Source organism: Aeromonas sp. 3P (genome assembly GCF_051919745.1).
Lineage (GTDB): Bacteria > Pseudomonadota > Gammaproteobacteria > Enterobacterales > Aeromonadaceae > Aeromonas > Aeromonas veronii.
On sequence record NZ_JBQBED010000001.1, the window covers coordinates 4,553,109 to 4,610,217 of the forward strand.

A 57,109-nucleotide genomic window follows, 5' to 3' on the forward strand; every position below is an offset into this window, starting at 1 on the left:
GCTGGTGCTGATGAGTTCGGGTTGTGCCACAACCGATCATGGTGATCACCATGTTTCTCCTGAACGTACCGGGTTCTATTCACCTTTCGAACCAGCTTCCGAGAGTTTTGCGCGTTGCTATCAGAAACAGTTTGCCTGTACCCCTTCCAATATCCGCCGTGACAGGGCGATGGAGGCGCGCAGGAAGGCGCAAGAGCGGGCCAATCATCGTGGTGATGATTGGTAGGCCGCAGATAACGAGAGGGGTTGGCAAATGCCAACCCCTTTTTCATTCCGCCCATTCAGCCCGGTTGGCGCAGATGGCCGAGCCGGGTGAAAAAGTGCTGGCTCTTGCGCTGGTGAAAGTGGCTCTTCTTGATGGGATGGAAGATGAGGTTGCTTTCGGGGTGGCTCGCCTTTAACTGGTGGAGCATGGCTACGGCGGGCAGGCTGGTGCTGACCAGGGTGGTGAGTGGCATGCTGAGGGTCTCGGGCCCGAGCAGTTGATTGAGCCCTTGCTGAGCCTGCTCAAGGCGGGTCAGGGCCGCCGGGTCGGCATAGCCGCTACCCAGCATGGCGAGCAGGTTGTCGATGGCCAGATGAAATTCGGCCAGCTGTTGGCGAAAGCCGCTGCGCCCGCGCAGGGCAATCAGCTCTGCAAACGGAATGTCGGCCAGGTGAGTGGGCACTTGCAACGGGATCTCGAGGTGGAAGCAATCCTGACCACCGCGATTGTGGTAGCGGGATTCGAGCAGATGGAGCAGGCGGTCGAGATAGTCGTGATCGGTAATAAGCGCCCCGTCATTGGCGAGTGCCCACTCACGGGCGAGACGCATGGAGAGCAGGTTGGCAAAGCGCCGCGCCATTCTGATCCCCCCTTCATCCCGGGTCGCAAAGCCGTGAGTAAGGCAAAAGCCGTGCAGCCGCTCCAGCCCCGCCTGATCCGGGCAGAAGCAGTCGTGGTTGGCCTCCTGACGCCAGCGACCAATCAGCTCCTTGTTGCCAAACACCTTGTGGCGGACGAAATCGGGGGCCACCAGGCCGCTTATCTGGTTCTCCAGTTGCGGGGTAATGGCGGCAAAGAAGGCGGCATCGGGCCGCTCGGCCAGCAGATCGGTCTGCTGTTGAAGGGTATCGAGCAGGGCGGTGAGACCGCTCTTTTCGCTGACGGTGAAGACGAAGGCGAGCCGCTCCAGATAGAGCAGGGCAAATTTGAGCCAGAGCTCGTCACGTACCTCCATGCCGGGGTAGTAGATATAGGTCTTCATCGGATCAGTCTGTTGTCAAAAATCTGGCGAGGCGCAGGGTCGGGAATATACGCAAGATTGGCGCTGCACGGCAAACACTGCGTGGGGGAATGTGAGCAAACGCTCATCCAGTAGGCGCTGGCCACAAAGTTCTGATATAATTCGCGCCCTTAAATCAAGGTCACCCGAGTCATTACCATGAAGTTCATTATCAAGCTGTTCCCGGAAATCACCATCAAGAGCAAGTCGGTTCGCCAGCGCTTTATCAAGATCCTGCAGGGCAATATCCGCAACGTCCTGCGCCGCTTCGACGACGATGCCCGCGTACGGATGGATTGGGACAAGCTTATTGTGAGCTCTCGCAATGACCAGTTCCGCGAGCAGGCTATCGAAGCTTTGGCCTGTATTCCGGGCATTCAGGCCTTCCTCGAGGTACAAGCCAGCAAGTTTACCGATCTGCACGACATCTTCGAGCAGGTGAAAGCCGTATGGGGCGACCAGCTCAAGGGCAAAACTTTCTGCGTGCGCGCCAAGCGCCACGGCAAGCATGAGTTCTCCTCCCTCGAGGTTGAGCGCTATGTGGGCGGTGGACTGAACCAGCACTGCGAAAGCAATGGTGTGCGCCTCAAGAACCCGGATGTGAAGATCAACCTCGAGATCGACGGCGAAGAGCTCTTTATTGTCAGCGCCATCCATCAGGGCCTGAGCGGCATGCCCATCGCGACCCAGGAAGATGTGCTGAGCCTGCTCTCCGGCGGTTTTGACTCCGGCGTGGCGTCGTTCCAGTTCATCAAGCGCGGCTGCCGCGTGCACTACTGCTTCTTCAATCTGGGCGGTGCGGCCCACGAGATCGGCGTCAAGCAGGTGGCCTATCACCTGTGGAACCGTTTCGGCTCCTCCCACCGGGTACGTTTCACCGCTGTGGACTTCGAGCCGGTGGTTGCCGAGATCCTCGAGAAGATCGACAACGGTCAGATGGGCGTGGTGCTCAAGCGGATGATGATGCGTGCTGCCGCCAAGGTGGCCGATGAATTCCAGATCCCGGCGCTGGTGACCGGTGAGTGTGTGGGTCAGGTCTCCAGCCAGACGCTCACCAACCTGAACGTGATCGACCGGGTCACCGACAAGGTGATCCTGCGCCCGCTTATCACTTGGGACAAGCCGGATATCATCAACGAAGCCCGCCGTATCGGCACCCTGGAGTTCGCCGAGACCATGCCGGAGTATTGCGGTGTCATCTCCAAGAAGCCGACCGTGAAGGCCGATCTGACGCGCATTGAAGAGGAGGAGGGCAACTTCGACTTCGCCATTCTGGACAAGGTGGTCTCCGAGGCCCGTTACCTCGATATCCGCCGTATCGGTGAAGATACTGCCGCTGAAGTGCAAGAGGTGGAAACCACCCAGGTGCTGGGCGCTGACGAGGTGATCCTGGATATCCGCTCTGCCGATGAACACGACGAGAAGCCGCTGGTGGTGGAAAATCGTGAAGTGCTGCATATCCCCTTCTTCAAGCTGGCCACCGCCTTTGGCGATCTGCCCAAAGAGAAGACCTACCTGCTCTACTGCGATCGCGGTGTGATGAGCAAGCTGCAGGCGCTGTATCTGAAAGAGAAGGGCTTTGACAACGTCAAGGTGTACCGCCCGTAAGCGTGTTTTTTACCTTCAATAAAAAAATCCGGCCAATGTGCCGGAGTTTTTTATTTCACAGAGTGAGCCCTGACTATCAGGGACAGGGAACCGGAGTGAAGGAGTCTTGCCCCTGGCAACGCCAGCCCATTTCCGCCTCCCGCATCTGCCACAGGTTGTTGCTGCGATAGAGGGTCAGGATGTAGATCATGTCGCTCTTGCTGCCGTCGAGGGCGACCGAGAGTACCAGATCATTGTCCAGTTGCTGGGCATGGATGCGACTGGGTGTGTCACCATGACCGACGAATCGCAGAGCGACCTCACGGTAGTCATTGACCCAGTTTTGCTGTTGATGGCTTGCCTGGCGTATCTGCTGGTTGAACTGCTGCACCGGCGCCGAGGCCAGTCGTCCAAATACCACTTGTGCTTCGGCGTGGGCTGCCGTCACGTTCGCCAGGAGAAGGGTGGTAAGCATACCGATTTTGCGCATGAGAAGTTCCGGCTAACAACGACTGCTTCTATGACAACAGAAAAGCCTATTTGGTTCAACGCGCGGCCCACAGCGACATGATGACGCTGTGGGCCTGCTCTCAATTGCGTTGCAGCGAGAAGGTGGGCAGCGACAGATGCCAGTAGATAGCAGCTACTCGCAGGCCAAACACGGCCGTCATGCAGATGAGCATGGCCGTTACCCTGTCCATGTTCGCCTCCAGCGCCAGGGTATAGAGAATGCCGCCGAGGATACAGGCGGTGGCATAGATCTCTTTTTGCAGCACCATGGGCACCTCCCGCGCCAGTACATCGCGGATCATGCCACCGGCTACCCCGGTCATGGTGCCCATAATCACGGCAATCAGCCCCGGGGTGCCGAAGTTGAGGGCCTTCTGGGCACCGATCACGGTAAAGAGGGCCAGCCCGAAGGCATCCGCCACCGGCAATACATACCAGGGCATCCTGCGGGGCAGCTTGACCATCCACATACCGATCAGCGCCGTCGCAATGACGACCCAGATATAGAGGGGATCGCGCACCCAGAACACGGGGGTGGCTCCCAGGATCATGTCACGGATGGTGCCGCCGCCGATGGCAGTGACCGCCGCCAAAACCATGACGCCAAACCCGTCCATTCTGAGTCGGCCAGCCACCAATACCCCTGAAAACGCGAATACCGCAGTACCAAACATGTCGCTGATGTAAACAATCTGCTCAACCAGTGTCTGCATGGAGAACAACTCACGCCAAATTGTTGATGGGGCCGCGATTTTAGGGGCTGGTGAGCCTAATCGCCAACAGTGCTCGACAAAATTGAGAGTCGGGACGGATTTTTTCTCGCAGCACGAACCGTTAGTGTCTCGTTTGCCCCCTGCCGTTGGCGAGCTTCAGAATGTTGAGTCTGTCACTGGTTTTGGCCCGATTTTTTCCTTAAGTATCCCCCCGACCCGCCGATATATAAGGTAAGCGGCGTTAATGCGATGAAGCGTTGAAAAAAAATGCTAAAGACATCCAAAAACGAGCCGTTAAATAAGACGCATCGGGCACAGAAAATAATAAAGCCAGAGCAAATAGAAGAGTAAATTTAATAGCTTAGGAGAATAGTCATGGGCCTTTATATCAACACTAACGTTTCATCACTCAACGCTCAGCGTAACCTGATGAATACGACCAAATCACTGGATACTTCCTACACTCGACTGGCATCTGGCTTGCGTATCAACAGTGCCAAAGATGATGCCGCGGGTCTACAAATCGCTAACCGTTTGACCTCTCAAATCAACGGGTTGGATCAGGGTAACCGCAACGCCAACGACGGTATCTCTGTAGCTCAGACTGCTGAAGGTGCGATGGATGAGATTACCGCAATGCTACAGCGGATGCGCACCTTGGCCCAGCAATCAGCCAATGATTCAAACAGTAAGGATGATAGAACTGCCTTGCAACAAGAATATAAACAGCTCTCTACAGAAATTAATCGCATTGCCGGTGATACCACTTTTGGTGGTCAAAAAATATTAGCAGGTGGTTATAAAGGAACTTTCCAAGTCGGAGCTGAGGCTGGGCAGACCATTTCATTCAAAATGACCAATTCGTTCAAGCTGACAGGGATTGCAGAGATGACCAAGGGGAAAGCCGTAATTAAAGCAGCCTCTACAGCTACTGTGGCTGATGCTTGGGCTGTAACTGCTTCTACCGGTAAGGTCACGTGGGGTGATATTGACGATATATCGGGGTCGACAGGATCTAGCGCCCAGTTGGCGTTAGCAAACTTGGATTTTATGATTGGGGCGGTAGATAGCAAACGAGCTGAGTTGGGTGCGGTACAGAACCGCTTCGATTCAACCATTCGCAACCAGGCGAATATCTCTGAAAATGTCAGTGCAGCCCGTTCACGTATTCGTGATGCTGATTTTGCGACTGAAACCGCCAACCTGACCAAGCAAAATATTCTGCAGCAAGCTGCCTCGACCATTCTGTCGCAGGCAAACCAGCGCCCACAGTCTGCTCTGTCTCTGCTGCAAGGCTAACAAAAGAAAACAGGGCGGTTGTTCAGGCCGCCCTGGTCAAGAGATGGAACAAAGGGGTGTTCGGGTCGCACTCTGTTCTATCGGGAGAGATATAATTCTCTACTAGTAATGCCAAGTGTTGTCCAGCTGTGTAGTTCTGTCACGCTTGGTCATATTCTCCTGAGCATATGCTCATCTTTAGGCCGGTTTACCGGCCTCTTTTTATTGTGTCGCCAAGTTGACGTCACTCTATTAGTTCTTAGCATTAACCGTGCCAACACATCTTATCTCTTAACGCGGGCCCTCATCCGCTGCGAGCTGCATGGTGATGTTGCTCAATTCATGAACTTTTGCCGCCTGCCGGAGAAAATTTGCCGCTTTAGGCAACAATTTTCCTAAAGCTTGTATCTGCGCTGCCGTTAACCAAAGTGAAGCAATCGAGGGGTGTTCGGAATCCAACGTTTGCACTACTGCGGGTGCCCTGTTCGTTCAAACAGACACCCGCCTGAAGAGCCAGGACTGTTCAACCTGCTCTTCAAACGGTGGGACGTCGTGTTGTTTAGACGACGCAACCCGCAGTCGCATGTTCTTCGGGAGAATTTATTATGGCCATGTACATCAACACCAATACGTCATCACTGAACGCTCAGCGTAACCTGATGAATACCAACAAATCGTTGGATACTTCCTATACCCGTTTGGCATCTGGTTTGCGCATCAATAGCGCCAAAGATGATGCTGCCGGTCTTCAGATCTCAAACCGTTTGACCTCACAGGTCAATGGCTTGGATCAAGGGAATCGAAATGCAAACGATGGTATCTCTGTAGCTCAGACTGCTGAGGGCGCGATGGATGAGGTGACCAGTATGCTGCAGCGGATGCGCACGCTGGCTCAACAATCAGCAAACAGCTCCAACAACAAAGATGACCGTACTGCCTTGCAGCAGGAGTATAAGCAACTGACAACCGAGATTAACCGTATCGCCGGGGATACAACCTTTGGTGGTCAAAAAATACTCAATGGTAGCTATAAAGGAAGTTTCCAAGTCGGTGCTGATGCGGGTCAAACCATTTCATTCAAGATGACCAACTCCTTCAAATTGACCGGGATCGCAGAGATGACCAAGGGGAAAGCCGTAATTAAAGCGGCTTCTACTGCAACTGTCGCTGATGCTTGGACTGTAACTAATTCTACTGGCAAGGTTACTTGGGGTGATATTGACGATATCTCGGGTTCTACGGGCTCTAACGCGCAGATTGCGTTGGCGAATTTGGACTTTATGATTCAGGCCGTCGATAGCAAACGCGCCGAGTTGGGGGCGGTGCAGAACCGCTTCGATTCTACCATCCGTAACCAGGCTAACGTATCTGAAAATGTCAGCGCTGCTCGTTCTCGCATCCGTGATGCTGATTTTGCAACAGAAACTGCCAACTTGACCAAGCAGAATATTTTGCAGCAAGCAGCATCCAGTATTTTGGCGCAAGCCAATCAGCGTCCACAGTCTGCACTCTCTTTACTGGGTTAAGAGTCGGCACTGGAGTGATAGATAGAGGAGAGATAAGATGACGAATGAACTTGGAAGCCTGTCATCTGCTAGTGGCTCTTCTGTACTGTCGAAAGATAAGAGCGGCCATTCGGCCGCTCTACCACTTTCTGGCAGGCCGGCAGAATCGTTTAAAGGGCAGTCAGAAGAGCAGCTTGATGTTCAGAAAGAGATCAAACCGACTTCTCAATCTATGACATTGAGTGATGAAGAAGCTGAAGTTCAGGTACAAAAATTGCAGGAGTTTGGGCGATCACAAGGATGGACTGTGAATTTTAGTTTGGAGCGAGAGTTGAACGAAGTGGTCATCAAGGTAGTTGACTCTGACTCCAAGTCAGTCATACGCCAGATACCGAGTGAGGAACTGATCGCGCTAAGCAAGCGAATTAGAGAGTTGAGTGAGGAACACTCTAGCTCATCCCCCAGGGTTGGACTGTTGCTTGATCGTGAAGTATAAAACCATAAGTACAGTGGCTAGGAGAGGATAAAATGGCAACAATCACATCTGCAGGTGCCGGATCAAATCTTGATCTGGAGAGTGTTATCGCTGCTAGCCTCAATGCACGTAAGGCTCAGATTCAGCAACCCATCATTACCAAAAGAACCAATGCACAGGTTGAATTGTCAGGTCTTGGTCAATTCAAGTCTGCAATTAGCTCTTATGTTACTAGCCTCAAAGAGATGTCAAAATCAGATGCTTTTAACAAAAGAGCTATCAATATAACTCAGGATAAAGATAACCCAGTCCTAAAAGTAGAGAGTAAAACCGGTGCAGCTAATGGGCAGTACAATGTAACCGTCAATAAATTGGCTACAACGAGCAAATTTGAAGGGACATTCAATAACTCTACGGATCCATTGGTGACTCAAGATGGCACGCTTACATTCACCGCCGGTGCAAAAACGTTTAATGTAGATGTGAAGGCTGGCGATTCTCTTCAAGCGATCCGTAAACGGGTCAATGAAAATGGCAATAACTTTGGTCTGAATGCCAATATTATTAACACCTCTGATGGTAAAGCAAAGCTGGTTATTGACTCTGGTATTAGTGGTGCAGGTAAAGATTTGCAAATTACGGGTAGTACCGCAGGGTTGACAACCTTTGCCTCATCTTTAACCAAAACTCAGTCCGCAGAAAGTGCCGAAATTTCTGTTGATGGTAATACGTTAACGAGTGATAGTAACATGTTTGATGGCACTATCATGGGATTAAAAATGACAGTTCTGAGGGTGTCTGATAAAGACACTTCGGGTGTAGCAAAGTCTAATAAAGTTGATGTCACAACGGATAAAGATGGCATCAAGGAGATGGTAAAAAATTTCATTAAAGGCTATAACGAACTGGTTGTTAAAGCAGACTCGCTAGGTAAACGTAATTCTGTCGTCGCAGGTGTAACACAGAATGATGGCGGTGCATTAGCAGGGGACTCAATGACCCGTAGTGTCGTCAACCTTATGAGTAATACGCTTATCACTCCATCAGAGTCATCCAAAGAGTTTTCAACAATATTCCAACTTGGCATCAAGATGGATAATAAAGGGGTTCTTTCTCTTGATGATAAAAAATTTAGTGAGGCATTAGATAAAAATTTTGAACAAGTAGTGGCAGTATTTGGGGGCGAGAAGGGCGTTGCTGGTAAGTTGGCTACATCTCTGGAAAGTTATTCCAAAAGTGGCGGTTTGGTTGCACAACGAGAAGACTCACTAAATATAGAACTACGTTCTCTGGCAAAAAAAGAGAGTGACGCTGCTGCCGAACTTGTCAAATATGAGACCAGCTTACGCGCAAGATATGGTGGGTTGGATAGCTTGCTAGCAAAAATGAATCAATCCGCAAGTTATCTTAAAAATATTCAGACATCTAACAAAACTAGCTAATACGTGATTTATCTGTGACTCTTGTAATATAAATGAGGTTGTTATGTATCATAAGAGCATAAAAGCATACACCAGTCAAAATCTGCAGGCAGAGATGGCTGTTGCCGATCCTTATCGAGTTATCCAGCTGATGTTGCAAGGTGGTATAGAGCGGTTATCACAGGCCAAAGGTGCGATAGAACGCAAGGACTATGAGGGGAAATCCATCGCTATTTCCAAGAGCTTAGCAATTATCAATGGATTACAAGATGCCTTGGACCTTTCATATGGAGATATACCAGAAAATCTTTTTGCTTTATATGAATATATGAAATCTAGATTGTTTGATGCTAGCCGAGATATGGATTCAGCCCCTGTTGATGAGGTTGCTATTTTGCTTGGGACCATAAAAAGTGCATGGGATTCAATCCCCGTGGATGATCGGGTTAAAGCATTAGCTCAGCAGGCATCATTATGAGTGATGTTCAACATCTTTTTCATCTAAGCAAGCTTTTAGAATCGGCAATTAAATCACAAGATTTGCAATTGGCGCATGAGTTGGCGGATCAGCGCCTTGTATTATTGGATGGAATATACCATTCCAAAAAATACTCGCAGGAGTTGATTAATGCAGTCAGTGTTATTTTGAATAATGAACCGCTCCTCACGAAAATGATTTTAGATGAAAAAAATGAGATAAAGAAAAAGCTATTATCCGTTATCGCTTCAGATAAAGCGAGTCAATTATACAAGTCTCATTCTAAAAAGTAGGGTGAAAATGGATTTCCAAAAAAGCATTAGTGAAGTTGAAAAAGAAGTTGCGCGTCTAAAAATTCAGAGTGAGCAAGAAAAAGCAATGATTGAAGTGCTACCGATTCGTTTTGATAAAAACATGGAAGCATTTAAAAAGTACATGCCGGGGCTATATAAACGGTTTAATGATTATAAATCTGAGAGAGCATTTAGATTTTATTGCAATGAGAATGGGGTGCCAAACTTATTGTGGCTGGATGATAATGTATCGCTATATGGACATGATCCATTTTTGGAATGTAAAGCGCAGGTGGATAGTGTTTTACATTGCAATAATGCAATTCAGACAATAGAATTTTCTAGAGAAGATAATCCACTTGATTTCATTCATGTGAATTTCATGAATGAAATGTTGGAGCAACAAAGCCTTTTAGCTGACAGGCTTAAACCTATCTCAACGGCTGGTGATGTCATCCCGCTCGTTATTATGTTTGGTGTCGGATTGGGATATCAGATTTCATATCTTTTTGAACAGTGCCAGCCAAAGGTTTTCTTTATCGTTGAGCCAGATCTAGATTTGTTTTACGCCTCTATTTTTACTTTTGATTGGTTTTCTTTATTTGAATATATTGACAATGAAAATATTAATATTCATGTTTTTCTTGGCCAGACAAATGACGAAATAATAAACGACATAGCGCCTGCTATGGCGAAATTTGGTTCATATTTGGCGGCCGCTAGTATCGGATTTTGGCATTATAAAAGTGAAAAAATAATTGATTTAATAAAGAGAGTAAAGCAAGAGTTTTTTATATTGGCTAGCGGTTGGGGTTTTTTTGATGACAATATAATCGCAATGTCTCATTGCATCGAAAACGTCAAAAATAATATCCCATTTTTGGTGAAAGACCGGTATGTTGATGAAAAGTGGAAAAATACACCCGTTTTTATTGTTGGTAATGGCCCATCTCTCGATAATTCAATTGATACGCTGAAGTATCTACAAAATAGTGTAGTTATTATCAGTTGTGGCAGCGCACTTTCAGCATTGCATAGAGCTGGAATAAAGCCAGATATTCATGTTCAGGTTGAGAGAACCAAACTTGTCCCGGATACACATGCTTTATTGAATGATGATGATTATTTACGAGATATATTATTTCTTAGTGTGGATGTTATTCACCCTAATTGCATGACGCAGTTTGATAAGGTTGGATTAGCATTTAAGTTATTTGAACCAGGTCCATTTATATTAAAGCGTGACTTTGAAATTGCTAGATTACGCGACACGCTCAGAGCTGCTAACCCTCTTGTTGGAAATACGGGGTTAGCAACAGCATGTCGACTCGGATTTGAAAATATTTATCTTTTTGGCATAGACAATGGTTATGTCAGCGATCAGCACCATCACTCTAAACTAAGTTTTTATTTTGATGATGATGGAAAATCAAAAGAGAAACTATCTCTCTTGATTACGCAAAAAAGCAAGCATCTTGTACCTGGTAATTTTGGTGGGGATGTTGAAACAACGAATATGATGATCAACTCCAAGTTGGTAATGGAAAGTTTGATAAAGGTATATAAGCAGGTTGATATATTCAATTGTTCAAATGGTGCGGAAATTAAAGGTACTAAACCGACAAGAGTCAGTGATATCATTGTAGATAACGTGGTTGTTGATAAAAACGAATTAAAATCACATATCATAAATCATATTTACCAGCCAATGAATATTTCAACCGCGGATTTTGTTGGCAGGATCAATAGTGAATTTTTCGATGAGTTGATCGATAAAATGGTATCCGAATGGGAAGTCGATTTTTCCTCTCGGGAGAACATACTGCAGTGTATGATGAGACAATATGAGTATATGTCAGCCATTCGAAATAGTGGATATAACCATATATATCGATGTGTTATTGGTTCGTTATACTATTCATATAGCGTTATTTTGTCTACTTTGTATCGGTATGAGGAGTCTGATGACTTATATAAGGTAATCAATCTTATGATTTTTATTATGAGACAGTACTTTATTACCATGAAAGAAAAATACAAAAATGCATTAACAAGCATAGATAATAAACAGCACGGTTTACTAGATTGAGAATGAGATGCAGCCCTATCTTGGGCTGCGTTTTTATTCTTTGATATGGTCATTGATCTTGCTAAGCAAGACAGCTGACGTCCAACCGGTCGATATTTTAAAATGACCTAGCGTTTCGCTTTCAATAATGAATCCATTTTTAATAAAGGCATTGATGGATGCATGATTGTCGCCATATGCACCTGCTGTAATTTTGTGTATATTAAGCTGCGAAAAACAATAATCGGTTGCTATCTTGATGACCTCTGTTGCAATACCTCTTCCCCAATAATTTTTATCTCCTATCATTATTCCTAGCACGATGCTGCTATTTTTTTTGTCAATGATTGATAATTTCACATTTCCAATGTGTTTATTTTCTGTAAGGTCAATAATAGCCCAAAAAAGACCTTCTCTATGGTTTTCCATATAATAGTTGGTTAGTTTTTCGATATCCCACTTAATAAATCTAGACTCAAGATAACGATTTACTTCTGGATCATTCAGCCATGAGCAGTAAGTGTTATTAATATCTGATAGTTCAAGTCTTCTAATGCCAATTACAATTTTTTTTTGATGTGAACTAATTTCACTTGAAAGTATGATATTAGAATTCATCATATCAACCCTCTATTTTGAAATTTTCAAGTCAGAAAAACAGACTGCTTTACCTCGATGAATATCATGGAGAGTTGTTTTTCCCAATACTTGTGGCAATGATTCAGGTGGCAACCCATAGCCTGGCCGGATCCGTCGGATGTGTTCCGGCTTTATGATGGTGCCCGCAGGGATGTCGGTAACAAAATACAAAGAACGACGAAATCTCAGGTTTGCCTGCTCAGCCTGGTTGTCACCACTTTCTCCTGATCCTAACGCTTGCCAGCAGAGTTTTGCCTGGCTGCAGAGCTCTTTAAGTTCACGTGGTTCAAGTGAGAACTCGGCATCCGGGCCGCCATCAGCGCGAGCCAAGGTCAGGTGTTTCTCGATGGCCACAGCGCCCAATGCTATTGCCAGCTGAGCGGCGGTATTTCCCAGCGTGTGATCAGAGAGACCAACGGGTACTGAAAATGTCTCTGCCAAGCGGGTAATCCGCTTGAGATTGATATCAGCAAGAGGGGTTGGGTAGCCACTGACACAATGAAGCAGCAGGATCTGTGAGCAACCATTTTCACGCAAAATGGTCATTGCCTTGGCAATTTCATCTTCAGTTGACATGCCAGAAGAGATAATGACCGGCTTTCCTTGCTGAGCTATGTAACTGAGCAGGGGAAGATCGGTAATTTCGAATGAGGCAATTTTGTATGCGGGAGTACCCAGCTCCTCCAAAAAATCAACAGCACTCTCGTCGAAGGGCGTGGAGAAAATAGTCAATCCGCGTGACTTTGCTCGTTCAAAGAGAGGCTGGTGCCATTCCCATGGGGTATGGGCTAGGGTGTAGAGATCGTAAAGGGTATGGCCATCCCATAAACCGCCCTGAATATGAAAATCCGGTAGATCACAGTCGATTGTCATGGTGTCAGCTGTATAGGTTTGCAGCTTGATGGCATCAGCTCCCGCATCGGCAGCCGCATCTACCAGCGCCAGTGCCCTCTCCAGCTGGCCATTATGGTTGCCGGATAGTTCAGCAATGATGTATGGCGGGCTATTTGGGCCTATCTCGCGGCCATTAATAGTGAACTGAGGCATGAAACGTCTCCTTGGGAGAAAAATGAAACCAGTTCTGTGAGCTACTGCACTGATATCCAATTGACCGGAAGAGTGCCAGAGAGCCCTGGTTTTCAGGGCTGATATAGGCGTGAAAGGTGAACCAAGGGAAAAGTTGGTGCAACAGATTAAGAGCCCGTTTGCCATGCCCTCGTTGGTGTTGCTCGGGGTCAACGTAGATAGAAACTTCGTTATACCTGTCTGGCTCACAGGCTTCATCCAGCCTCACGACGGCGCAAGGACCTGTGGCTGACATAACCTTGAACAGCCAGCGCTGAGGGTTCTGCAAAGCTCCGTGTAACCAGATTTGATGTTCACTGAGGGGAGGACAATCGGTATTTCGGCTATAGCGGCGAGTTACCGCATCCTGTTGCCATTGCCATATCCACTCTGCGTCTTCTTCTGTGATTGGCTGCAGCCAGTATGAGTGCTGCTGCGATGTGAGCTTCTGCAACAAACGCTGTGCTCCCGTGCCATCACAGAGTGCGGCGCTATGTTTGCCGAGTTGCTGCAAGGTCTCTTGATTGGGCCAGTGAAGTAACAGCTGTTGTAGCAGTTGCTTATTATCAAGCATCCTCAGATCGCCAAGCCATATCACGGCATTTGCCTGTGCTAGCCGTCTGGCATTTTCCAGTTGGTTGTCGGCAAGAGTGAATAGCAGGGTAGGCAGAGCCAAGGTAGCGCGCTCCCAGCAACTGGTTCCTCCAGCACCGATGGCGAGATCGGCCTGCAACATCAATTCGGCCATGTTGTTTGCATCGAGGTGCAATTTGACGTGATGGCGACTTTTTGCCATGACCTCTTTAAGTGTATCGATATGAGGGGCTTTGCTTGCCAATACCAGATCAATTTCCAATATAGGGATGGGCAGTTGATCTATCTGGGGCAGAATGCGGGATAGATGATTGTCACTGTCCATTGCTCCGAGGGAGAGCAGCAGTCGTCTGATCCTTTTATTTGACGCTCTTCTGGCAAGCGCGACAGGCCGTAGCCTGGCAAACTCTGGTCGCAGTGGCGCATAACCTGGGCCTAGCAGAGGCACTTCTTCAAACAGGCTTTCGCTATAGTCGGCAGGTTGCCGGTATGGGGTCATATCAAGCAACCGGGTTGCTTCATGAGGTCTGTCAGCCAGATCGTCGATAACCAGTTGTTGGGGGAAGAGGGCCGCCAGCGGCTGCTCCCAACGGCGATCCAGCTGATAGTGATCCACAATCAGCCAATCACTGCCTCCCCACCCCATGGTGGCGCGATAGAGCGAGCGCCAGTCAGGTTGTGCGGGAAGCAGCGTCAGACCATGTTGGCGAGCAATGACTTGAGTGCCATCAAAGCCAGGCAAATCGGCACAAAAGAAGTGGCACTCGTCACCTCGGCTGGCTGCAAGATCAGCGATGCTAAGGCACCGCATGAGATGGCCTGCGCCTATTGTCGTACTGGCATCACATCGGAACAGCAACCGCATCAGCGTACTCGGAATACGGGTTGAATGGACTCGCCATCAAGCGCACTGGCCAGTGTCAGATCTCTATCGTGGCGAATGAGCACTGGCAGTATGTCGCGATAGGCGGCCAGCAAAGCGGCCACATCCTGTTCGCTGTGGGCCAGATTCATATTGTGACTGCCAAGGGTGAGGAGCCCTCGCTTGCACAACTCCTGGATCAGATAGCTCTTGAGAAGCCAGGTAGAATGGTTTACTGAATCCGCAACCAGCAGAAAGCTCCAGCTCGGGTGTCCGGCGGTTTGCAGCCAAGCTGGGGCATCGATCTCTTTTAGCAAGCTATCGAGCCCATCCAGTACCTGTTGTCCCCGCTCTGCGAGCCTCTTTGGTACATCCAGTTGCCGCATCTTTTTGATGACGGCGTTGGCCGCAGCGAGGGCAATTACATCCCCGCCGAAGGTGCCGGAGAAGAAGATATCTTCCATCCGTTTCATATATTGGCGGCGGCCAACAACGGCGGAAATCGGGAAACCATTGGCCATGCCTTTGCCGAACGCAGCAAGATCCGGCGTCACACCAAAGAGGCTCTGTGCCCCGCCCAAGTGGTAGCGAAAACCGGTAATGGTCTCATCAAAGATGAGTAGTGCGCCATGGGCATCGCAGAGTTGGCGCAGACCAGGCAGAAAATCCGGGGTTGGCCAGGTTACATTCATCGGTTCCAGAATGACGGCTGCAAACTCGCCCGGGTGAGCTTCCAGCAGGCACTGCAGCGAGGCAAGATCGTTGTAGTCAAATCTGTGGGTCAGCTCTCTCACGCACTCGGGGACCCCCAAATGGCGGGTGGTTGAGCCGATGTACCAGTCTTGCCAGCCATGATAGCCACAGACTGCTACCCGCTCGCGGCCTGTGACTGCTCTGGAGAGCCTGATACAGGCTGAGGTGGCATCAGTCCCGTTTTTGCCAAAGCGAACCATTTCGGCGCAGGGGATGAGCTCAATGAGCTGTTCAGCGACTTCAGTTTCCAGCCGGTGGGGAAGGGAGAAGATCGAGCCAAGACTGAGTTGCTCTATTACCGCTTCATTCACATCCGGATCGCAATATCCAAGACTGATGGCCAGTAGGCCGCTGGCAAAATCAAGATACTCGTTGCCATCTACATCCCAAACATGCGCCCCATTGCCGCGCTCGATAAAGAGTGGGGCGGCGCCATAGGGGAAACAGAGGCGACTTTTGGAGAAGGTTTGGGAGCCGAGTGGAATGCTCTGTTCCGCACGTGCCGAGAGAGCGAGTGAATGTTGATAACGTGAGGTCATATATGATTCTCCTTGGCCAGCGAATTAGCCAATCCTTCGTTGCGCTTGTGCCGGGTATTAAGTGTTGTCAGCTCCGGCTGCTGCGCCAGCAGGGCGAGGATATCGTCGGTCGTAAAGGTTGGGTTGGCAGGATAGAGAGCCTGATAAATTCGCTCTACCAGTTCAAAGTCGGCAGGCTCATCGACAGTCCAGCGCAGGTGGGCCAGCGAAGGCGAGCGCTGCAGTTCGCCGATAGAAAACTGTTCGGAATGACAGCGAACGTAATAGGTGACATGTTCCCGCTCGGTCTGCGTGGCGGCCTTTTCCTGCAAGGTTGCCAGAGTCGCTCCACTCATGATCTCGGCATCCAGCCCATCCGGATAACTGGGATTGCCGCAGTTGCTGCTGTAGTCGAACTTGCCCGAGAGATGAAGGGCTATCAGCTCGTCTATTACCATAGGGTCAGCCAGTGGGCAGTCACCGGTGAGACGTACAACATGGGTCGGACTGTAGGGTTGGGCCGCCAGATAGAAACGCAGCAACACATCGTCAAGAGGACCGCAGAAACAGGGGATATTCAACCTCTCGCACAGCTCGGCAATGGCGCGATCTTCCGACTGATCGCTGGTGGCAACCAACAGTTTATCCAGCAGCTTGCTCTGTTGCAGCCGTTCAATCTGCCTTGCCAGCATGGGTTCGCCCAGCAGTTCCTTTAGTACCTTGTTGGGCAGGCGGGAAGAACTGGTTCTGGCCTGCAGAATACCCAAGATCATCGTGTTCTCCAGAGTCCGGGGTTGATAAGTTCCTGTTCCATAGACGCCAGGTGTGCGATATCGGCCTCGTAGCACTCGTGCTGTACTTGACTGGCCGCAACGATGGCGGCCAGCTCTTGGGCATGACAAACACCGACAACAAAGCGGCTCACCTGTGGTAGGGCTGTCATGATGGAGAGGGCTCTGCCAAGCGGGGCCATCGAGGGATGCCAGTGGTCAAACCGTTCAAGTGCGGTAGCGAAACGCTGAAAATAGTCAGGTCGCTGCGCTGGTTGCATCAATAACAGGCCCTGTAAAAAGAGCGAGCGAACATGGATTTCACACCCCATATCTACCAGTTTGTCGAGCCATCCAGTGCGTAAAAAGCGTTGATCGAGCAAATTGGCAGGTAATTGCACCAGTTCCAGAGGATAGCCAGCTGCGCTCCAGGTATCGAGCTCCTCCGGGGAGTAGACGGAGATCCCGAGTTTTCCGATCGCGCCCTGTTGCTGCAAATCGGTGAGTAACTCGAACAAGGCAGGTGAGGCATCTTGGCTACGGTGCAGCAGCAAACCATCGAGTCGTTTTCGCCCCAGCCAATGCAAGCTGTTGTTTAGCGCTGCCTTAACATCGGACAGCGGTAGCCCTGGTGCCAGCTTGTCGATGAGATTGAAGTCGGTGATATCTCTTTGCCCCAGCCTCTGCTCGGCATTGCCATAGGCTTGCGCCGTATCCAGGGTATCGATACCTGCTTGACGAGCTAACGCAATGATCGCGTCGAGTTCCTCATCGCTGACTTGTCCGTCGTGATTGCTGATCCCGTAATCCAGACCGAATTGCACTGTGCCCAGAGCTAGCCGCATAGTGCCTGCTCCAGCGCATCTACGACCTGTTGCTGCTCTGAGAGAGTCAGAGCCGGGAACAGTGGAAGAGATATTGCTCCCTGATAGTAGGCTTGTGCGCCCGGATAGGCTGCTGGGTCATGTCCCAGCCCACGGTAGTAGGGCTGGGCTGGGATAGGAATATAGTGAACGTTGACGCCAATGCCGGCAGCACGCAGGCGGGCAAACACCTGATCGCGTTCAGCCACCTGAATGACATAGAGGTGATAACCGCTCTGGCGATTATTACTCTGCTGCAACGGCTGGACTGGCAAGGGGGATAACAGCGCGTCATATCGCCTGGTAAGTTCACGACGCTGGGTAATGAACTGATCAAGACGGCTCAACTGACTAAGCCCTAGTGCCGCCTGAATGTCGGTCAAGCGATAGTTGAAGCCCAGAAGTTGTTGCTCGTAATACCACTCTCCGGGAGAGGGCATGAGCAGCGCTTGCGGATCTCGAGTGATTCCATGGCTGCGATAGAGTCGCAATTTGTCGGCCAACACCTGATCCCTGGTGGTGACAGCACCTCCTTCTGCGGTCGTAATCGGTTTGACCGGATGAAAGCTGAAGACCGTCATATCGCTGTGACGGCAACTACCGATAGGTGACCCCTGATAGTGGGCACCCAGTGCATGGCAGGCATCCTCGATCAGAATGATTCCGTACTGGCGACAGAGCGCACCGATCTCTTCGAGATCGCAGGGCTGTCCGGCCAGATGTACAGCAATCAGCGCTTTTGGAAGGGAGTGGGTGCGCACAGCTTGCTGCAGTTTCTTATCTAGTGCCACTACATCGAGGTTACCGGTAGCAGGGTCAACGTCGACAAAATCAACGTTGGCATTGCAGTATCGAACGCAGTTCGCCGAGGCAACAAAACTGACCGCAGAAACCCAAACTGTATCTTGGGCGCCAATATCCAGTACTGCGCAGGCCAGATGAAGCGCAGTGGTGCCGTTACTGCAAGCAACCACATGCGGCACTTGGCAGTAATCGGCCAGTCCTTGTTCGAAAGCGGGAACGGCTTGGCCTTGGGTCAGATAATCAGATTTCAGTACGGCAACGACGGCTTCTATATCGGCATCGCTGATCGATTGGCGTCCATAAGGGATCATTCGGACAACACCTGCTGGTTCATGCTCTGTAGTTCAGCTATCGACAGAAAATGCTGATTATTTAGAGAATTGTATTCAAAACCTGGAGTAACCAGCGTGGCTGTTTCGCCCAGAGCATTAATGCTGAAATCATTGTTGCGGCTATTGAAGCTGATGCTGGGTGCAATCACGTAGTAATCGTTGAACTCATAAGTGTGGAAAGAGTCGTCAGCCGGACACATCACCTCGTGCAGCTTCTCCCCCGCACGGATGCCGATGATCTCCTGCTTAAGGGTCGGAGCCATGGCTGCCGCCAGATCGGTGATCTTGACCGACGGGATTTTCGGCACGAACAGTTCGCCACCGCGCATACGCTGGAAGTTGCTTAGAACAAAATCTACGCCTTGCTGCAAGGTCAGCCAGAAGCGGGTCATCTCGGGGTGGGTGATAGGCAGCGTACTGGCGCCGCTCTTGATCAGATTGTCGAAGAAGGGAACTACTGAGCCCCTTGAGCCGACCACGTTGCCATAACGTACCACCGAGAAGATGGTCGGGTTCTTGCCCGCCATATTGTTGGCAGCGACAAAGAGCTTGTCAGAACAGAGCTTGGTTGCCCCGTAAAGGTTGATCGGGTTGGCAGCCTTGTCGGTCGAGAGTGCAATGACCTTCTGCACGCCATTGTTGAGCGCGGCCTTGATGACGTTTTCGGCTCCTCCAACGTTGGTCTTGATGCACTCCATCGGGTTGTATTCGGCAGCTGGCACTTGCTTGAGCGCAGCGGCATGCACCACAAAGTCGACATCGCGCATCGCCATATCGAGGCGCTCGGCATCGCGAACATCGCCGATAAAATAGCGCATGCAGGGATGGTTGAAACACTGCTGCATTTCAAACTGCTTGAGCTCATCACGGGAGTAGACGATCAGTCGTGCGGGTTGGTAGCGGGATAGCACGGTTGCGATGAATTTCTTGCCAAATGACCCCGTGCCACCGGTAACCAGGATTGTTTTTCCATTAAACATGACGGTGTCCCATGATGAAAATTGGTATCTATAGAATTCTAAAGCACTTTTTATGCCATTTGCAGACGTATATTGGCAGGCGTGATCTGAATGGCTGTTTTTTGGCTACTTGCTGTTGGGTTGGGTAATAGCTTGGCAAACCTGTTCCACTGCATTGAGGGCTCTCGGGGTGAAACGGTGCAGCTCATCCGAGTTGATTAAATCGAGTCGCTGATGCTGCACCGCGTCGAGATTAGGCCACTTCTGCCAGTGACGCAGAGCGTCAGGATCTTGACTCCCCGCGAGGATCAGCGATGGGTTGGCTCTGATCACCTGTTCCATGTCCACTTGAGGGTAAGGGGTCTTGGCATTCGCCATGATGTTGATCCCGCCGCAAAGTTCGATGGCCTGAGCTGGCCAGGCATTGCCACTGACGCTGGTGAGCGGCGGGTACCAGAGTTGGTAGAACACCTTGACGCCGGTTGGTTGGCCATAGCGCTGTTGCAGGGAATGCAGACGCGCCAGATAGCGATCGGCGGCTTCGTTGGCACTTTTCTCAACACCCAGCAATTTGCCCAGCGCCCGCATCTCGGTGGCCAGCGAGGCAAAATCGGTAGGCTCAGAGTAGAAAACCGGGATACCCAGCTGCTCCAGCGGGGCCAGCATGCGAGACTGGGCCGAGCGCCAGCCGAGGATCAAGTCCGGCTTTTGTGCCAGCAGGGCCTCGACATTGATGCTGCGATAATTGGCCACCTTGGGCTTGTTTTTCACCTCGGCGGGATAGTCGGAGGCATCGTCGATGGCCACCAGCTTGTCACCGGCACCGATGTCATAAAGCAGCTCGGTAAGATGGGGTACTATGCTCACCACCCGGCTCGGAGTCGCGGCAAACAGAACACCGGGCAACCAGGCCAGCAGCGCGCAGGGCAGCCAAGTCGGCAATCGCAACCATCTAACCATGAAATAACCCCGCCACAGTGACAAGCAGCGCCAGCATCAACCAGCCCCAGCCAATTGCTTGCAGAATATTGAGGACCTTGCGTGGTGACTCTCCACCGGGGTCACCACTGTTGCCAAGTACTGGCCAGCGTTGCAAGGTTCCCTGATAGTAGCGAGGGCCGCCAAGGCGGATCCGGCACTTGTCAGCAAGTAGCATCAGCAGCATCCCGATGGCGGGATTGGGCCAGATCGCACCACTTCGCAGCAGTTGAGTGGCCTGCTTGAGCCGTGGCAACAGGAGTGGCAGCCCCAGCAGCAGGATGGTGGGGGCATTGAGCCCCTGATAGAGCGCGCTGGCGGCGCGACCAAAGTGGTCGAAGGCGGGATCTTTGCGACTCCAGCTCTGATTCATCAGCTGCACCAGCCGCCAGAGCAGGGCGCCCTGTACGCCAGCCAAAGCAAATCCCAGCAGCGGGCCAGCCCATTGGCCGACCAGACGCAGGGCGCAGCTCTCCGTCACCGCTTTGGCGAGTCCCATGGCCGAGAGTTTGCCTGTCTCCCGTTTGAGCCAGGGGGCAGACTGCAATCTCGCCAGCGGCAGAGTTTCCTGGGTGGCGAGCGAGCGGGTGGCATGGGCGAGTTCGCGCAGCGGACGGGATTCGAGCATCAGCAGCAGGAACAGCAGGTCGAAGATCGGCTCGCTCAGGGCCAGATTGCGCAGCGACCAGAGCCCGGCAGCGCAGGGGAGCCAGACTACCAGCATTGCCAACAGGCCGGCCTGCATTTGCTGGCCGGGTGAACCATCGGGTCTGTGTACCTTGTGCCCCAGCCTGGTCAGCAGGGGCGTGACGGCCGAAAGACGCAGATGGGATGGCCACGGGATCACCGCCTCCAGCAGGGCAGCCCCCACCAGAATGGCCGCCATCGTCGAGAGGATGGCGTCGGCCATCAAATCAAGCGAGCCGGTCTCGATCACAGCTTGCCGAGCATCTTGATGATCACTTCGGCGGAGTGCTTGCCGGCCACTTCGATGAAGGCATCGAAGGATTCAACCTGTTCCTTGCCAGCGATATCGGACATGGCGCGTACCACCAGATAGGGCACTTTGAACATGTGGCACACCTGACCGATGGCGGCACCCTCCATCTCGACCGCCAGCATCTGCGGGAAATCGGCGCGAGCCTTGGCGATGGCGTCCGGTTTGCACATGAACTGATCGCCGGTGCAGATAAGGCCGACCTTGGTCTGGTGCTTGCCCTGCTCGGCGATGCAATCCTGAGCGACCGCGATGAGTTTCTCGTCGCAGGGGAAGGCGGCGGGTTGCTGCGCCATCTGGCCCATCTCGTAACCAAAGGCGGTCACGTCCACATCGTGGAAACGCATCTCGCTGGCAATCACCACATCACCGATGTGCAGATCCTGGGCAAAGCCGCCCGCAGAGCCGGTATTGATGACGCAGTCGGGGGCGAATTTTTCCAGCAGCAGGCTGGTGGCCACGCTGGCGGCGACCTTACCGATACCGGAGCGGGTCAGGATCACCTCTTTGCCTGCCAGCATCCCTTGATAGAACTCGCAGCCGCCCAGTTGCAGGGTGGTGGGGTTGCTCATCTGGCTGCGCAGCAGGGCCACTTCTTGCTCCATGGCGCCGATAATACCTACTTTCATTGCTGACCTCGTCTTGATAGCCGTGTGGCTGAATTTAAGTTGCTGTAGATCATAACAAAAGATGGCGTCGGCGCCGAGAGGCACAAGCGAAAGGAGAGATGAAACGCGGCGCTCCATATGGGAGCGCCGCAGGTGACAAAAAGCATTGATGAGATAGGAGGGGGGCCTTTAGCCGAGCGCGGTGTCGAGGGTCATCATCAGGGCAAAGCCTGCCATCAGGCCGAGGGTGGCATAGGTCTGGTGACCGTTGCGGTGGGTCTCCGGGATCACCTCGTGCGAGACCACAAACAGCATGGCGCCGGCGGCGAGCCCAAGTCCGATGGGGTAGGCGATGGCAAGGCCGCTGGAGAGCCCGACCCCGAGCAGGGCGCCAACCGGTTCGAGCAGGCCGCTGGCGATGGCAACCAGCACCGCCACCGAGGGGCGAAAACCGGCAGCGCACATGGCCAGCGCCACCGCCAATCCCTCCGGAATATCCTGCAGTGCGATGGCAGTGGTAAGCGGCAGCCCCACCGACATATCCCCCTGCGAGAAGCTCACCCCGATGGCCATCCCCTCCGGCAGGTTGTGCAGGGCGATGGCAAAGACGAACAGCCAGACCCGGGAGCAGCTCTCATGGCCGGGGCCGCAGGGGCCGGTTTTGTCATGCTCGTGCGGGGTGAACTGATCCAGTCCCAGCATCAACAGTACCCCGAGGGTCATGCCGACCACCACCACGGCGGCGGCGCTAAAGCCGTTGCCGGTGATCCCCTCGGCGGCCTCCAGCCCAGGCAGCAGCAGGGAGAAGGCACTGGCCGCCAGCATCATGCCGGCGGCAAAGCCCAGCATGGTGTCCTCTACCTTTTGCGGCACCGAGCGCAGAAACAGGGCGGGCAGGGCGCCGATGGCGGTGGCGGCAAACCCGGCGGCACCACCGACAAGGCCGTAGCGCACGCCGCTGGTCACCTCGCCGGTAGCGAGCATGATGAGACTCTGCAACAGCAGCAACAAGACGGCAGCCAGCGCGATAAATAGGCCGAGAGCAGTGAGCGGGCGACTTTGCATCTGGCTGCGCAGTTGCTGTGACCAGGATAACGGAGGAAGAGCTGAGAGATGGTCCATGGCATGGCCTCGAGTGTGCAAAGTGGATGGTGGCATTACATCCACTTGGCCGCCCCTTGTCTATGTCTGCAAGGCGATTGCCGCTATCGAAAAATGGCGTCAGGTGAATATGAAGTTTTTTGTGATCCGGCTCCGATTGTTGGTTTTGTTAAGTTGCTTTTAATTTTTAAAGAAAAGTGAGGGCGTGGTCGCTTTGTGCTAGAGTGCGCGCCTTTGCGGAACTCTACCTTCCCGGTGTTCTGCATTTTTTCCCGTCAGGAAGGTCCGGGGATTTGCTCATAGGGACGTGATCGCCACACTCCATTCGCCTGTCAGCAGTAGAGGATCACCCGCCACTATGTTTTACAAGAATCTCTCCATCGGCAAAAAGATTGCCGTGGTTTTTGCGGTCATTGCCGCAGTCAACGTTCTCTTCGGTGTTTTTCTCTCCAGCGAATTGCGCGGTGTGCGTGATCGGGTGCTGAACTTTACCGACTCTACGCTGCCGAGTGTCCTGTCGGTTGAAACCCTGCTCTATGACGTCTCCTATGTCCGTCGTGCCCAGTTCGCCTTGCTGATGGTGAACGATGCCGCTGATCTGCAGGCTCGCCGCAGCCGGATCCAGCAGAATATCCAGAAAGTAGACAACGCATTTCACGCCTATGAGGCGACCGTCGGTGCTGATCATGAGCGTCAGGTGTTTAATCAGGCCAAACAACAGTGGCTCAGTTACCAAGGTGCAGTGAACGAGTTTGATCAACTGCTGGTACAAGGACAACAAGAGCAAGCCAAGGCACAGTTATTTGCCTCGAATGCGGCTTTTGGATCTTTGGAGCGGGCTGTTAATGCTCTGATCGATGTGAACCTCGGTTTTGTGAAGGAAAACCGCAGCAGCTTGCTTGGCAGCGTCAGCATGGTGACCACTTTCGCCATGGTGAGCATTGGTGCTCTGCTGGTGTTCATGGTGGTGATGACCTGGTTCCTGACCCGCCAGATCTGCCTGCCGCTGCAAGCGGTAGTGGCTCAGGCCAACGCCATTGCCGCCGGCGATCTGACTCATCAGCTGGAGCGTCAGCATATCGGCCGCGACGAGCTTGGCATGCTGGCCAAAGCTTCCCTCAAGATGCAGGACAACCTGCGTGGTCTGATTGAAGAGGTGGTGGCTGCGGTTACCCAGTTGGGGGCGGCGATTGACGAAGTGAGTGCGGTTTCCGAACAGTCTGCCAAGGGTATTCAGAGCCAGCAGCAAGAGATTTCGCTGGTGGCGACAGCCATGACCCAGATGAAGGCGACCGTTGCTGATGTGGCGGGCAATACAGAGCACACCTCTGAGTCTGCCAGTGCAGCTAATACCTTGGCCCGCAAAGGCAACCAGGATGTGCAGCGTTCGCTGGTGGCGATCACCCGTGTGGCTGAAGAGATTGAGCAGGCTGGCACGCTGGTGGCCGAACTGGAGCGTGAATCCGCCCAGATTAACGTAGTGGTCGATGTTATTCGCAGCATTGCCGATCAGACCAATCTGTTGGCTCTCAATGCCGCCATTGAGGCAGCCCGTGCCGGTGAACAGGGCCGTGGCTTTGCGGTGGTTGCCGATGAGGTGCGCACCCTGGCGGGCCGCACCCAGGCCTCGACCGGCGAGATTGTGGCCATCATCGAAACCCTGCAGGCGCGCGCCAATCAGGCCAAAGAGGTCACTGGCCAGAGCTGCGAAATGATCCGCCAGTGTGTGGATCAGAGCGAGCAGACCGGTATCGGCATCCAGCAGATTGAAGAGGCGGTCGCCCAAATTGCCGACATGGCGATCCAGATTGCCAGCGCCTGCGGCGAGCAGGATGCGGTCTCCGACGAGCTGGGCCGCAACGTCGAGCGGATCAACGAGTCCGCCAACGAGGTGGCTCTGGGCGCCGATCATACTGCCCGTGCCTGTCTGGAGCTGAGCCAGCTGGCGGTGGGTCTGAAGCAGACCATCGGTCGTTTCCGCCTCGCCTGATAAAGGGGCTGGCGTACGCCGGCCTCTTCATTCATAAAAGTCGGGGCGCTTTGCCTGCCCTCACGACACCCGGCCATGTGCCGGGTGTTTTTTTATCTGGCGATGGGTACGAGGCCAGATGGTTGGGGCTCTTCATAAGAGGATGAAGGTCTGGGCGAACAGGGCGGTCAGATAATTATCCCGGCCTGTGCGCGGTGATATTCAAGAAGGTTGGTTAAGGCGTATTTGCTAATGAGAGAAGGGCGACGAACTGTTTTGGGGATGGGGAACGGGGCGAGCAGTTGGGGCGTATGCTACGGGGAAGAAGAGCATAAGCAGTTGGTTGGAATGCTCTGACAGGGTATATCGCAGCAATAAAAAAACCGGCTTGCGCCGGTTTTTTTATCTGTCTGCTCGAAGGCTGGCTTATTTGGCCAGAGACTCCGGCAGCTCTTCGCGGATCTTGCCCAGCATCTCTTTCAGGACGCGCGGGTTGGCAACCACGATGTTGCCGGAGTTTTCGTAGTTGTGGCCACCAACGAAGTCGGTGACGATGGCGCCGGCTTCTTTTGCCAGCAGCTCACCGGCAGCGGTGTCCCAGGGCTTGAGGCCGATTTCCCAGAAACCGTCGACACGACCGGCAGCCACATAGGCCAGATCCAGTGCGGCAGAGCCGGAGCGACGGATGTCGGCACATTCGATGAACATGCTCTGGAACATCTTCAGGTAAGGCTCGATGTGATGCTTCTGCTTGAACGGGAAGCCGGTCGCCAGCACGGTGCCAGCCAGCTCTTTGGCCTTGCCGACACGAATGCGGTAGCCGTTCAGCTGGGCGCCGCTACCACGGGTAGCAGTAAACAGCTCGTCACGGATCGGATCGTAAACAACGGCTTGTTCAGTCTTGCCCTTGACGCGCAGGGCGATGGAGACGGCAAAGTGCGGAATGCCTTTGACCAGGTTGGTCGTGCCATCCAGTGGGTCAATGATCCATTGGTAGTCCGGATTGGTACCGGCAATCTCACCAGACTCTTCAGCCACAATGCTGTGCTCCGGGTAAGATTTTTTGATGGTGTGAATGATGGCCGCTTCGGCTTCACGGTCAACGTTGGTCACGAAGTCATTGCTGCCTTTTTGGATAGCCTCAATGTTCTCGGGCTGGGAGAAGGCTTTTACTACAACTTGACCGGCGTTGCGCGCAGCGCGCACGGCGATATTCAGCATCGGATGCATAGGTTCACCACTGGATGTTAAAGAACGGGGGATAAAAGGACGCGGTATGATACCAGTATTTTGTGCGATGGCAACTGTTATCCCCCTACGACCAATTGATTACCACTGCCAGATTTGACGGCTCCAATATAGACCAGATCTGCGCTAGTCTTATCCCAGCAGCCGGATACAGGCTGTCATGAGCATAGGGATGTGAACCATGAATTTGTCATTAGTGAGTCAAAATGTGTCTACTGCCAGCGAGGGACTGCTGGCCATTTTACGATCGTCACCCGAGTACGGTGATCACTTTGCCCACATCACCGTGACCCCCCTGGCCCAGTGGCAACCGGCCAAGACGGAGATCCTGCTGATCGACGGTGATGCGCCCTGGCAGGATGCCGGATTTGCCCGGGGAGAGGATGAGACGATCGGTTTGCCGGTCTTGCCGCTGCTGATCCGCAAGGGGGACAAGGAGCTGACGGTCTGCGGGCCGGATGTGCGTGACCCCCGTTTCTATTTTGTCTCAAACGGCATCGTGCTGGATGAGTCGGAGCTGGCCGAGCCTGCCTGCAGCCGGGTGCTGTTGCGCAAGCTGGAGTCCTACTTCCCGCTGCTTTCCCGCCTGATCATGCTGCGCCAGCGCAAGCCGGTCGCCGTGATCAACTAATATCTACCATTGCCAGAGCGCACCAGCGGCGCACCGTGGCCTTATTTGGCCTATGGTGCGCCGCTTTTTAATGGTCTGGAGCCGGTCACTTGTTGCAAGATGAGGTGGCTATGGTGTTGCACCCTGTTAAAACTGTGCAATTTGGCTATGACCAACAAGGAGTGAATCATGATCGATTTTTACACCGCCGCGACCCCCAATGGTTTCAAAGTGGCGATCGCCCTCGAAGAGCTGGGTTTGCCCTATCGGGTCATTCCTCTCGATCTCTCGGCGCTGGATCAGAAGAAGCCCGAGTTTCTTGCCATCAATCCCAATGGCCGCATTCCGGCCATCGTCGATCGGGATAACGACGATTTCGCCGTATTCGAGTCGGGGGCCATCCTCATATATCTGGCGGAGAAAGCAGGCAAGTTGCTGCCCGCTGATCCCAAACGCCGCTCTCAGGCCATCCAGTGGCTGATGTTCCAGATGGGCGGGGTAGGACCCATGATGGGGCAGGCCAATGTCTTCTACCGCTATTTCCCCGAAAAGATCCCCGCCGCCATCGAACGTTACCAGAAGGAGGGGCGCCGTCTGTTCGAGGTGCTCGACAGCCATCTGGCCCACCACGAATATCTGGCGGACGAGTACAGCATCGCCGACATTGCCACCTGGCCCTGGGTGCGTATTTATGACTGGAGCGGTATCTCCATCGAGGGATTGCCCCATCTGCAAGCCTGGATGGATCGCATGGCAGAGAAGCCTGCCTGCCAGAAGGGGATCACCATACCGCCGCGTAAGGAGCAGCCCGATGAGCTGATCAAGCAGGCGCAACAGATGGTAACTCGTTGATTTTTAACTGCTGACGGGGCGAAGTGCCCCATAATATTAGAAAAACTAAGGCAAGCCGATTATAAAGATTCGTTCGTTTTTTGTGAGCTGAATCACTATGATGCCCCCATACCACCAAACGTCCTGTGCGGTGGCTTGGCGGGCTCCCCGCCTACTGTTTCCAACACTGTTTTTGATTGCATCACAACCTCTGTGATCAGATTCCTCTGGGCCATTTTGTGCCAGAGGGGCGGCAGCATTTTTTCGATTTTTTGGGACTGATATGGATCGGCACAGTTTTTATCCGTTGTTTTTATTGACCATTCTGATGGTCGCTGTGGGCCAGATGACCCAGACCCTTTATGTTCCCTCCATTCCCATGATGGCGGGGGACTTCAATGTGGCCTCGGGCCAGTTGCAGGCGGTGATGGCCTGTTACCTGATCCCCTATGGCCTTTCCCAGTTTGTCTACGGGCCGTTGTCGGATCGCATCGGCCGTCGCCCGGTGCTGATCGTCGGCATGATGGTGTTTCTGGTGGGCACCCTGATCATTCAGGTCATCCCCCATTTTGCCGCCCTGCTGGTGGGTAGCTTTATTCAGGGGCTGGGTACCGGTGCCGGTGGCGCCATGAGCCGTACCGTGATGCGCGATCGCTACAACGGCGCCGAGCTCAACCGCGCCAACAGTCTGGTGAGTATGGGGGTGATCTTCTCCCCGCTGCTGGCACCGGTGCTGGGGGGATGGCTGACCGAGCTGTTCAACTGGCGCGCCGGTTACTGGTTCCTGTTCGGTTTTGGTGCCGTAGCCACCCTGGCGATCATGGCCTGGTTTGGCGAGACCCTGCCTGCTGCTGCCCGTCAGCCACTGCGCGTCGGTGCTGCCTATCGTCATGTGCTGGGCAACCCCAAGTTTCAGGGCAACCTGCTCTGCCTAATGGCGACCTTTGCCGGTTTGGCAGTGTTCGAGGCTGCGGCCGGTGTGCTGCTGGGCGATGTGCTGAAACTGAGCGCCCGTACCGTGAGCGTGCTGTTCGTGCTGCCGCTGCCCGGCTATCTGTTCGGGGCCTGGCTCTCTGCCAAGCTGAGCTTCCGTTTGACTCAGGGCAAACTGATGCGTCTGGGAATCGCCTTTCTTGCGCTCGGCTCACTCATCATTCTGGTGCCGGGGCTGTTCGGGGTGGTGAGTGCCGCCTCGCTGGTTGGTGGTGCGGCTGTCTACTTCATCGGTAGCGGTATTCTCTACCCGACCGCAACTTCCTGTGCCATCGAGCCCTTCCCGGGTCAGGCCGGCACCGCGGGGGCCATTCTCGGCGGGATGCAGAATCTGGGGGCGGGTGTGGTGACCCTGCTGGCCGCCGGTTTCCCGATGACTGGACAGGTGACCCTGGGGGCCATCATGACCCTGATGGTGCTGATCGTGGCGCTGAGCTTTGTCTGGTTACGCCACCACGGTTCTCCTCACGAGCAGATGGCCATCTAAATTTGCTTGCCAGTTGCAAAACAAAGCCCGCCTTTTGGCGGGCTTTGTCGTTATGGCTGTGTCCGTTTCACACCTTGTCCCATTGGGTTCTCCATTTATTGGGGGGGAAAGGTGTAAACCATATTCAGGACGGGACAGTTCGTTGATCATCAGGCAAAGAAAAAGCCCGTCACGCTGGTGACGGGCTTTTGCTGTTGGTACCCCGAGATGCCGTTGCCGGTTTGGGCCCTTGAACCGTCGGTTCAAGGCGGGGATCGGATCTGACCGCAGGCTTCTCGGTCGTGCCGAGCATGCGCAATAGCCAGAAGGCAGATCCCCTGTTTGGTATGAATATCGGCTCGGGGACTTGAACCGGCTGACAAACATCCCAGGGAATTTTAAAACGGTTTGCGATTAGGGCTGTTGCCCCTCTTCGCTGGAATCACCATATTGTCCGTGCTCGATCAGGGCCGCTTCGATGGTGCGCTGCAGCATCTTGATCCGCTTGTCCATGGTCTCAGAGTATTGGTGGTTCTTCTCTTTTTCAAGGCAGAGCTCATGACAGAAATTGAGCGCAGCCATGATAGCCAATTGTTCGTTGCTGGAGACTTTGGAGCGTTGACGCAGGTCGATCAACTTGTCGGTCAGCTGCTCGGCGGCCTGGCGCAGGGCATCCTGCTGTCCCAAGGGACAGGATACCTTGTAGGGACGTCCCAAAATGACGATTTCTACGGCCTCTGTGCTCATGCCTTCCTCAATACGGCGGAGCTGATTTCCGCCTTTATCCACGTGGACAACTGGGCGGGACTATATAGCGCAGATGCATAAGTTTCAAGGCCTTGCTGGCTCTGCAAGAGGGAGAATGCTAGGATCCTGACCATTAATTCTGCAAATTTGACTGAACTTTGAGCGGATCCTCGATGAGCAAAACGAACCCCCTTAAATATGCGGCAGTGGCCGACATCATGGAACAACATGAACTGATGGCCAGCGCAGTAGAGGCCCATGGTGTGATCTGCGGTCTGGTGTGCGGCGGTGTGGCACTGGACGACAAGAGTTGGCTGCCCCATTTCAACGATCTGGTGAACGACGGTTTCGGCCTGCCGGCCCCGGTGCGCCAGGTGATGACCGATCTTTATCACAATGTGGTCGAGAGCCTGATGGCCCAGAAGGGCGTCGAGCTGTTGCTGCCAAGCGATGATGCTCCCCTCGACGAGCGCATCGATTCGCTGGTGGACTGGTCACAGGCGTTTCTGGCCGGTTTCGGTGTGGTGCAGCAGGAGCTCTCCCGCGCGTCGGAAGAGCTGCAGGAGATGATCCAGGATATCGCCAGCATCACTCAGGTCTCTGCCGAGTTCGATCAGGAAGATGACGAGAACGAAGCCTCCTTCCTGGTGCTCTACGAACACGTCAAACTGGGTGTCATGATGGCCTTCGAAGAGTTTGGCAAGCGCCCCGATACCCCGAGCGCGCCGCCGACCCTTCATTGAGGTGCGGGTCAACGAGACCCTTACTGAATCTGCAAGAGCGCCTGATGGCGCTCTTTTTTATTTCCTTGTGGTAGCTAACCCTGTGAGGCGCAACCGGTTTTTTGCCGGTGACCTCGCATTCGGCCAGCGGCTTTGTGATAGCATGAGGCCACCTTTTTCACTTCTTCCTCTCTGCTTATGTCTCAATCTGATGTGCGACAGGTCGATGTCACCCTGGTCGGCGGTGGAATGAGCGGTGCCGTGCTGGCCCTCTCGCTGGCAGCCCTGCTTCGATCCGATGGCTCCCCCCTCGAGATCCTGCTGCTGGAGGCAAGCGTCCCCGAACAGCACACCCATTCAGGGTTCGACGCCCGCGCCATTGCGCTTTCGGCCGGTACCTGTGATGCGCTGTTGCGACGCGGACTCTGGCCGCTGTTTGCCCCCCATTGCGCCCCCATTACCCAGATTCATGTCTCGGATCGGGGCCACTTCGGTCAGGCTCGCCTGTCGGCTGCCGAATACGGTCTGCCAGCGCTGGGCCAGGTGATCGAGCTTGCCGCTGCCGGTCATGAGCTGCAATGGGCGATGGCGGCCTCTCCCAATATCCGGGTCTGTTGTCCGGCCCGGGTGAGCGAGATTGCGCCCGATGAGGAGAAGGTGACCCTCACCCTCGAGAGCGGTGAACAGATTGAGACCCGCCTGCTGGTGGCGGCAGACGGCGGCAACTCCTTTGTGCGTCAGCACTTCAAGTTGCCGGTGACCCGCCACGACTTTGAGCAGCACGCCATCATCGCCACGGTCAAAACGGCGCAAGACCCTGAGGGACGCGCCTTCGAGCGTTTTACCGAAGGGGGGCCGCTGGCCCTGCTGCCGATGCAGGAGGGGCTCTCCTCGCTGGTATGGAGCGTCGGGCAGCATGAGGTGGATGAGCTGATGGCCCTCAATGAGGCGGCGTTTCTTGCCCGTCTGCAGCAGGCCTTTGGCTGGCGACTCGGCCGCTTCGAGCGATGCGGCGTGCGTCACGTCTATCCGCTCATCCTGACCGCCTGCGACTACCCGCTGGCCCAGCGCACCGTGCTGGTGGGTAATGCCGCCCACGCCCTGCACCCGATTGCCGGACAGGGCTTCAACCTCGGGATGCGGGATCTCGACCTGCTTACCGGCGCCGTAGCCAAGGCGTTGGCAGAGGGGGAGGATATCGGCAGCTTCCAGGTACTGAGTGGCTACTGGCAGCAGCGTCAGCGCGATCAGGAGCAGACCGTCTGGCTCACCTCTTCGCTGGCCCAGCTCTTCTCCAATGGTCACGATCCGCTGGTGGCGGGGCGCAATCTGGCGCTCACCCTGATGGGGCGATTCCCGTGCCTCAAGGCGCCGCTTGCCTCGCGCACCCTGGGCTTTGTCGCTGATGTGTGCGGCAACTAGCCAGCACTTGTTGAGTGGAACCTGTTGACCGGAAGATGGTGACCGCCATTCGTTGATCAAAACCTATTGAATAAAGAGGTGATGCCTGCGGGCGTCACCTCGCTGGCCAGCCGGTCAGCCCTGAAAGGATGAGATGATGCAGATGCAAAATGTGGATGTGGTGATTGTCGGTGGCGGCATGGTGGGGCTGGGGCTCGCTGCGGCCCTGAAACATAGCGCCCTCAAGGTGCTGGTGGTGGAGGGGCAACTGCCCGATCCGCAGCTGGGGGAGGTGGCCGATAACCGGGTCAGCGCCCTGAGTCTGGCCAGCCAGCAGATCCTGCGCCATGTCGGCGCCTGGGACGGCATTGAAGCGCGCCGCCTGCAGGCCTACGACAAGATGGCGGTGTGGGAACAGGACAGTTTCGGCCATATCGACTTCGATGCCGCCAGCCTGCGTCAGGCCAACCTCGGCCACATCGTCGAGAATCGGGTGATCCAGCTGGCGCTGCTTGAGGCGATTGAAGGTGCCAGCAATATCCAGTTGCTGACCCCCGCCAGAGCCAAGAGCCTGCAGAGCGGCCCGGCGGGCGCCCTGCTGCTCCTTGAAGATGGTCAGGCCATCTCGGCCAAACTGGTGGTGGCTGCCGATGGCGCTCACTCCTGGGTGCGCCGTCAGGCTGATATCCCGCTCACCAGCTGGGATTATGGCCACCACGCCCTGGTGGCGACGGTGCGCTGCGCCGAACCCCATGAAGCTGTTGCTCGCCAGATCTTCACCCCGGATGGCCCGCTCGCCTTTTTGCCGCTGTGGCAAGAGAACCTCTGCTCCATCGTCTGGTCGCTGCCTGCGGCCCGCGCCGAGGCGCTCTGCGCCTGCGATGATGAGCAGTTCAATCGCCAGCTTACCGCCGCCTTCGATGCCCGGCTCGGTCTGTGCAAGGTGGAGGGGCCGCGCAGCGCGATTCCTCTTACCGCCCGCTATGCCCGCGACTTTGCCCGCGAGCGGCTGGTGCTGGTGGGAGATGCCGCTCATACCATCCACCCGCTGGCGGGGCAGGGGGTCAACCTTGGCCTGCTGGATGCTGCCGCGCTGGCGGAGCAGATCTTGCAAAATCATGCCGCGGGCGAGGATATCGGCCTGCTCGCCAACCTGCGCAGCTACGAGCGCTGGCGTAAGAGCGAAGCGGCTCGCATGCTGGCGGCGATGGAAGGGCTCAAGCGGCTGTTCAGCGGGGCCAACCCGCTCAAGAAGCTGGTGCGGGGCGTGGGATTGCGCGCGGCCAATCTGCTGACGCCCTTCAAGGAGGGGGTGATCCGCGCCGCCATGGGGCTGGAGGGAGAGTTGCCCGCATTGGCCCGTCCTGACTGGGCTGTTGCTGCGACCAAGGGCAGTGCCATGCAGGCCAAGGGTGAAAAAAACTAATATTACTCGCCGTTTTTGACAACAAAAGTAATCCGACAAGGCTGATGACCCGTTTTGGGTGTCAGCCTTTAATTTTGCTCTGGAGCGAAACGTTTTTCCGCAAATTGTGACGAAACGGTAAAAATCAAAATTTAATCTCGCCTGAGTCGGCTTATGGCTGTTTTTATCACTGCATTTATCTTAGTGTCTGGAGTCAGTTTTACGGGAGGGGATTAGTTTTTTTTGAGCGGCACGCTCGCCTGCTTGTCATATAATCCGCTCCGTTCAAGGAATCCCTCTTGCCTGGCAAGGGCAGGAGCGAGCACACACTTTTGGATCCGGTCGCTTTTTGCTGTACGTAGTGCAGTCAGATCGGTGGCGCGGGTCGCAAGGGTGGTCGCCAAAGCGAAAAGGCTTTTTGCTAAGGAAAGAATGCGATGATCCAGACTACTGTACTGCATCCCAAACACCTGGAAGCCGGCGCCAAGATGGTGGACTTCCACGGTTGGGAAATGCCCATCAACTACGGCTCCCAGCTGGAAGAGCACCACGCGGTGCGCAGCGATGCCGGTATGTTCGATGTCTCCCACATGACCATCGTCGATTTGACCGGCGAACGGGTCAAAGCCTTTCTGCAACACCTGCTGGCCAACGACGTGGCCAAACTCACTGCCCCCGGCAAGGCCCTCTACAGCGGCATGCTCAATCCGGAAGGCGGCGTGATCGATGACCTCATCACCTATTACCTAACCGATACCTTCTACCGGCTGGTGGTCAACTCCGCTACCCGCGAGAAGGATCTGGCCTGGATCCGCCATCACGCCATCGATTTCGATGTCACCGTGACCGAGCGTCCCGAGCTTGCGATGATTGCGGTGCAGGGCCCCAACGCCAAGGTCAAGGCTGCTGCTGTGCTGAGCGCCGCTCAGCGTACCGCCGTGGTGGGGATGAAACCCTTCTTCGGCGTGCAGGCTGGCGAGCTCTTTATCGCCACTACCGGTTACACCGGCGAAGATGGTTATGAAATCGTGGTGCCGCAAGAGAAAGCCTGCGAGCTGTGGCAAGCGCTGCTGGATAACGGCGTTGCCCCGTGCGGCCTCGGTGCCCGCGATACCCTGCGCCTCGAAGCGGGAATGAACCTCTATGGTCAGGATATGGATGAGTCAGTCTCTCCACTCGCTGCCAACATGGCCTGGACCATCGCCTGGGAGCCGAGCGATCGCAACTTTATCGGCCGCGACGTGCTGGAAGCGCAGAAAGCGGCGGGCAACCAGCCCAAGCTGGTGGGTCTGGTGATGGAAGAGAAAGGGGTGCTGCGTGCCGGTATGCCCGTTACCTTCACCGCGGCAAACGGTGAGAAGCGGGAAGGTGTGATCACCTCCGGCTCTTTCTCCCCCACCCTGGGCTACAGTATTGCCCTTGCGCGGGTGCCCCGCGATATCGGTGAGCTGGCCGAGGTGGAGATCCGCAAGAAGCTGGTCACCGTGAAGGTCACCAAGCCCGCTTTCGTCCGTAACGGCCAGAAGCTGGTTTAATACCGTTTTGGGGGAGGGCAGTGCCTCCCCCATCCCTTTTCATATTCGTTTTTAAACGCGACTCAAAGATCAAAGGAAGCACAAATGAGCCATATCCCGAGCGAACTGAAATATGCCACTTCCCACGAGTGGATCCGTGTTGAAGCCAACGGCGAGGCCGTGGTTGGTATCACCGAGCACGCCCAGGAGCTGCTGGGTGACATGGTGTTTGTCGAGCTGCCGGAAGTGGGCAAGCAGGTCAGTGCCGGTGACGACTGCGCCGTGGCCGAGTCGGTCAAGGCGGCCTCCGATATCTACAGCCCGGTGAGCGGCGAGATCATTGCCGTCAACGAAGAGTTGGAAGGGAGCCCCGAGCTGGTCAACTCCGACCCCTACAGCGCTGGCTGGCTGTTCCGCATCAAGCTCGATGACGAGAGCGAACTGGCCAACCTGCTGGATGCCGAAGGCTACCAGAACGTGGTGGACGAAGAGTAATGCCCCCGGGCCCTGCCAACACAGCAGGGCCCCTTTGTATGACCGCCAGCCGGGCAAGCACCGGCCGGTGGAAGGGTGAAGTCGTCCGCGCCTGCCGTTTGCCACCCTAGGAGCCCAGGGGGCAAACGGGCCGGTTCGCAACAAGGCGATCCCCTCTTGATGCTGCCGCAGCATCCGGTGCCGCATCCTGTCTGCGGGACCCAGAACATGAGTGGAGTCGGTATCTGCCGACGATCAGGAACATCAGGTCTTGGTTATCAGGATGTCATGCCAGGACTTATTTATCAGGAAATAGGGAAATGACCCAGTCACTGTTTGAACTCGAGCAAAAAACCGATTTTGTCCGCCGCCATATCGGCCCGGGCGAGGAAGAGCTGCGCCAGCTGCTGGCGACCGTCGGGGCCGAAAGCCTGGACGATTTGATTGAACAGACCGTGCCCGCCGCCATTCGCCTGCCGGGTCCGCTGGGGATCGGTGCCGGCATGACCGAAGTAGAGGCGCTGGCCAAGCTCAAGGGCTATGCCGCTCAGAACAAGATTGCCAAGAGCTACATCGGCATGGGTTATCACGATACCCATGTGCCCCACGTCATTTTGCGCAATGTGCTGGAAAATCCGGGTTGGTATACCGCCTACACCCCCTATCAGCCCGAGCTGGCACAGGGCCGTCTCGAAGCCCTGCTCAACTTCCAGCAGCTGACGCTGGATCTCACCGGCATGGATCTGGCGAGTGCCTCCCTGCTGGATGAAGCGACCGCCGCCGCCGAGGCGATGGCGCTGGCCAAGCGGATGGCCAAGTCCAAATCCAACCTCTTCTTCGTGGCCGATGACGTGCACCCGCAGGTGATCGACGTGGTCAAGGAGCGCGCGGTTCACTTTGGTTTCGACGTGGCGGTTGGCGCCGCGAACGATGCAGTGAGCGAAGAGGTGTTCGGTGCCCTGTTCCAGTACCCCACCACCACAGGTGAGGTGAAAGATCTGCGCGCTCTGATTGCCGCGGTACAGGCCCAGAAAGGGCTGGCCTGCGTCAGCGCCGATCTGCTCTCTCTGCTGCTGCTCAAGTCCCCGGGCGAGCTGGGTGCCGACGTGGTGTTGGGCTCCGCCCAGCGCTTTGGCGTGCCCATGGGCTACGGTGGCCCCCACGCCGCCTTCTTCGCTACCCGCGATGCCTACAAACGTTCCATGCCGGGCCGTATCATCGGTGTCTCCAAGGATGCCCGCGGCAAGGCCGCGCTGCGCATGGCGATGCAGACCCGCGAGCAGCATATCCGCCGCGAGAAGGCCAACTCCAACATCTGTACCGCTCAGGTGCTGCTGGCCAACATGGCGAGCTTCTACGCCGTCTACCACGGTCCGGTGGGGCTGAAGACCATCGCCTCCCGCGTGCACCGTCTCACCACCATTCTGGCGCTTGGCCTCAAGGCCAAGGGGGTGGCCCTCAAGCATGCAAGCTGGTTCGATACCCTGACCGTGCAGACTGCTGACAAGGCCGCGCTGATCGCCAAGGCCGAGGGGCTCGGCATCAACCTTCGTGCAGACCTAGATGGCGCGGTAGGGGTGTCACTCTCTGAAACCACCACTCGCAGCGATGTGGCCGAGCTGTTCGATCTCTTCCTCGGTCAAGGCCATGGCCTCGACATCGAGGCCCTCGACAAGGCGGCCCAGGCCCATCACGCCATCCCGCAGGATCTGCTGCGCACCGATGCCGTGCTGACCCACGAGGTGTTCAACAAGTACCACTCCGAAACCGAGATGCTGCGTTATATCCACCGTCTCGAAGCCAAAGATCTGGCGCTCAACTACGCCATGATTTCGCTCGGCTCCTGCACCATGAAGCTCAACGCCACCGCCGAGATGATCCCGGTGACCTGGCCCGAGTTCGGCAAGTTGCACCCGTTCGCCCCGCTGGCACAGGCCAAGGGCTACCAACTGCTGCTGGCCGACCTCGAAAACTGGCTGGTGAAGGTGACCGGTTACGATGCGGTCTGCATGCAGCCCAACTCCGGGGCGCAGGGCGAGTACGCCGGTCTCTTGGCCATCAAGAAGTACCACGAATCCCGCGGCGAGGGGCATCGCGACATCTGCCTGATCCCAGCTTCTGCCCACGGCACCAACCCGGCCTCTGCCCAGATGGCGGGGCTCAAGGTGATCGTCACCGCCTGTGACAAGTCCGGCAACGTGGATCTCGACGATCTGCGTGCCAAGGCGGCCGAGGCGGGGGATCAACTCTCCTGTCTGATGGTGACCTATCCCTCCACCCACGGGGTGTATGAGGAGACCATCAAGGAGGTGTGCGACATCGTTCACCAGCACGGTGGTCAGGTCTATCTGGACGGCGCCAACATGAATGCGCAAGTCGGGTTGACGGCGCCGGGCTTTATCGGGGCGGACGTCTCTCACCTCAACCTGCACAAAACCTTCGCCATTCCTCACGGTGGTGGCGGCCCGGGCATGGGCCCCATCGGCGTGAAGAAACATCTGGCACCGTTCGTGGCCGGTCACGCTGTGGTCAAGACCAACAAGGAGAGCCGTGATAACGGCGCCGTGTCGGCGGCACCGTTTGGCTCAGCCAGTATCCTGCCCATCAGCTGGATGTATATCGCCATGCTGGGTGACGAGGGGCTGAAGAAATCCACTCAGGTAGCGATCCTAAACGCCAACTATCTGGCCAAGAAGCTGGGTGACTCCTTCCCGGTGCTCTATTCCGGGCGCAACGGTCGGGTAGCTCACGAGTGCATTCTGGATATCCGTCCGCTCAAAGAGGCTTCCGGCATCAGCGAGATGGACGTTGCCAAGCGGCTGATGGACTACGGCTTCCACGCACCGACCATGAGCTTCCCGGTAGCGGGCACCCTGATGGTCGAACCGACCGAGTCGGAATCCAAGCGCGAGCTGGATCGTTTCGTCGAGGCGATGACTTCCATCCGCGCCGAGATTGCCAAGGTGCAGGAGGGGCAGTGGAGCCTCGCCGACAACCCGCTGGTCCATGCGCCGCACACGCAGGATGATGTGATGGATGCAGAGTGGTCCCGTGGCTACAGCCGCGCCGAGGCGGTCTTCCCGTCCGACGCCGTGCGCGCCGCCAAGTTGTGGCCCTCTGTGAACCGCATCGACGATGTCTACGGCGATCGCAACCTGTTCTGTGCCTGTATCCCGACTGAGGATTACGCCAAGTAAGTGGCGTCCAGGAGCAACAGTTAAGCCGCATAAACAACAGGGCCACCCAGACGGGTGGCCCTTCGTTTACATGGACTTTATCTGCATGCTGCTATCCGAATGTCCGGCTTAAGTCCTTGAGCTGGCTCGCTTTGCTCTGCAAATTGGCACTGGTTTCACTCACCTGATCGATTTTGAGACTGTTATCGTGAGAGAGCGAGGATATCTGGTTGATATTGCGACTGATCTCCTCGATGACCGCTTGTTGCTCGGTGGCTGCGGCGGTGATCTGGTTGGAAAAATCAGAGACCTTGTCTATCTCGACCACAACCTGATTCAGGTTGCCGGTGCTTGCCCGGGTGGTGGCGAGGCAGGCGTTGGTTCTGGTCACATTGAGATGCATCATCTCTTTCCATCCCCCCAGGGTTTGCTGGATATGGCCAATGCTGTTCTGGATCTGCTCTGTTGCCTTGTGGGTTCTGGTCGACAGGCTGCGAACCTCGTCCGCCACAACTGCAAAGCCGCGTCCCTGATCGCCGGCCCGTGCGGCTTCGATGGAGGCATTGAGCGCCAGCAGGTTGGTTTGATCCGCAATACCGCGAATTTCGCTCATGATGGTGCCGATCCGCTCGGACTCGCTCGCCAGCTCGACAGCTGACTGGAAGGCTTGCTCCGCCTGGGTGGCCAGCGCCGACATCTCTTCTCCTGCTTCCGAAAGCTGGGTGCTGGTGGTGATGCAGTGGCTACGGGCCTCTTCAATCTGGCTGTTGCTGTCTTGAATATTGCGGTTGATCTCCTCGGCGGCCGAAGCCATCTGGGTGACGGCGGTGGCAATCTGCTGGATCTGCGTGTCTTGCGAAGAGATATCCTGGCTGGCCAGCGAGGCGGAGCCGCGCAGGTCATTGGCCATGGCATTGAGCGACGCGGTGGTGTCATCCACCCTGCCGAGTACGGTACGGATCTTCGCTTGCCCGAGTTTGATATGGAAATCGGCGATGCTGTGGGGGGCATCCCCCGAGAAGATAAGGCGGCTGATGCTGTCGTAATCCTGCTCGAGCTGCTGCAAGAATCGCGGCGTGAGGAAGAGAGGGTGGCGATTGAACCAGATTGTTGCCAAGAGGGGTATGATTACCCAGAGCGCCTGCAGCGGTGAGATCAGCCAGAGCGCGCTGATCACGCTGACGAGCAGCAGGGGGATGGTCATCATGGCCGGCGTGAGTTGACGCAGGCCCATGTGAATGGCAGAGCCGGTTTCACGGGCTTTAAGGGTTTTGTACATCTGGCTGGCACGCGCTTTGTGCTCTGCGGCGGGGCGGCAGCGGACGGATTGGTAACCCACCATCTTGCCATCTTCATAAATCGGGGTGACATAGGCATCAACCCAATAATAGCGACCATCTTTGCAGCGGTTTTTTACCATCCCTCGCCATGGTTTACCCGCCTGCAGGTGGGCCCAGAGATCGGCAAACGCTGCCTTGGGCATGTCGGGGTGGCGCACCAGATTGTGATGCTGCCCCAACATCTCTTCCAGGCGATAGCCTGCCACCTGACAAAACGCCGGATTGGCGTAGGTGATGTCCCCTTTGAGATCGGTCGTCGATACCAACTGGATATCGTCGGCAAATTCAACCTCGGTATCTGTGGTGTGAAGCGAGCTGGTTACCATGATCAGACTCCGGTTTCGGCGTAACGGAATACTTCGTCTGAGTATGGCAGAGGATGTTCATTTATTGTGTTGTTGCACATTAACTCTTGTGCTACTGCGTGGGGACGGGATGGGTCTCACATTTTTACAGCGCGGTTTGGCGAGGGGAGGCAAGCCAAGTAACATGGCGTGACTTATGGCTGTGAAGCGAGACAGGTAACGCAATGAAGTTGGATGCGATTTTATGGGATTATGACGGTACTCTGGTCAATTCGGTGCCGAAGAATATCGATATCACCAAGCAGATCCTGGCTGAGGTCGCCCCCCATCTGACCGGAGAACATCTGCCGCGCTATCTGCGCAGCGAAGCGGAATATCACCATGCCAATCACGCCGCCAAGAACTGGCAGGCGCTCTATATGGATTACTACGGTTTGTCGCGGGACGAGATGGTGCTGGCTGGCAGTCTGTGGGCCAAGCATCAGGAGATGAACCGGACCGAGGTGCGTTTTTTTGCGGGGCTGGAGGCGGTGATTGACCATTTCTCTGCCATTCCCCACGGAATTTGTTCGCAGAACTCCCAAAAGAATATTCGCCGGGTTCTGGAGCAGCATGGCGTGAACAGCCTGTTCAAGGCTGTGGTCGGCTATGATGACGTGCCCGGACAGCAGCAAAAACCTCATCCTTTCGGTGGCCTCAAATGTCTGGAGTCTATCTTCGGCCCAGCTAGGTGCCAGTCGCTGATCTATATCGGTGACCATGAAGCGGATGTGCAGTTTGCCCGTCATTTGCAAGCGGCGCTTGGCGAGCAGAGCCGTGTGATATCGGTGGCTGTCGCCTATAGCCGCGCGACCCCGGAGCGCTGGGAACACCAACCCGACCATATCGCCCGTGACGTCGAGGATCTGCTCCCCATCGTCGGGCAATATCTGTAACGCCGGTTGCAGATTGCCGTACGGAATAGACAAACGCCGATCAGTTGATCGGCGTTTGTCTATGGGAAGCCTGATGGTTTCACACTCAGCTGGCTTAACACCCTGTCTGTTTAATGATGGGCGACTTAAAACAGCAGTTGCGTCAGGTAGCCCATCAGGATCGCCATGCCGAGGATCACGGTAAGGAAGGCCGCAATCATCGGGGTTCTGAACATCGACTTGAGCAGGATAACCTCGGTCAGACTGGCACCGGCACTGCCGATGATCAGCGCCATGACGGCGCCCATTCCCATCCCTTTGCCCAGCAGTACCGACGCCAGCGGAATCACGGCCTCGGCACGGATGTAGAGCGGGATCCCGACGATGGCGCTGAAGGGGATGGCCAGCGGGTTGTCGGCGCCGGCATGGGCGGCGATCCACTCGGCCGGAATAAAGCCGTAAATAAACGAGCCGATGAGCACCCCCAGCAGCAGGAAGGGCAATACCGCTTTGAACTGCTGCCAGGCATCGATGCGAGCTTTGACCCAGGCGGTGGGGAGCTGTGGCGCTCTGGTCAGGGTTGCCGTGCCATCGCCGCAGCAGGAGAGGGTGGCCTGCTCTGCCATCTCTGGTTGCTGAGCCGGGCAGCACGCTGCCCCGTTGAGGGGTTTGATTGCGCGAATGGCACAGCGTTGGTTGTCACTGCAATGTGCTTGAGTTGTGGCGCGGGTCGCCGGGCTACAGTCGCTACCGCAAGAGGGGGTGGCCTCTTTGGGGTCGATGACATGGCGCTCGAACCCCAATCTGTCGAGTAGCATGCTCGCCATGACGGAGACGCTGGCGGCGATCACGGCGTAGAGCAGGGTCACTTTCCAGCCGAAGGTGGCCCACATCAAGCCGACGATGATGGGGTTCAGCAGTGGCGAAATAAACAGGAAGGTGAGGGTGGGGCCAAAGCCAGCCTTGGCCGAAAGTAGTCCTCTCAGCATCGGGATGGTGGAGCAGCTGCAAAAGGGGGTGACGGCGCCGAGCAGGGCTGAGAGCAGATAGCCCTTGCCATGGCGCGCCCCCAGCATCCGTTGGATCTTCTCGTCGGGGATCTTCTGGCGGATCAGGCTGACCCCGGCGCTAATGACCAGAAACAGCACCGACAGCTCGACAGCCAGAAACAGGAACATCTGGGCTGCATCGGTCAGCATGGTTAACCACTCATTCATTGTCGTATCCTCACTTGTTTTCTATATTTCCAAAATAACCGAAATAAATGATCGGTCAAGATATTTCTGGTATTATCGAAATATCAAATTCGTGGAGGGCACAGAGATGCAACTGGAAGAGGTCGCCAAGGCATTGAAAGAGCTGGGTCATCCGACCCGGCTGTTTATCTTCAAGCATCTGGTCAAGGCGGGAGAGCAGGGGCTGCCGGTGGGTGAGCTGCAAAAGCAGCTGGCGATCCCCGCTTCCACCCTCAGCCACCATATCGCGGCGCTGGTCTCGGTGGGGCTGGTGAAGCAAAACCGGGAGAGTCGGACCCTGCTTTGCGTCTCTCAATACGCGGTGCTGGAGGAGATCATCGCCTTTTTCCGCGATGAGTGTTGCGTCAACAGCCCGGAGCATCGGCAAGATCAAAGGCAAGAGCTGCCTTCCTGAGGGCTATGGCTGCTAGTAGTGCTGCGCGTAATAAAAAAACGCCGATCATGCGATCGGCGTTTTGCATTGTTTTTCTCAGCTGCGGGTATTAACCCAGATTGGCTGCAACCTTGCTTTGGGCCTGTCCCTTGCGCTTGATGACAAAGCCAATGCCCAGTACCACCAGCCAGGCGGGGATCAGTTCGACTGAGATGCGGAAATCGGGGGTCATGTACATGATCACCAGGATACCAGCCATGAACGCGAGGCAGAGGTAGTTGCCGAAGGGATACCAGAACGCCTTGAACTTGGGCTGGACGCCTTCTGCGACTTTGGCCTTGCGGAACTTGAGGTGCGCGAGGCTGATCATCGCCCAGTTGATCACCAGTGCGGAGACCACCAGCGCCATCAGCAGGCCGAACGCCTTGCCCGGCATCAGGTAGTTGATCAGCACGCAGAGCAGGGTGGCGATGGCCGAGACCGAGAGGGCAACCAGTGGCACGCCGCTCTTGTTGGTCTTGAGCAGGGCTTTCGGGCCGTTGCCCTGTTTGGCCAGACCGAACAGCATCCGGCTGTTGCAGTAGACGCAGCTGTTGTAGACCGACAGTGCCGCCGTCAGCACCACGATGTTGAGTACGGTGGCGACCAGATTGCTGTCCAGAGCGTGGAAAATCATCACGAACGGGCTGCCGCCTTCCACCACTTTACCCCAAGGGTAGAGGGACATCAGGATAGCCAGAGCACCGATGTAGAAGATTAGGATGCGGTAGATCACCTGATTGGTGGCCTTGGGAATGCTCTTCTCGGGGTTGTCCGCTTCGGCGGCGGTAATGCCCACCAGCTCCAGACCGCCGAAGGAGAACATGATCACCGCCATCGCCATCACCAGACCGCTGATGCCGTTGGGGAAGAAACCGCCCTGAGCCCACAGGTTAGTGACGCTCGCCTCGGGTCCGCCGGCACCGGAGAGGAGCAGATAGCCGCCAAAGCCAATCATGCCGATGATGGCGACCACCTTGATGATGGCGAACCAGAACTCCATTTCGCCAAACGCTTTGACGTTGGAGAGGTTGATGGCGTTGATCAGCACGAAGAAGAAGGCTGCCGACATCCAGGTCGGGATCTCGGGCCACCAGTACTGGACATAGATGCCCACCGCGGTCAGCTCGGCCATGCTCACCAGCACGTAGAGCACCCAGTAGTTCCAGCCGGACGCAAAACCGGCAAACTCACCCCAGTATTTGTAGGCAAAGTGGCTGAATGAACCGGCTACCGGCTCTTCCACCACCATTTCGCCGAGCTGGCGCATGATCAGGAAGGCGATAAAGCCGCCGATGGCATACCCCAGCAGGACCGAAGGGCCTGCCATCTTGATGGTTTGGGCAATGCCCAGAAAGAGGCCGGTGCCGATGGCGCCGCCCAAAGCAATCAACTGAATGTGGCGGTTTTTAAGGCCGCGCTTCAGCTCCTCACCGTCTTGTTTCAAATCCATGGGTCTGTCCTTACGTCTCTGTTGTCTCTGGTCGGTGTTGGGCTCATCCTGAGCAGGCCGCATTGCGTAGCCAAAACCTGACGAAATCTGTATTTATTTCGTTACGACATGCCATTTTCAATTTTTTAGTGTTGGCTGGCAACTGAAGCAGAATAGTGATAATCCGCCATGAATGCACCTATTTTCCATCTCTAATGGCCGTATTTTGTACCAAAGGCAGCTTTTTCATGATTTGAAGAGGCTTCTTGGTAGTTTTTGGTTGATGTTTGTGCAATCGAATTCTGTTTTGTTGACATTTTGTCTTGTTGGTGTGCTTTTGTGGTGCCAAGCCACAAATAGATGCAAATGATGCCAAACAAGCAAGAGTACAGGGAAGAGTGCAGGGAGTTGGAGTACAGAGAGCGCGAAAGCGTGCTGCAACAAGGGGTTGCCCGGGGTGTGCTGGTGGCGCTCTGGTTAGGGATTGCTGCCAGTCCGCTGTTGTTGCTGGTGGCCGCGATTATGTTGCTGGGTTGGCTGTTACTCGGTGATCAGGGATTGCTGCACTACTGGCAGTCGCTGTTGCTGGTGGGTGGGGTAACGGGGGCGCTCGTTGGCGGCTGGCTGGCGGAGCGGGTTCGCCTGCGCCACGGTTTGCTGGCCTTCTATGCCAGGTTGATGAACAACCCTGAGCTCAATCGTTAGTTAACGCTGGCTGTTTGCCGAGCGCAGCAGAACGGAATCGAATAGCGGCAACTGGCAGCAGGTGACAAGGGCACAACGGCAAGGTCGACAAGAAGAGGGATAAGCATTTGTGGTGCTTATCCCTTTTTTATCCACGCTTTTCACTGTCATCTATGTGAATTGCAGTTCGCCACAGCTGACTTTCGCCGCGACACTGTAATTTTTATCTTTTGTTGATGCCGATAGCTGTCAAGCTGGCTTAACAGAGCTGGCGGCGCAGACCGGTCGCCTCGAGGACCTTGGCGCTGATCTCCTCCACCGAGTGGGAGCTGGTATCCAGGAAGCGAATCGCCTCCTGGCGAAACAGTCGCTCCACGCAGGCCAGCTCCTGCTCGCACTGTTCGATGGAGGAGTAGCGGCTGTTGGCACGGCGCTGGTTACGGATCTCATGCAGCCGCTGCGGCGCTATGGTGAGGCCAAACAGCTTGTGACGGTTGGCCTTGAGGGGGGCGGGCAGCTCCAGCATCCCCATGTCCTGCTCGATAAAGGGGTAGTTGGCGGCGCGAATGCCAAACTGCAGTGCCAGATAGAGGCTGGTGGGGGTCTTGCCGCAGCGGGAGACCCCGATCAGGATGATGTCCGCCTCATCGTACTCCTTGGTGGTGATGCCATCGTCGTTGGCCAGTGCGAAGTTGACCGCCTCGATGCGATCGTCATAGAGCTTGCGGTTCTCCATGCCGTGGGTGCGGTGGAGGCGGGGCTCGGCTTTTACCCCCAGTTCCTGCTCCAGCGGGCTGACGAAGGTATTGAGAAAGTCGTGGCCGCACGCCTCCGATTTCAGTACCTCTTCCCGTACCAGCGGGTCGACGATGGTGTGAAACAGGATGGGGCGTACCCCGGTCTGGCGGAACTGCTCGTCGATCCGCATCCGTACCTGACGGGCTTTCTCCAGTGTCTCCACAAAGGGGATAGTGATCTGCTCGAAGGCCAGCGGAAACTGGCTCAGTACCGCGTGGCCGAACACTTCGGCGGTGATGGCGGTGCCGTCTGAAACATAAAATACGGTGTGCACGTAGGGCTCCTGTGATACCGCGGGTGGGGTCGCATGGGGTAAGGGGTGAGAAGTATCTCCCGAAACCATACCAGTTTTGTCAACCGGTCTGCTGTGCCCAAGTTGTGAAGTGGCTTGCAAACCTGAATCGTTATCTTTTTGTGTCGCCATTGTAGAATGTTCCGGTCATTCGACCATCCCCAACGCTTGCTCGGGGATTTTTTTGAAAATCAGTAGAAAACGTTTTCATGGTCGTTGGCAACAAAAGAAACAGACAATAACGCACCTGACTTACCCATAACCTCATCGATTAAATCGGGCGCACGAGGTGCTATGGCATCGGTGCCCACCAACCTGGAGACATCCAAGTGCAACAGTACGTGCTCTGGTACGAACAACTCGGAATGCAGGACGTAGAACGAGTTGGCGGCAAGAACGCATCCCTTGGCGAGATGATCAGCAACCTCTCTGGCGCCGGCGTATCCGTGCCGGGGGGCTTTGCTACCACCGCCTTTGCGTTTAACGAGTTTCTGGAGTCAAGCGGCCTCAACGGCAAGATCCACCATCTGCTCGACAATCTCGACGTGGACGATATCGCCGCCCTCAACCGGGCCGGTCAGCAGATCCGCGACTGGGTGATCGAAGCCCCGTTCCAGCCCGAGCTGGAGCAGGCTATCCGGGTTGCCTATGAAAAGTTGAGTGCCGGTGTCGAGGCCTCGTTTGCGGTGCGCTCCTCCGCCACCGCCGAGGATATGCCGGACGCCTCCTTTGCCGGTCAGCAGGAGACCTTCCTCAACGTACGTGGCATCGATGCCGTCATGACGGCGGTCAAGCATGTGTTTGCTTCCCTGTTCAACGATCGCGCCATCTCCTATCGGGTGCATCAGGGCTACGACCACAAGGGTGTTGCCCTCTCGGCAGGGGTGCAGCGGATGGTGCGCTCGGATCTCGCCGCCTCCGGCGTCATGTTTACCCTCGATACCGAGTCCGGTTTCAACGACGTGGTCTTTATCACCGGCGCCCATGGTCTTGGCGAGATGGTGGTGCAGGGGGCGGTCAACCCGGATGAATTCTATGTGCACAAGCCGACTCTCAAGGGGGGCCGCCCGGCGGTGGTACGCAAGACCCTCGGCTCCAAGCTTATCAAGATGACTTACTCTGACGATGCTGGTCACGGCCGTCAGGTGAAGATTGTCGACACCAACGAGGCTGAGCGTAGCCGCTTCTGCATCAGCGATGAGGAGGTGATGGCGCTGGCGAAACAGGCCCTCATCATTGAGCAGCACTATGGCCGCCCGATGGATATCGAGTGGGCCAAGGATGGTCAGGATGGCCAACTCTACATAGTGCAGGCCCGTCCGGAAACCGTGCGCAGCCGTCAGGAGGCCAACACCCTCGAACGTTTTGCCCTCAAGCAAGCGGGCAAGGTGCTGATCGAGGGGCGTGCTATCGGTCACAAGATTGGCGCGGGCCCGGCGCGGGTCATCTCTTCCATCAGTCAGATGGACGAAGTACAGCCCGGCGATGTGCTGGTCACCGACATGACCGACCCGGACTGGGAGCCCATCATGAAGCGGGCCTCCGCCATCGTCACCAACCGGGGCGGCCGTACCTGTCACGCCGCCATTATCGCCCGCGAGCTGGGCATTCCGGCGGTGGTGGGCTGTGGCAACGCTACCGATCATATTCAGCCGGGCCAGCGGATCACCGTCTCCTGCGCGGAAGGGGATACCGGTTTTATCTATGACGGCGAGCTGGACTTCGATGTGGCGGTGACCGAGGTGGGCAATATGCCGCGCCTGCCCATCAAGATCATGATGAACGTCGGCAACCCGGATCGCGCTTTCGACTTTGCCCAGTTGCCTAATGCAGGCGTAGGGCTGGCGCGTCTTGAGTTCATCATCAACCGGATGATCGGGGTGCACCCCAAGGCGCTGCTGGAGTTTGACCAGCAAGCCCCAGAGCTGCAGGCCACCATCGGCAAGATGATCGCCGGTTACGACAGCCCGCGTGAGTTCTACGTGGCCAAGCTGACCGAGGGGATCGCCACTCTGGGTGCCGCCTTCTGGCCGGAGCGGGTGATCGTGCGGATGTCAGACTTCAAGTCCAACGAGTACGCCAATCTGGTGGGCGGTCGTGGCTACGAGCCCCACGAGGAGAACCCGATGATCGGTTTTCGTGGCGCATCCCGCTACATCGCCGACAGCTTCCGCCCCTGCTTTGCCCTCGAGTGCGAGGCGATCAAGCGGGTGCGCGATGTGATGGGGTTGACCAACGTCGAGGTGATGATCCCCTTCGTGCGCACCGTGGGCGAGGCGGAGCAGGTGATCGAGATCCTGGCCGAGAACGGTCTGCGCCGCGGCGAGCGGGGGCTCAAGGTGATCATGATGTGCGAGATCCCGAGCAATGCCCTCTTGGCAGACAAGTTCCTCGAGCACGTGGACGGCTTCTCCATCGGCTCCAATGACATGACCCAGCTCACCCTTGGGCTGGATCGGGACTCGGGGCTGATTGCCCACCTGTTCGACGAGCGCAACGATGCGGTCAAGGCGCTGCTGTCGATGGCGATTCAGGCCGCGCGCAAGGCGGGCAAGTATGTGGGGATCTGCGGTCAGGGCCCATCTGATCATCCGGACTTTGCTGCCTGGCTGGTGGAGCAGGGGATCGATTCGGTGTCACTCAACCCCGATACCGTGGTCGATACCTGGCTCTATCTGGCGGAGCAGCATGGCGCCAAGTAAGCCACTATCAAAATGAGCAGCAGAAAGGGGGCCATAATGGCCCCCTTTGTTATCTGTGTGTCGCGACCTATTTCGGCTGCTGTTCGGCCCCCGACAGCTCGATCTGCACATTCACCCCTTCGCTCTTGAGCTTGGTGGCGATGGCGTTGAGATCGGTGCCCGATTTGGCCTCCAGCAGGGCGATACCACCACTGCTCTGTTTGAAGTTCAGGCCGTGGCGAGTCGCCAGCGCCTTGGCGCTGGCATCGTCAGCTTCCACCAGCAGGGTGCCGCTTACAGTCAGCTCCGGGCTGGCGGCCCCTTGCATCAACACGTCACCGCGGCGCAGGGTCTGTTGCGGGACCTTGCTGTCAAGGCTGCGGGCGACCCGCTTCTTGCTGCCGTTGTCGGGAATGAGGTAGGTCTGGCCGTTCACCTCTATGGTGCTGTACTGCTTGCCATCCATGGTGACGGACTCCTGGGCGCAGAGCTGTCCCGAGAAGGGGGCCAGCAGGGTTGCCAGAAGCAAGGTAACAGGTTTGTTCATGGTAATACTCCTAGCGTGTTAGCTGCGGTTGGCATCGTGACCCAGGACCCGCAGGGACCATGAGATCAGCTTGCCCGGTTGGCGATTGTTGCGCTCGGTCAGGGTGGTACGCTCACGGGTCTCGCGATTGAGCAGAGAGACCTGACGGGTACCGTTGGCAACGTCGGTCACTTCCAGTCGCCATGTGCCTTGCGCCGATTCGCCGTAGAACTTGTTGGATAGCATCCGCATGTCACGCAATCCCTTGGTTCGTACAAAGCCCAGCTGCTGCTGGTCGAGAGATTGGCCGACCAGGCTGTTGAAGGGGCTCAGCAGGATGCTGCGGGTGCCGGCGGGGGAGACCAGTTCGATCAGCAGATCGGGCAGACGCTGGTGATCCAGGCTCACCATCACCTGAACCGCTTCCACCGTCAATGGTGTCGCGATGCGGGTTGTGGAACGGGTCGGGCTGTTGCCCACATCCGGGATGGCGGCGGCACTGCCAGTGACATTGATCTTCTGCCATGGCAGTTGCACCAGCGGGGGCAGGGGCTGGTGATTGGCTGCCAGCTCAAGGGCCTTGTTGACGTCGATCAGACCAAAACCGTAAGTGGGGCTGAACCACATGCCAGCGGCATTGCGCTCCCACCCTTCCAGCCCTTTCACATCACGCACCTTGCCGGTGCTGCTGGTGTAGCTGACCATCACAGGTTTCTGTGTGGCATCGACCCGGGTTGCGCTGCGCGCCAGCAGATCCCGCAGGTCCCGCACCGACAGATCCGGGTAGGCGGACATCAGCAGCGCCATGGCGCCGGAGGTGCTGGGGGTGGCGGAGGAGGTGCCGTTCATCACGCCGTTGTAGTCGCAGCTGGCATCCAGTTGCGGGTTGCCGTGCAGCCGGTTGGTGCTGGGATCGTCGGTGCGGTTGTAACCCATGTCGCAGCCGGGCAGATCCGTGGTCACCATCGCCGGAGAGTCGGTACCGTACTCGCCACCGGTCGCGCTCAGGAAGATGTTGCTGCCGACGCTGGAGTAGGAGGATCTGACGCCATCGGCGTTGAGAGCACTTACCACCAGGTTCCAGAAGTTGCTGTTGGAGGGATCGAGATTGCTGTTTTCAAACGGCAATTTGGGGCCATTGCCGGTGCGGTTAAGCACATAGCCGCCCGCCGCTATCTTGTTGAAGCCGTTGCCGGCGGCCTTGATATAGGCCGCGCCCTGCGCCTTGAGGGTCTGCTGTTCAAACAGGCGATCAAGCTGGGATTGATCCAGAGAGTTGGCAGAGCGGGGATCCACCACACTCATGCCGTAGCTCTGGTTGAACACCCGGTTGTCGCGACTGGCATCGCTGTCGCCAAGGGCGTAGAGCCAATCTTTCTGCAACTGCTGGCTGTTGTCATCCAGCAGGTTGAACCCCTGCAGCTGGGCTCGCGGGGCTATCCCCTTGGTGCCGATGGCGTTGTCTACCGCCGCTATGATGCCGGAGACCGAGGTGCCGTGGGCCGTATCCGGATCGGTCGGTGTCGGGTCATCGCTGCCGGTCACCACGTTTTTCGAACCCGGACGCACGTTCTCCGCCAGATCCGGGTGGGCGATAGCCAGACCATCATCCACCACGGCCACATTGACTCCCTGGCCCAGCACGCCGGTGCGATGAGCCCACCAGAGGTTGAGATCATTGCCCGCTATGCCGCCACGGGCGCTGAATCCATCCTGTCCGCTGTTGAGCAGATACCACTGCTGATCCTGCAGGGGATTGGTACCTGGCAGGCAGCGCTCGGTGCTGCTGCGTCCGATATCCATGCCACTCTCCTTGCCGGTGAGCGGCGCACAACCTTCATTTGCCTGAACGAGCGCACTGGGCAGGGTCGACAGCAGTGCTGTGATCGCCAGTGCTAACGATGTTTGCTTCATTATTCTTTTAACTCCATCTTGGATCGCACCATCCTGAGTGCGACGGAAATCTATACACGGGTGGTAGGGGTTCAAAAAGAGCCATTTTCAAAAAACGCAATGAGGTTCAAAGAAATCCGATCTGGTTTATGGTAGGTATTCCAATGACGCTGGTTATGTGTTTTATTGAGAATGGTTCTCACCGCTCGCTACTGATCTTTTTATCTGTAATTCACTCCTCTCGCGACTCTCCTTCGCCGCAGCCATCTCGATTCGGGGCAATCCCGAGGGGGGCTCGTGCGCTCTTGGAAATAAACGGCATGGTGGTGTGTGCCAATGTGAGTGCAGCTATGCGTTCGGGTGAGCCTGCAAGAGTGATGAGGTGGGGGTGGGTCAGTGGTTTATTGCTTGGCGGCGGTGGATGGCTCTGTTATGGTAATTGAAATAGCCATCTGGATGGCTAGATTGCTGCGGTTTGAGGGGCTTAATCTCTGAGAGCCACCCCGCCGCAGTCCCATAGCTTGATGCGTACCTGACAGGGAGTCCCTATGCCGTTTCGTTCCTTTTTATCTTCTCCTTTGACTGCTTCCTTGCGCGCCACTGCTGGCGCCAGCACCTTTATTGCCGCGATGGCGGTCGGGAGCCTCTCTTTTTCCGCGGTTGCCGCCGATGCGTCCTTGCCGACCAAACAGGAGATTGTGATTGGTACTACGGTGGGGGATTTTGCCGACATGGTGACCGATTCCATCAAGCCGCAGCTGGAGGCCAAGGGGTATAAGGTCAAGCTGGTGGAGTTCACCGACTATGTGACTCCCAATATTGCTCTGGCTGACGGATCACTGGATGTGAACTGCTTCCAGCACAAACCTTATCTGGAGAGTTTTGCCAAAGATCGCGGCTTGTCGCTGGCACCCATTACCCAGGTGCCAACTGGCCCGATGGGGCTCTACTCCGGCAAGCTGGCGGCACTCGACAAGGTGAAAAAGGGGAGCACGGTGGCCATCCCCAACGATCCCACCAATCAGGCGCGGGCTCTGCTGATGTTGCAGGATCTCGGTTGGCTGACCCTCAAGGAGGGGATCAACCCGCTCAAGGCGAGCGAGTTTGATGTGGTGAACAATCCGCACAATCTCAAGCTGGTACTGCTGGAAGCCGCGCAGTTGCCCCGCTCGCGGGAGGATGTGGATTTCTCGGTGATCAACGGTAATTTTGCCGCCTCCAGCGGTATCCCGTTTAGTGAAGGACTGTTTCTGGAGCGCAGCTACGATTTTATCAACTGGGTGGTGGTGAAAAGCGCAGATGCGGATCAGCCTTTTGCCAAAGATGTGGCGGCGGCCTACAACTCGGCGGCTTTCAAAGCCTATGCAGCCAAGCGTTTCGTCGGCTACAAGTACCCGCAAGGGTGGGGTGGCTAACTGTCGTGAACGTGGCCGGCTATACAACGAAAAACGCCCCGAATTCGGGGCGTTTTTTATGGTATCAAGCCATCAACGGGCGCTTCACTGGTTGCGATAGAAGCGGTTCAGCTCGTTCATCACCTGGATCATGGCGCCCATATCCGGGGTACCGTGCTTGATCGGGCGATAGCTGTTGCGTTCCAGCAGTTCGAAGTCACCCTGTTTGTTGAAGTGGGTGATGGTCTCCCCTTCATAGATGGCGAAGTCATTCTGATCCCCGGCCAGCAGCCAGTTGCGCGGGCTGGTATCAAACAGCGAGCGGCCAACGCTGTAATCGCGCGCCGGATTGCGCACGCCCAGCATCCCCTGCATCAGGGTCGGCACCAGATCGAAATGGCTGCTAGGTTGTTCCCGAACGTCACTGCCGCGCCCCGGCCAGGCCAGTACCAGCGGTACCTGCACCTGATAGGGTGAGTAGTTGCTGCCTGCGCCCCAGCTGTTGCTACGGGTGTCGTTGAACTCCTGGCCGTGGTTGGAAGTGATGACGACGATGGTGTTGCTGTCCATCCCCTGGGACTGCAATTTGGTCAGCATCTGCTCAAGCAACTGGTCGGTATAGAAGACCGAGTTCTTGTAGCGGTTCTCCAGTTTTTGCAGGTTCTCCGCCCGATAGGCGGTCGCCGGATTGAAGTTGGCAAGCTCCGGTTGGAACGGCCCCTTCATGGTGGCGGGCAACTGGTAGTCGCCTGGGCTCGAGAGATAGACCAGCGAGAACCAAGGGCGCTCGGGAGAGCGCTTCTCCAGCCACTGTTGCCAGTCGGTCAGCAGCTTGCCATCGTCACTCTGCTCGGAGACAAACACCTGTTTGCGCAGACCGGCGAGGATGCTCTTGCGATACTTCTGGGCATCTTCCATCGCGCCGAACAGCCCGAACTGGTAATCCTGGCGCAGCATCTCGTCGAACAGCACCGGCGGACGCTTGTCGCTGCTGATGTCCTTGTAGTAGTGACCGGGCAACCCGTAGAAGAGGCTGAACATGCCCATCAGGTCGTCGTTGCCGCCACTCAGGTGATTGCGGAACGTCAGATGCTGATCCGCATAGCGCTGCAGATTGGGCATGTTGATGTTGTTGAGCATGTCAAAGCGCAGAGAATCGACCACCACAATCAGCAGATTGTTGTGAGCCAGGGGGGCGTTGACGTTTAGCGGGCGCAGCGGATAGTGCATCCGGCTGTCGCTGTTATCCCCCTGGGAGGCCGCCTGCTTCTCGTACTGATCCAGATCCAGCCAGCCATGTTTGGCCAGGAAGGAGCGGGCCGTCATAGGGTAGGAGAGGGGGAAGTTGGCTCTCTGCATGGTGATCGGCTGATAGAGGGTCGCATCCGCCCAGCTGTTGACCACGTGGGTCAGAATAAAGCAGATCAGCAGGGCCAGCCCCACCTGATTGCCGTACTGGCGGCGCTTGCGCTTGTTGATCTTGCGCCAGACATAGGCCGACAGCAGCAGTTGCAGCAGGAAGATGGTGGGCACGGCAACGAAGATAATGCTCCAGATTGAGCCCTCTTCGGTTTGCGCCTGATCCAGCAGCAACTGCCATACCTGACTGTTGAGGTGGAACTTGAACAGCCGGAATACCTGGGTGTCGATCAGCAGTAGCACCAGCGCCAGTGTAGCGATGATGGCCGAGATGAACCGCAACGACTTCTCCTTGGGCAGCACGAAGCTGAGCGGGAAGATCGTCAACAGGTAGGTGACAAAACTCAGAAACGAGAAGTGGCCAATCCAGCTTACAACGAGATAGATCACGCCAAGCGTGGTCGATGGCCAGCTGATGGCACCCAGATAACGGGTGGCGATGAGCATGGCCAGAATAATGTTGAAGAAGGAGAACCAATGCCCCCAGGTGATCAGGCGAGAGACATTATCACGATAGGGGTTACCGGTTTCGACCATAGTGATCCATCTGCGTTGAGAAACGTCAAATCAACAGAGTCGGGGACTCAGTGTGCGTCGTGGCGATTATCGACCGATGCGGTCAGGGCCTGGACAAACTTTTCAGTGATGGCCTGGCGCTGGGCCGGTGCCATACCGTTGATGATATTGGTGGTCAGATTGCCAAGCACCATAAGGCTGAGATCTACCGGCGCTTTATGCTTTTCCAGCGCGGTGATCAGGTCGTTCATCAGGGCGTCAAATTGCTCGTTATTGTACTTTGATACGATAGGCATAATCTTCAGTTCATCTCGGTTCAAAGCGCCTTATAATACTTCACCCTTTCGGCTAACACTATGGCTTTGTGACATGAGTCTCGATATCGACAAGATCATTCTTCACTCCTTGCGCCAGGGCGGCGATGGTCAACCCCACGCCGATACCCGCAGCCAGACCCTGCCCCCTGATGAGGCGGTACAGGGACTGATGGCGGAACTGCATCGGATCTACAACGGCAAGGGTGGCAAGGGCTTTGGCTTCTTTGCCGACCCCGAGGCCGCCGTCGCCGAGCTGGCCGACGGTGAAGAGGCTCCCAAGCAGCCTTCACCCGCGTTTCGTATCGCCCTCGAACAGCTGCTCGACGAGCAGACCGAATTCGTTCCCTTCTCGGTCACCGTGACCCAGATGCTGGTCAAGCAGCTGGTGGAGCACGCCCTCGATGAGCAGGGGGTGCTGCTGTTTGCCAAATATAACTACGTCGGGGTCGATTATCTGCTGATTGCCCTGCTGGAGGGCAAGGAGAGCGTCACCGTCAGCGAAGCGCTGGAATTGCGCCATATCCAGTATCTGGATATCGGCAAACTCAATCTGGTGGCCCGCATTGATTTGACCGAATGGAAAACCCAACCTGATTCGCGCCGCTATATCACCTTCAGCAAGGGGCGTATTGGTCGCAAACTGGGCGACTTCTTTATGGATCTGCTGGGTGCCCGCGAAGGCATGGATGCCAAGGTACAAAATAAAGGCTTGCTGCAGGCGGTCGAAGATTATTGCGACAGTCGTCAGCTCGAACCGACCGAGCGCAATGACTATAAAAAGCAGGTCTTCAAATATTGCACCGAACAGGCGAGCGCCGGTGAAGAGATCGAAATCAAGGAGCTGTCTGCAGAATTGCCTGGCGACGGTGACCTCGATTTTTACAGTTTTATTGGTCAGGAGTATGAGCTGGAAGAGCGTTTCCCGGCGGATCGCTCTACCCTGCGTGGTTTGACCAAGTTTGTCGGCTCCGGTGGCGGCCTGACTTTGAGCTTTGAGCAGAAGCTGTTGAACAGCCGGATCTTTTACGATCCCCAGACCGACACCCTGACCATCAAGGGTGTGCCGCCCAATCTCAAGGATCAGCTGCTGCGCCAGTCTTAGTCATGCTCCCGAGTGTGATCAACTCGTCATTTCTCGCAAAAAGAGACTCCGCCCCGGCGGGGTCTCTTTTTCATGCATCAAGGGGCTATTGGAGAAAGTGACTCGGTGTTTTGTTAACACTTCCAGCATGAATAATGCACATGAAAGGGGTTTCACTTGTTTGAAAACCATTTCATGGTCGTATTTATATTTCATAATGGTAATTTATTTTCATGAAACGTGGTCGATTACACCGATAAATAGGGATTTATCTCTATTTTAAGAAAATGTTTTCATGTTTTTTTGGATGTAATGACGTAATTGTATTTCAAAAATGCGAGTTGCGTCATGTGAGCCGTTTGCCACTTGGGATAATATTCATCTCGCACACAATGCTCTTACAGCGCGGAACTACAACAAGGAAAGGCTCATGAAAAAGAAATTGCTGTCATCCCTGATCGGTCTGGCCACTATTGGCGTCGCTTGCTCTGCTACTGCTGCCATCGATGAAGGCCAGTTGACCATCTGGATCAACGGTGACAAGGGATACAACGGTCTGGCTGAAGTGGGTAAGAAATTTGAAGCAGAAACTGGTATCAAGGTTACTGTGGCTCACCCGGATCAGGTTGAAGTGAAATTCCAGCAAGCTGCTGCCACTGGCAATGGCCCGGACATCTTCTTCTGGGCAAACGATCGTTACGGTGAGTGGGTCAAAGCCGGTTTGCTGTTGCCAGTAACGCCGAACGCCGCAACCAAAACCAAGTTTGACACTATGGCTTGGGATGCCATGACTGTTGATGGCAAAACCTATGGCTACCCGGTTGCCATGGAAGCGGTCAGCCTGATCTATAACAAAG

General features: G+C 55.6%; 51 protein-coding genes and 1 other RNA gene (1 of these 52 running past the window's edge). 25 read left to right on the forward strand and 27 right to left on the reverse strand.

Going from position 1 to position 57,109, the window contains the following annotated elements; translation table 11 throughout:
* Window positions 1-281: 281 nt before the first annotated feature.
* Window positions 282-1,247 carry a hypothetical protein gene (locus tag ACTG19_RS21195; RefSeq protein ID WP_113739236.1) on the reverse strand — a complete coding sequence of 322 codons (966 nt, stop codon included), beginning with the start codon at window positions 1,245-1,247 and terminating at the stop codon, window positions 282-284.
* A 177-nt stretch (window positions 1,248-1,424) separates the two neighbouring features.
* Here ACTG19_RS21195 and thiI point away from each other — a divergent pair, with 177 nt between their 5' ends.
* Window positions 1,425-2,873 carry a tRNA uracil 4-sulfurtransferase ThiI gene (thiI, locus tag ACTG19_RS21200; protein WP_113739237.1) on the forward strand — a complete coding sequence of 483 codons (1,449 nt, stop codon included), beginning with the start codon at window positions 1,425-1,427 and terminating at the stop codon, window positions 2,871-2,873.
* Between the two features lie 76 nt (window positions 2,874-2,949).
* Here thiI and ACTG19_RS21205 read toward each other — a convergent pair whose 3' ends face one another.
* Both ACTG19_RS21205 and ACTG19_RS21210 read right to left on the reverse strand, forming a co-directional pair.
* On the reverse strand, window positions 2,950-3,342 hold the full coding sequence (locus ACTG19_RS21205) for a hypothetical protein (RefSeq protein ID WP_005333978.1): 393 nt from the start codon (window positions 3,340-3,342) through the stop codon (window positions 2,950-2,952).
* 100 nt (window positions 3,343-3,442) lie between these two features.
* Window positions 3,443-4,075, reverse strand: coding sequence for a trimeric intracellular cation channel family protein (locus ACTG19_RS21210; protein ID WP_005333975.1), 633 nt, complete (start codon window positions 4,073-4,075; stop codon window positions 3,443-3,445).
* A gap of 375 nt (window positions 4,076-4,450) precedes the next feature.
* On the opposite strand from ACTG19_RS21210, the gene flaA reads away from it, so the two are divergent.
* The 7 genes from flaA to ACTG19_RS21245 all read left to right on the forward strand — a co-directional run bounded on the left by flaA (window position 4,451) and on the right by ACTG19_RS21245 (window position 11,614).
* Window positions 4,451-5,374 (forward strand): flagellin A, encoded by a 924-nt coding sequence (gene flaA, locus ACTG19_RS21215; protein WP_113739238.1) that lies wholly within the window; start codon window positions 4,451-4,453, stop codon window positions 5,372-5,374.
* A 584-nt stretch (window positions 5,375-5,958) separates the two neighbouring features.
* The gene (gene flaB, locus ACTG19_RS21220; RefSeq protein WP_113739239.1) at window positions 5,959-6,879 is read left to right on the forward strand and encodes a flagellin B; all 921 of its coding nucleotides are present in this window, start codon (window positions 5,959-5,961) and stop codon (window positions 6,877-6,879) included.
* A gap of 37 nt (window positions 6,880-6,916) precedes the next feature.
* A complete protein-coding gene (locus ACTG19_RS21225) occupies window positions 6,917-7,354 on the forward strand; it encodes a flagellar protein FlaG (protein WP_113739240.1) in 438 nt (145 codons plus the stop codon).
* A gap of 32 nt (window positions 7,355-7,386) precedes the next feature.
* Window positions 7,387-8,775 (forward strand): flagellar filament capping protein FliD, encoded by a 1,389-nt coding sequence (gene fliD / locus ACTG19_RS21230; RefSeq protein WP_113739241.1) that lies wholly within the window; start codon window positions 7,387-7,389, stop codon window positions 8,773-8,775.
* A 43-nt stretch (window positions 8,776-8,818) separates the two neighbouring features.
* Complete coding sequence (gene fliS, locus ACTG19_RS21235) at window positions 8,819-9,232, forward strand: flagellar export chaperone FliS (protein ID WP_113739242.1); 414 nt, start codon at window positions 8,819-8,821, stop codon at window positions 9,230-9,232.
* The gene (locus ACTG19_RS21240) at window positions 9,229-9,525 is read left to right on the forward strand and encodes a hypothetical protein (RefSeq protein WP_113739243.1); all 297 of its coding nucleotides are present in this window, start codon (window positions 9,229-9,231) and stop codon (window positions 9,523-9,525) included. The genes fliS and ACTG19_RS21240 overlap by 4 nt, the downstream gene beginning before the upstream one ends.
* A 7-nt stretch (window positions 9,526-9,532) precedes the next feature.
* Window positions 9,533-11,614, forward strand: coding sequence for a motility associated factor glycosyltransferase family protein (locus ACTG19_RS21245; RefSeq protein ID WP_113739244.1), 2,082 nt, complete (start codon window positions 9,533-9,535; stop codon window positions 11,612-11,614).
* 33 nt (window positions 11,615-11,647) lie between these two features.
* Here the strand turns inward: ACTG19_RS21245 and ACTG19_RS21250 are convergent, their stop codons facing one another.
* The 12 genes from ACTG19_RS21250 to ACTG19_RS21305 form a co-directional block, all read right to left on the reverse strand.
* Window positions 11,648-12,214: a GNAT family N-acetyltransferase gene (locus ACTG19_RS21250; protein ID WP_113739245.1), complete on the reverse strand. Its 567-nt coding sequence runs from the start codon at window positions 12,212-12,214 to the stop codon at window positions 11,648-11,650.
* Between the two features lie 9 nt (window positions 12,215-12,223).
* The gene (gene pseI / locus ACTG19_RS21255) at window positions 12,224-13,279 is read right to left on the reverse strand and encodes a pseudaminic acid synthase (protein WP_113739246.1); all 1,056 of its coding nucleotides are present in this window, start codon (window positions 13,277-13,279) and stop codon (window positions 12,224-12,226) included.
* A complete protein-coding gene (gene pseG / locus ACTG19_RS21260; RefSeq protein WP_113739247.1) occupies window positions 13,260-14,756 on the reverse strand; it encodes a UDP-2,4-diacetamido-2,4,6-trideoxy-beta-L-altropyranose hydrolase in 1,497 nt (498 codons plus the stop codon). The genes pseI and pseG overlap by 20 nt, the downstream gene beginning before the upstream one ends.
* Entirely contained in the window at window positions 14,756-16,045 is a 1,290-nt protein-coding gene (locus ACTG19_RS21265) for an aminotransferase class III-fold pyridoxal phosphate-dependent enzyme (RefSeq protein ID WP_113739248.1), read from the reverse strand. Before ACTG19_RS21265 ends, pseG begins: the two co-directional genes overlap by 1 nt.
* A complete protein-coding gene (locus ACTG19_RS21270) occupies window positions 16,042-16,797 on the reverse strand; it encodes a cytidylyltransferase domain-containing protein (RefSeq protein ID WP_113739249.1) in 756 nt (251 codons plus the stop codon). Before ACTG19_RS21270 ends, ACTG19_RS21265 begins: the two co-directional genes overlap by 4 nt.
* The gene (locus ACTG19_RS21275) at window positions 16,794-17,639 is read right to left on the reverse strand and encodes an aldo/keto reductase (protein ID WP_113739250.1); all 846 of its coding nucleotides are present in this window, start codon (window positions 17,637-17,639) and stop codon (window positions 16,794-16,796) included. The genes ACTG19_RS21270 and ACTG19_RS21275 overlap by 4 nt, the downstream gene beginning before the upstream one ends.
* Window positions 17,630-18,772, reverse strand: a complete 1,143-nt coding sequence (pseC, locus tag ACTG19_RS21280) for a UDP-4-amino-4,6-dideoxy-N-acetyl-beta-L-altrosamine transaminase (RefSeq protein WP_113739251.1) — start codon at window positions 18,770-18,772, stop codon at window positions 17,630-17,632. The genes ACTG19_RS21275 and pseC overlap by 10 nt, the downstream gene beginning before the upstream one ends.
* On the reverse strand, window positions 18,769-19,773 hold the full coding sequence (pseB, locus tag ACTG19_RS21285; protein WP_439989540.1) for a UDP-N-acetylglucosamine 4,6-dehydratase (inverting): 1,005 nt from the start codon (window positions 19,771-19,773) through the stop codon (window positions 18,769-18,771). The genes pseC and pseB overlap by 4 nt, the downstream gene beginning before the upstream one ends.
* 105 nt (window positions 19,774-19,878) lie before the next feature.
* The gene (locus ACTG19_RS21290; protein WP_162628371.1) at window positions 19,879-20,712 is read right to left on the reverse strand and encodes a cobalamin-binding protein; all 834 of its coding nucleotides are present in this window, start codon (window positions 20,710-20,712) and stop codon (window positions 19,879-19,881) included.
* A complete protein-coding gene (locus tag ACTG19_RS21295) occupies window positions 20,705-21,667 on the reverse strand; it encodes a cobalamin biosynthesis protein CobD/CbiB (protein ID WP_201989190.1) in 963 nt (320 codons plus the stop codon). Before ACTG19_RS21295 ends, ACTG19_RS21290 begins: the two co-directional genes overlap by 8 nt.
* Window positions 21,664-22,356, reverse strand: a complete 693-nt coding sequence (gene mtnN / locus ACTG19_RS21300) for a 5'-methylthioadenosine/S-adenosylhomocysteine nucleosidase (protein WP_040067225.1) — start codon at window positions 22,354-22,356, stop codon at window positions 21,664-21,666. Before mtnN ends, ACTG19_RS21295 begins: the two co-directional genes overlap by 4 nt.
* Window positions 22,357-22,524: 168 nt before the next feature.
* Entirely contained in the window at window positions 22,525-23,457 is a 933-nt protein-coding gene (locus tag ACTG19_RS21305; RefSeq protein WP_047440409.1) for a ZIP family metal transporter, read from the reverse strand.
* Window positions 23,458-23,794: 337 nt separating this feature from the next.
* Between ACTG19_RS21305 and ACTG19_RS21310 the strand changes: the two genes are divergently transcribed.
* The gene (locus ACTG19_RS21310; RefSeq protein WP_439989541.1) at window positions 23,795-25,426 is read left to right on the forward strand and encodes a methyl-accepting chemotaxis protein; all 1,632 of its coding nucleotides are present in this window, start codon (window positions 23,795-23,797) and stop codon (window positions 25,424-25,426) included.
* Between the two features lie 405 nt (window positions 25,427-25,831).
* Here the strand turns inward: ACTG19_RS21310 and suhB are convergent, their stop codons facing one another.
* Complete coding sequence (suhB, locus tag ACTG19_RS21315) at window positions 25,832-26,635, reverse strand: inositol-1-monophosphatase (RefSeq protein WP_021230872.1); 804 nt, start codon at window positions 26,633-26,635, stop codon at window positions 25,832-25,834.
* A 199-nt stretch (window positions 26,636-26,834) separates the two neighbouring features.
* On the opposite strand from suhB, the gene ACTG19_RS21320 reads away from it, so the two are divergent.
* From ACTG19_RS21320 to emrD, 3 genes are all read left to right on the forward strand, one after another.
* A complete protein-coding gene (locus ACTG19_RS21320; protein ID WP_182963634.1) occupies window positions 26,835-27,284 on the forward strand; it encodes a hypothetical protein in 450 nt (149 codons plus the stop codon).
* 168 nt (window positions 27,285-27,452) lie between these two features.
* Window positions 27,453-28,115, forward strand: a complete 663-nt coding sequence (locus tag ACTG19_RS21325) for a glutathione S-transferase family protein (RefSeq protein WP_005333923.1) — start codon at window positions 27,453-27,455, stop codon at window positions 28,113-28,115.
* A 262-nt stretch (window positions 28,116-28,377) separates the two neighbouring features.
* On the forward strand, window positions 28,378-29,574 hold the full coding sequence (emrD, locus tag ACTG19_RS21330; protein WP_005333920.1) for a multidrug efflux MFS transporter EmrD: 1,197 nt from the start codon (window positions 28,378-28,380) through the stop codon (window positions 29,572-29,574).
* A gap of 195 nt (window positions 29,575-29,769) precedes the next feature.
* Here the strand turns inward: emrD and ssrS are convergent.
* Both ssrS and zapA read right to left on the reverse strand, forming a co-directional pair.
* A non-coding RNA gene (gene ssrS / locus ACTG19_RS21335) (6S RNA) lies at window positions 29,770-29,951 on the reverse strand.
* A gap of 16 nt (window positions 29,952-29,967) precedes the next feature.
* Window positions 29,968-30,300 carry a cell division protein ZapA gene (zapA, locus tag ACTG19_RS21340; protein ID WP_005333910.1) on the reverse strand — a complete coding sequence of 111 codons (333 nt, stop codon included), beginning with the start codon at window positions 30,298-30,300 and terminating at the stop codon, window positions 29,968-29,970.
* Between the two features lie 173 nt (window positions 30,301-30,473).
* On the opposite strand from zapA, the gene ACTG19_RS21345 reads away from it, so the two are divergent.
* The 3 genes from ACTG19_RS21345 (at window position 30,474) to ACTG19_RS21355 (ending at window position 33,849) form a co-directional block, all read left to right on the forward strand.
* Entirely contained in the window at window positions 30,474-31,043 is a 570-nt protein-coding gene (locus ACTG19_RS21345) for a UPF0149 family protein (protein WP_005333908.1), read from the forward strand.
* Between the two features lie 177 nt (window positions 31,044-31,220).
* Window positions 31,221-32,444 (forward strand): 2-octaprenyl-6-methoxyphenyl hydroxylase, encoded by a 1,224-nt coding sequence (gene ubiH, locus ACTG19_RS21350; protein WP_113739260.1) that lies wholly within the window; start codon window positions 31,221-31,223, stop codon window positions 32,442-32,444.
* A 136-nt stretch (window positions 32,445-32,580) separates the two neighbouring features.
* Window positions 32,581-33,849 (forward strand): FAD-dependent 2-octaprenylphenol hydroxylase, encoded by a 1,269-nt coding sequence (locus tag ACTG19_RS21355; protein WP_113739261.1) that lies wholly within the window; start codon window positions 32,581-32,583, stop codon window positions 33,847-33,849.
* A 212-nt stretch (window positions 33,850-34,061) separates the two neighbouring features.
* Here ACTG19_RS21355 and ACTG19_RS21360 read toward each other — a convergent pair whose 3' ends face one another.
* Window positions 34,062-34,289 carry a hypothetical protein gene (locus ACTG19_RS21360; protein ID WP_113739262.1) on the reverse strand — a complete coding sequence of 76 codons (228 nt, stop codon included), beginning with the start codon at window positions 34,287-34,289 and terminating at the stop codon, window positions 34,062-34,064.
* Here ACTG19_RS21360 and gcvT point away from each other — a divergent pair.
* From gcvT to gcvP, 3 genes are all read left to right on the forward strand, one after another.
* Entirely contained in the window at window positions 34,266-35,363 is a 1,098-nt protein-coding gene (gene gcvT / locus ACTG19_RS21365) for a glycine cleavage system aminomethyltransferase GcvT (protein WP_113739263.1), read from the forward strand. The genes ACTG19_RS21360 and gcvT overlap by 24 nt on opposite strands.
* Window positions 35,364-35,447: 84 nt before the next feature.
* On the forward strand, window positions 35,448-35,837 hold the full coding sequence (gene gcvH / locus ACTG19_RS21370; protein WP_005333898.1) for a glycine cleavage system protein GcvH: 390 nt from the start codon (window positions 35,448-35,450) through the stop codon (window positions 35,835-35,837).
* 299 nt (window positions 35,838-36,136) lie between these two features.
* Window positions 36,137-39,013: an aminomethyl-transferring glycine dehydrogenase gene (gene gcvP / locus ACTG19_RS21375; RefSeq protein ID WP_439989542.1), complete on the forward strand. Its 2,877-nt coding sequence runs from the start codon at window positions 36,137-36,139 to the stop codon at window positions 39,011-39,013.
* Between the two features lie 91 nt (window positions 39,014-39,104).
* Here the strand turns inward: gcvP and ACTG19_RS21380 are convergent, their stop codons facing one another.
* Complete coding sequence (locus ACTG19_RS21380) at window positions 39,105-40,658, reverse strand: methyl-accepting chemotaxis protein (RefSeq protein ID WP_100645568.1); 1,554 nt, start codon at window positions 40,656-40,658, stop codon at window positions 39,105-39,107.
* Window positions 40,659-40,861: 203 nt separating this feature from the next.
* On the opposite strand from ACTG19_RS21380, the gene ACTG19_RS21385 reads away from it, so the two are divergent.
* Window positions 40,862-41,572 carry an HAD family hydrolase gene (locus ACTG19_RS21385; RefSeq protein WP_113739267.1) on the forward strand — a complete coding sequence of 237 codons (711 nt, stop codon included), beginning with the start codon at window positions 40,862-40,864 and terminating at the stop codon, window positions 41,570-41,572.
* 125 nt (window positions 41,573-41,697) lie between these two features.
* On the opposite strand, the gene ACTG19_RS21390 is transcribed toward ACTG19_RS21385, so the two are convergent.
* The gene (locus tag ACTG19_RS21390; RefSeq protein ID WP_439989543.1) at window positions 41,698-42,768 is read right to left on the reverse strand and encodes a permease; all 1,071 of its coding nucleotides are present in this window, start codon (window positions 42,766-42,768) and stop codon (window positions 41,698-41,700) included.
* A 106-nt stretch (window positions 42,769-42,874) separates the two neighbouring features.
* On the opposite strand from ACTG19_RS21390, the gene ACTG19_RS21395 reads away from it, so the two are divergent.
* Window positions 42,875-43,201, forward strand: a complete 327-nt coding sequence (locus ACTG19_RS21395) for an ArsR/SmtB family transcription factor (RefSeq protein WP_005344826.1) — start codon at window positions 42,875-42,877, stop codon at window positions 43,199-43,201.
* 88 nt (window positions 43,202-43,289) lie between these two features.
* On the opposite strand, the gene ACTG19_RS21400 is transcribed toward ACTG19_RS21395, so the two are convergent.
* Window positions 43,290-44,672, reverse strand: a complete 1,383-nt coding sequence (locus ACTG19_RS21400) for an amino acid permease (protein WP_005352966.1) — start codon at window positions 44,670-44,672, stop codon at window positions 43,290-43,292.
* Window positions 44,673-45,059: 387 nt separating this feature from the next.
* Here ACTG19_RS21400 and ACTG19_RS21405 point away from each other — a divergent pair, with 387 nt between their 5' ends.
* Window positions 45,060-45,356 carry a hypothetical protein gene (locus tag ACTG19_RS21405; protein ID WP_233267204.1) on the forward strand — a complete coding sequence of 99 codons (297 nt, stop codon included), beginning with the start codon at window positions 45,060-45,062 and terminating at the stop codon, window positions 45,354-45,356.
* Between the two features lie 238 nt (window positions 45,357-45,594).
* On the opposite strand, the gene ppsR is transcribed toward ACTG19_RS21405, so the two are convergent.
* On the reverse strand, window positions 45,595-46,407 hold the full coding sequence (ppsR, locus tag ACTG19_RS21410) for a posphoenolpyruvate synthetase regulatory kinase/phosphorylase PpsR (RefSeq protein WP_005344832.1): 813 nt from the start codon (window positions 46,405-46,407) through the stop codon (window positions 45,595-45,597).
* A 347-nt stretch (window positions 46,408-46,754) separates the two neighbouring features.
* Between ppsR and ppsA the strand changes: the two genes are divergently transcribed.
* The gene (gene ppsA / locus ACTG19_RS21415) at window positions 46,755-49,127 is read left to right on the forward strand and encodes a phosphoenolpyruvate synthase (protein WP_201989207.1); all 2,373 of its coding nucleotides are present in this window, start codon (window positions 46,755-46,757) and stop codon (window positions 49,125-49,127) included.
* A gap of 67 nt (window positions 49,128-49,194) precedes the next feature.
* Here ppsA and ACTG19_RS21420 read toward each other — a convergent pair whose 3' ends face one another.
* Together ACTG19_RS21420 and asp are read right to left on the reverse strand one after the other, a co-directional pair.
* Window positions 49,195-49,653: a serine protease chaperone gene (locus tag ACTG19_RS21420; RefSeq protein WP_113739270.1), complete on the reverse strand. Its 459-nt coding sequence runs from the start codon at window positions 49,651-49,653 to the stop codon at window positions 49,195-49,197.
* An 18-nt stretch (window positions 49,654-49,671) separates the two neighbouring features.
* The gene (gene asp, locus ACTG19_RS21425) at window positions 49,672-51,546 is read right to left on the reverse strand and encodes a serine protease Asp (protein WP_113739271.1); all 1,875 of its coding nucleotides are present in this window, start codon (window positions 51,544-51,546) and stop codon (window positions 49,672-49,674) included.
* Window positions 51,547-52,154: 608 nt separating this feature from the next.
* Here asp and ACTG19_RS21430 point away from each other — a divergent pair.
* A complete protein-coding gene (locus tag ACTG19_RS21430) occupies window positions 52,155-52,940 on the forward strand; it encodes a MetQ/NlpA family ABC transporter substrate-binding protein (protein WP_108613486.1) in 786 nt (261 codons plus the stop codon).
* Window positions 52,941-53,024: 84 nt separating this feature from the next.
* On the opposite strand, the gene ACTG19_RS21435 is transcribed toward ACTG19_RS21430, so the two are convergent.
* Both ACTG19_RS21435 and ACTG19_RS21440 read right to left on the reverse strand, forming a co-directional pair.
* Complete coding sequence (locus tag ACTG19_RS21435; protein ID WP_439989544.1) at window positions 53,025-54,875, reverse strand: DUF3413 domain-containing protein; 1,851 nt, start codon at window positions 54,873-54,875, stop codon at window positions 53,025-53,027.
* Between the two features lie 47 nt (window positions 54,876-54,922).
* A complete protein-coding gene (locus ACTG19_RS21440; protein WP_005333874.1) occupies window positions 54,923-55,150 on the reverse strand; it encodes a YejL family protein in 228 nt (75 codons plus the stop codon).
* A 73-nt stretch (window positions 55,151-55,223) separates the two neighbouring features.
* Between ACTG19_RS21440 and yejK the strand changes: the two genes are divergently transcribed.
* Window positions 55,224-56,273 (forward strand): nucleoid-associated protein YejK, encoded by a 1,050-nt coding sequence (gene yejK, locus ACTG19_RS21445; RefSeq protein ID WP_005333872.1) that lies wholly within the window; start codon window positions 55,224-55,226, stop codon window positions 56,271-56,273.
* A gap of 409 nt (window positions 56,274-56,682) precedes the next feature.
* Window positions 56,683-57,109 carry the beginning of a maltose/maltodextrin ABC transporter substrate-binding protein MalE gene (gene malE, locus ACTG19_RS21450; RefSeq protein ID WP_439989545.1) on the forward strand. 755 nt of this gene lie beyond the right edge of the window, so 427 of the gene's 1,182 nt are visible here — the first part of the coding sequence; its start codon is at window positions 56,683-56,685; its stop codon lies beyond the right edge, outside the window.

Coding starts and splice junctions, on each gene's coding strand:
- ACTG19_RS21195 (WP_113739236.1), bottom strand. CDS start 1,247: ATGAAGACCTATATCTACTACCCCGGCATGGAGGTACGTGACGAGCTC.
- thiI (WP_113739237.1), top strand. CDS start 1,425: ATGAAGTTCATTATCAAGCTGTTCCCGGAAATCACCATCAAGAGCAAG.
- ACTG19_RS21205 (WP_005333978.1), bottom strand. CDS start 3,342: ATGCGCAAAATCGGTATGCTTACCACCCTTCTCCTGGCGAACGTGACG.
- ACTG19_RS21210 (WP_005333975.1), bottom strand. CDS start 4,075: ATGCAGACACTGGTTGAGCAGATTGTTTACATCAGCGACATGTTTGGT.
- flaA (WP_113739238.1), top strand. CDS start 4,451: ATGGGCCTTTATATCAACACTAACGTTTCATCACTCAACGCTCAGCGT.
- flaB (WP_113739239.1), top strand. CDS start 5,959: ATGGCCATGTACATCAACACCAATACGTCATCACTGAACGCTCAGCGT.
- ACTG19_RS21225 (WP_113739240.1), top strand. CDS start 6,917: ATGACGAATGAACTTGGAAGCCTGTCATCTGCTAGTGGCTCTTCTGTA.
- fliD (WP_113739241.1), top strand. CDS start 7,387: ATGGCAACAATCACATCTGCAGGTGCCGGATCAAATCTTGATCTGGAG.
- fliS (WP_113739242.1), top strand. CDS start 8,819: ATGTATCATAAGAGCATAAAAGCATACACCAGTCAAAATCTGCAGGCA.
- ACTG19_RS21240 (WP_113739243.1), top strand. CDS start 9,229: ATGAGTGATGTTCAACATCTTTTTCATCTAAGCAAGCTTTTAGAATCG.
- ACTG19_RS21245 (WP_113739244.1), top strand. CDS start 9,533: ATGGATTTCCAAAAAAGCATTAGTGAAGTTGAAAAAGAAGTTGCGCGT.
- ACTG19_RS21250 (WP_113739245.1), bottom strand. CDS start 12,214: ATGATGAATTCTAATATCATACTTTCAAGTGAAATTAGTTCACATCAA.
- pseI (WP_113739246.1), bottom strand. CDS start 13,279: ATGCCTCAGTTCACTATTAATGGCCGCGAGATAGGCCCAAATAGCCCG.
- pseG (WP_113739247.1), bottom strand. CDS start 14,756: ATGCGGTTGCTGTTCCGATGTGATGCCAGTACGACAATAGGCGCAGGC.
- ACTG19_RS21265 (WP_113739248.1), bottom strand. CDS start 16,045: ATGACCTCACGTTATCAACATTCACTCGCTCTCTCGGCACGTGCGGAA.
- ACTG19_RS21270 (WP_113739249.1), bottom strand. CDS start 16,797: ATGATCTTGGGTATTCTGCAGGCCAGAACCAGTTCTTCCCGCCTGCCC.
- ACTG19_RS21275 (WP_113739250.1), bottom strand. CDS start 17,639: ATGCGGCTAGCTCTGGGCACAGTGCAATTCGGTCTGGATTACGGGATC.
- pseC (WP_113739251.1), bottom strand. CDS start 18,772: ATGATCCCTTATGGACGCCAATCGATCAGCGATGCCGATATAGAAGCC.
- pseB (WP_439989540.1), bottom strand. CDS start 19,773: ATGTTTAATGGAAAAACAATCCTGGTTACCGGTGGCACGGGGTCATTT.
- ACTG19_RS21290 (WP_162628371.1), bottom strand. CDS start 20,712: ATGGTTAGATGGTTGCGATTGCCGACTTGGCTGCCCTGCGCGCTGCTG.
- mtnN (WP_040067225.1), bottom strand. CDS start 22,356: ATGAAAGTAGGTATTATCGGCGCCATGGAGCAAGAAGTGGCCCTGCTG.
- ACTG19_RS21305 (WP_047440409.1), bottom strand. CDS start 23,457: ATGGACCATCTCTCAGCTCTTCCTCCGTTATCCTGGTCACAGCAACTG.
- ACTG19_RS21310 (WP_439989541.1), top strand. CDS start 23,795: ATGTTTTACAAGAATCTCTCCATCGGCAAAAAGATTGCCGTGGTTTTT.
- suhB (WP_021230872.1), bottom strand. CDS start 26,635: ATGCATCCGATGCTGAATATCGCCGTGCGCGCTGCGCGCAACGCCGGT.
- ACTG19_RS21320 (WP_182963634.1), top strand. CDS start 26,835: ATGAATTTGTCATTAGTGAGTCAAAATGTGTCTACTGCCAGCGAGGGA.
- ACTG19_RS21325 (WP_005333923.1), top strand. CDS start 27,453: ATGATCGATTTTTACACCGCCGCGACCCCCAATGGTTTCAAAGTGGCG.
- emrD (WP_005333920.1), top strand. CDS start 28,378: ATGGATCGGCACAGTTTTTATCCGTTGTTTTTATTGACCATTCTGATG.
- zapA (WP_005333910.1), bottom strand. CDS start 30,300: ATGAGCACAGAGGCCGTAGAAATCGTCATTTTGGGACGTCCCTACAAG.
- ACTG19_RS21345 (WP_005333908.1), top strand. CDS start 30,474: ATGAGCAAAACGAACCCCCTTAAATATGCGGCAGTGGCCGACATCATG.
- ubiH (WP_113739260.1), top strand. CDS start 31,221: ATGTCTCAATCTGATGTGCGACAGGTCGATGTCACCCTGGTCGGCGGT.
- ACTG19_RS21355 (WP_113739261.1), top strand. CDS start 32,581: ATGCAGATGCAAAATGTGGATGTGGTGATTGTCGGTGGCGGCATGGTG.
- gcvT (WP_113739263.1), top strand. CDS start 34,266: ATGATCCAGACTACTGTACTGCATCCCAAACACCTGGAAGCCGGCGCC.
- ACTG19_RS21360 (WP_113739262.1), bottom strand. CDS start 34,289: ATGCAGTACAGTAGTCTGGATCATCGCATTCTTTCCTTAGCAAAAAGC.
- gcvH (WP_005333898.1), top strand. CDS start 35,448: ATGAGCCATATCCCGAGCGAACTGAAATATGCCACTTCCCACGAGTGG.
- gcvP (WP_439989542.1), top strand. CDS start 36,137: ATGACCCAGTCACTGTTTGAACTCGAGCAAAAAACCGATTTTGTCCGC.
- ACTG19_RS21380 (WP_100645568.1), bottom strand. CDS start 40,658: ATGGTAACCAGCTCGCTTCACACCACAGATACCGAGGTTGAATTTGCC.
- ACTG19_RS21385 (WP_113739267.1), top strand. CDS start 40,862: ATGAAGTTGGATGCGATTTTATGGGATTATGACGGTACTCTGGTCAAT.
- ACTG19_RS21390 (WP_439989543.1), bottom strand. CDS start 42,768: ATGAATGAGTGGTTAACCATGCTGACCGATGCAGCCCAGATGTTCCTG.
- ACTG19_RS21395 (WP_005344826.1), top strand. CDS start 42,875: ATGCAACTGGAAGAGGTCGCCAAGGCATTGAAAGAGCTGGGTCATCCG.
- ACTG19_RS21400 (WP_005352966.1), bottom strand. CDS start 44,672: ATGGATTTGAAACAAGACGGTGAGGAGCTGAAGCGCGGCCTTAAAAAC.
- ACTG19_RS21420 (WP_113739270.1), bottom strand. CDS start 49,653: ATGAACAAACCTGTTACCTTGCTTCTGGCAACCCTGCTGGCCCCCTTC.
- asp (WP_113739271.1), bottom strand. CDS start 51,546: ATGAAGCAAACATCGTTAGCACTGGCGATCACAGCACTGCTGTCGACC.
- ACTG19_RS21430 (WP_108613486.1), top strand. CDS start 52,155: ATGGCGGTCGGGAGCCTCTCTTTTTCCGCGGTTGCCGCCGATGCGTCC.
- ACTG19_RS21435 (WP_439989544.1), bottom strand. CDS start 54,875: ATGGTCGAAACCGGTAACCCCTATCGTGATAATGTCTCTCGCCTGATC.
- ACTG19_RS21440 (WP_005333874.1), bottom strand. CDS start 55,150: ATGCCTATCGTATCAAAGTACAATAACGAGCAATTTGACGCCCTGATG.
- yejK (WP_005333872.1), top strand. CDS start 55,224: ATGAGTCTCGATATCGACAAGATCATTCTTCACTCCTTGCGCCAGGGC.